Origin of the sequence: Cylindrospermum stagnale PCC 7417 (genome assembly GCF_000317535.1) — a bacterium.
In the GTDB taxonomy this organism is placed as follows: Bacteria; Cyanobacteriota; Cyanobacteriia; order Cyanobacteriales; family Nostocaceae; genus Cylindrospermum; species Cylindrospermum stagnale.
Genome location: NC_019757.1, coordinates 5,705,799 through 5,763,469, shown reverse-complemented (window position 1 = coordinate 5,763,469; position 57,671 = coordinate 5,705,799). Strand labels below are relative to the sequence as shown.

Annotated in this window: 49 protein-coding genes and 1 tRNA gene (2 of these 50 cut by a window edge); 22 read left to right on the top strand and 28 right to left on the bottom strand. The window is 41.9% G+C overall.

Annotated features, from left to right (window positions below):
• The 3 genes from infB to CYLST_RS24090 form a co-directional block, all read left to right on the top strand.
• Positions 1-487 carry the 3' end of a translation initiation factor IF-2 gene (infB, locus tag CYLST_RS24100; protein ID WP_015210356.1) on the top strand. It extends 2,636 nt beyond the left edge of the window, so the window shows 487 of its 3,123 coding nt (coding positions 2,637-3,123); its start codon lies beyond the left edge, outside the window; its stop codon occupies positions 485-487.
• Positions 488-643: 156 nt separating this feature from the next.
• On the top strand, positions 644-1,243 hold the full coding sequence (locus CYLST_RS24095) for a low-complexity tail membrane protein (RefSeq protein WP_015210355.1): 600 nt from the start codon (positions 644-646) through the stop codon (positions 1,241-1,243).
• A 19-nt stretch (positions 1,244-1,262) separates the two neighbouring features.
• Positions 1,263-1,490, top strand: a complete 228-nt coding sequence (locus CYLST_RS24090) for a hypothetical protein (protein WP_015210354.1) — start codon at positions 1,263-1,265, stop codon at positions 1,488-1,490.
• Here the strand turns inward: CYLST_RS24090 and CYLST_RS24085 are convergent.
• The gene (locus tag CYLST_RS24085) at positions 1,487-2,023 is read right to left on the bottom strand and encodes an alpha/beta hydrolase (RefSeq protein WP_015210353.1); all 537 of its coding nucleotides are present in this window, start codon (positions 2,021-2,023) and stop codon (positions 1,487-1,489) included. The two genes, CYLST_RS24090 and CYLST_RS24085, sit on opposite strands and share 4 nt — an antisense overlap.
• Before the next feature lie 231 nt (positions 2,024-2,254).
• Between CYLST_RS24085 and CYLST_RS24080 the strand changes: the two genes are divergently transcribed.
• Complete coding sequence (locus tag CYLST_RS24080) at positions 2,255-3,886, top strand: DUF1565 domain-containing protein (protein WP_015210352.1); 1,632 nt, start codon at positions 2,255-2,257, stop codon at positions 3,884-3,886.
• Positions 3,887-4,259: 373 nt separating this feature from the next.
• On the opposite strand, the gene CYLST_RS24075 is transcribed toward CYLST_RS24080, so the two are convergent.
• On the bottom strand, positions 4,260-4,532 hold the full coding sequence (locus tag CYLST_RS24075; protein ID WP_015210351.1) for a DUF3493 domain-containing protein: 273 nt from the start codon (positions 4,530-4,532) through the stop codon (positions 4,260-4,262).
• A gap of 33 nt (positions 4,533-4,565) precedes the next feature.
• Between CYLST_RS24075 and CYLST_RS24070 the strand changes: the two genes are divergently transcribed.
• The 6 genes from CYLST_RS24070 to CYLST_RS24045 all read left to right on the top strand — a co-directional run bounded on the left by CYLST_RS24070 (position 4,566) and on the right by CYLST_RS24045 (position 11,875).
• Positions 4,566-4,637, top strand: a tRNA-Thr gene (locus CYLST_RS24070).
• Positions 4,638-4,878: 241 nt separating this feature from the next.
• Positions 4,879-7,263, top strand: coding sequence for an EcoAI/FtnUII family type I restriction enzme subunit R (hsdR, locus tag CYLST_RS24065; protein ID WP_015210350.1), 2,385 nt, complete (start codon positions 4,879-4,881; stop codon positions 7,261-7,263).
• A 47-nt stretch (positions 7,264-7,310) separates the two neighbouring features.
• Positions 7,311-7,964 (top strand): transposase, encoded by a 654-nt coding sequence (locus CYLST_RS24060; RefSeq protein ID WP_015210349.1) that lies wholly within the window; start codon positions 7,311-7,313, stop codon positions 7,962-7,964.
• Positions 7,965-8,105: 141 nt separating this feature from the next.
• Positions 8,106-9,950: an N-6 DNA methylase gene (locus CYLST_RS24055; RefSeq protein WP_015210348.1), complete on the top strand. Its 1,845-nt coding sequence runs from the start codon at positions 8,106-8,108 to the stop codon at positions 9,948-9,950.
• Positions 9,951-10,046: 96 nt separating this feature from the next.
• A complete protein-coding gene (locus CYLST_RS24050; RefSeq protein ID WP_015210347.1) occupies positions 10,047-10,685 on the top strand; it encodes a Uma2 family endonuclease in 639 nt (212 codons plus the stop codon).
• A gap of 29 nt (positions 10,686-10,714) precedes the next feature.
• Positions 10,715-11,875, top strand: a complete 1,161-nt coding sequence (locus tag CYLST_RS24045; RefSeq protein ID WP_015210346.1) for a restriction endonuclease subunit S — start codon at positions 10,715-10,717, stop codon at positions 11,873-11,875.
• A gap of 292 nt (positions 11,876-12,167) precedes the next feature.
• On the opposite strand, the gene CYLST_RS24040 is transcribed toward CYLST_RS24045, so the two are convergent.
• Complete coding sequence (locus CYLST_RS24040) at positions 12,168-13,211, bottom strand: M42 family metallopeptidase (RefSeq protein ID WP_015210345.1); 1,044 nt, start codon at positions 13,209-13,211, stop codon at positions 12,168-12,170.
• Between the two features lie 71 nt (positions 13,212-13,282).
• On the opposite strand from CYLST_RS24040, the gene CYLST_RS24035 reads away from it, so the two are divergent.
• Positions 13,283-14,059, top strand: a complete 777-nt coding sequence (locus tag CYLST_RS24035) for a class II aldolase/adducin family protein (RefSeq protein WP_015210344.1) — start codon at positions 13,283-13,285, stop codon at positions 14,057-14,059.
• On the opposite strand, the gene CYLST_RS24030 is transcribed toward CYLST_RS24035, so the two are convergent.
• The 3 genes from CYLST_RS24030 to CYLST_RS24020 form a co-directional block, all read right to left on the bottom strand.
• Complete coding sequence (locus CYLST_RS24030) at positions 14,001-14,993, bottom strand: SGNH/GDSL hydrolase family protein (RefSeq protein WP_041233242.1); 993 nt, start codon at positions 14,991-14,993, stop codon at positions 14,001-14,003. The two genes, CYLST_RS24035 and CYLST_RS24030, sit on opposite strands and share 59 nt — an antisense overlap.
• A gap of 323 nt (positions 14,994-15,316) precedes the next feature.
• Positions 15,317-16,675, bottom strand: a complete 1,359-nt coding sequence (locus CYLST_RS24025) for an S-layer homology domain-containing protein (RefSeq protein ID WP_015210341.1) — start codon at positions 16,673-16,675, stop codon at positions 15,317-15,319.
• Between the two features lie 128 nt (positions 16,676-16,803).
• Positions 16,804-18,318 carry a hypothetical protein gene (locus tag CYLST_RS24020; protein WP_015210340.1) on the bottom strand — a complete coding sequence of 505 codons (1,515 nt, stop codon included), beginning with the start codon at positions 18,316-18,318 and terminating at the stop codon, positions 16,804-16,806.
• A 137-nt stretch (positions 18,319-18,455) separates the two neighbouring features.
• Between CYLST_RS24020 and CYLST_RS24015 the strand changes: the two genes are divergently transcribed.
• Positions 18,456-19,661: a histidine kinase gene (locus tag CYLST_RS24015; RefSeq protein ID WP_172642168.1), complete on the top strand. Its 1,206-nt coding sequence runs from the start codon at positions 18,456-18,458 to the stop codon at positions 19,659-19,661.
• A 160-nt stretch (positions 19,662-19,821) separates the two neighbouring features.
• Here the strand turns inward: CYLST_RS24015 and CYLST_RS24010 are convergent, their stop codons facing one another.
• Complete coding sequence (locus tag CYLST_RS24010; protein ID WP_015210338.1) at positions 19,822-20,856, bottom strand: response regulator; 1,035 nt, start codon at positions 20,854-20,856, stop codon at positions 19,822-19,824.
• Positions 20,844-21,203: a hypothetical protein gene (locus CYLST_RS24005; protein WP_015210337.1), complete on the bottom strand. Its 360-nt coding sequence runs from the start codon at positions 21,201-21,203 to the stop codon at positions 20,844-20,846. The genes CYLST_RS24010 and CYLST_RS24005 overlap by 13 nt, the downstream gene beginning before the upstream one ends.
• Positions 21,204-21,795: 592 nt before the next feature.
• Here CYLST_RS24005 and CYLST_RS24000 point away from each other — a divergent pair.
• Complete coding sequence (locus tag CYLST_RS24000; protein ID WP_015210335.1) at positions 21,796-22,056, top strand: CRR7 family NDH-1 assembly protein; 261 nt, start codon at positions 21,796-21,798, stop codon at positions 22,054-22,056.
• Positions 22,057-22,110: 54 nt separating this feature from the next.
• Here CYLST_RS24000 and CYLST_RS23995 read toward each other — a convergent pair whose 3' ends face one another.
• Positions 22,111-22,662, bottom strand: a complete 552-nt coding sequence (locus CYLST_RS23995; protein ID WP_015210334.1) for a DUF2854 domain-containing protein — start codon at positions 22,660-22,662, stop codon at positions 22,111-22,113.
• Positions 22,663-22,890: 228 nt separating this feature from the next.
• Between CYLST_RS23995 and CYLST_RS23990 the strand changes: the two genes are divergently transcribed.
• On the top strand, positions 22,891-23,073 hold the full coding sequence (locus tag CYLST_RS23990; protein ID WP_015210333.1) for a hypothetical protein: 183 nt from the start codon (positions 22,891-22,893) through the stop codon (positions 23,071-23,073).
• Between the two features lie 32 nt (positions 23,074-23,105).
• Here CYLST_RS23990 and CYLST_RS36585 read toward each other — a convergent pair whose 3' ends face one another.
• Complete coding sequence (locus tag CYLST_RS36585; RefSeq protein ID WP_342663852.1) at positions 23,106-25,382, bottom strand: WD40 domain-containing protein; 2,277 nt, start codon at positions 25,380-25,382, stop codon at positions 23,106-23,108.
• On the bottom strand, positions 25,325-26,644 hold the full coding sequence (locus tag CYLST_RS36580) for an AAA-like domain-containing protein (RefSeq protein ID WP_342663851.1): 1,320 nt from the start codon (positions 26,642-26,644) through the stop codon (positions 25,325-25,327). Before CYLST_RS36580 ends, CYLST_RS36585 begins: the two co-directional genes overlap by 58 nt.
• Before the next feature lie 330 nt (positions 26,645-26,974).
• On the opposite strand from CYLST_RS36580, the gene CYLST_RS23980 reads away from it, so the two are divergent.
• Positions 26,975-27,349, top strand: a complete 375-nt coding sequence (locus CYLST_RS23980) for a hypothetical protein (protein ID WP_015210332.1) — start codon at positions 26,975-26,977, stop codon at positions 27,347-27,349.
• 85 nt (positions 27,350-27,434) lie between these two features.
• Here the strand turns inward: CYLST_RS23980 and CYLST_RS23975 are convergent, their stop codons facing one another.
• The 4 genes from CYLST_RS23975 to CYLST_RS33680 all read right to left on the bottom strand — a co-directional run bounded on the left by CYLST_RS23975 (position 27,435) and on the right by CYLST_RS33680 (position 30,837).
• The gene (locus CYLST_RS23975; protein WP_015210331.1) at positions 27,435-29,009 is read right to left on the bottom strand and encodes a mechanosensitive ion channel family protein; all 1,575 of its coding nucleotides are present in this window, start codon (positions 29,007-29,009) and stop codon (positions 27,435-27,437) included.
• A gap of 771 nt (positions 29,010-29,780) precedes the next feature.
• A complete protein-coding gene (locus CYLST_RS23970) occupies positions 29,781-30,278 on the bottom strand; it encodes a tellurite resistance TerB family protein (protein WP_015210330.1) in 498 nt (165 codons plus the stop codon).
• A gap of 95 nt (positions 30,279-30,373) precedes the next feature.
• A complete protein-coding gene (locus CYLST_RS36105) occupies positions 30,374-30,559 on the bottom strand; it encodes an AAA-like domain-containing protein (protein ID WP_245587425.1) in 186 nt (61 codons plus the stop codon).
• A gap of 17 nt (positions 30,560-30,576) precedes the next feature.
• Positions 30,577-30,837, bottom strand: a complete 261-nt coding sequence (locus tag CYLST_RS33680) for a hypothetical protein (protein WP_216595223.1) — start codon at positions 30,835-30,837, stop codon at positions 30,577-30,579.
• 261 nt (positions 30,838-31,098) lie between these two features.
• Here CYLST_RS33680 and CYLST_RS23965 point away from each other — a divergent pair, with 261 nt between their 5' ends.
• Both CYLST_RS23965 and CYLST_RS23960 read left to right on the top strand, forming a co-directional pair.
• Positions 31,099-34,266: a GAF domain-containing protein gene (locus CYLST_RS23965; protein WP_015210329.1), complete on the top strand. Its 3,168-nt coding sequence runs from the start codon at positions 31,099-31,101 to the stop codon at positions 34,264-34,266.
• Between the two features lie 297 nt (positions 34,267-34,563).
• A complete protein-coding gene (locus CYLST_RS23960) occupies positions 34,564-35,841 on the top strand; it encodes a sensor histidine kinase (protein WP_245587424.1) in 1,278 nt (425 codons plus the stop codon).
• Between the two features lie 36 nt (positions 35,842-35,877).
• Here CYLST_RS23960 and CYLST_RS23955 read toward each other — a convergent pair whose 3' ends face one another.
• The 6 genes from CYLST_RS23955 to CYLST_RS23930 form a co-directional block, all read right to left on the bottom strand.
• Positions 35,878-36,285 carry a response regulator gene (locus CYLST_RS23955; protein WP_041233860.1) on the bottom strand — a complete coding sequence of 136 codons (408 nt, stop codon included), beginning with the start codon at positions 36,283-36,285 and terminating at the stop codon, positions 35,878-35,880.
• 160 nt (positions 36,286-36,445) lie between these two features.
• Positions 36,446-38,656, bottom strand: coding sequence for a polyphosphate kinase 1 (ppk1, locus tag CYLST_RS23950; RefSeq protein WP_015210326.1), 2,211 nt, complete (start codon positions 38,654-38,656; stop codon positions 36,446-36,448).
• A gap of 93 nt (positions 38,657-38,749) precedes the next feature.
• A complete protein-coding gene (locus CYLST_RS23945; protein ID WP_015210325.1) occupies positions 38,750-41,908 on the bottom strand; it encodes a carboxypeptidase regulatory-like domain-containing protein in 3,159 nt (1,052 codons plus the stop codon).
• 157 nt (positions 41,909-42,065) lie between these two features.
• The gene (locus CYLST_RS23940) at positions 42,066-42,923 is read right to left on the bottom strand and encodes a fimbrial biogenesis chaperone (protein ID WP_015210324.1); all 858 of its coding nucleotides are present in this window, start codon (positions 42,921-42,923) and stop codon (positions 42,066-42,068) included.
• A 76-nt stretch (positions 42,924-42,999) separates the two neighbouring features.
• Entirely contained in the window at positions 43,000-43,563 is a 564-nt protein-coding gene (locus tag CYLST_RS23935; RefSeq protein WP_015210323.1) for a hypothetical protein, read from the bottom strand.
• A 257-nt stretch (positions 43,564-43,820) separates the two neighbouring features.
• Positions 43,821-44,435 (bottom strand): hypothetical protein, encoded by a 615-nt coding sequence (locus CYLST_RS23930; protein WP_015210322.1) that lies wholly within the window; start codon positions 44,433-44,435, stop codon positions 43,821-43,823.
• A 1,453-nt stretch (positions 44,436-45,888) separates the two neighbouring features.
• On the opposite strand from CYLST_RS23930, the gene CYLST_RS23925 reads away from it, so the two are divergent.
• From CYLST_RS23925 to CYLST_RS23915, 3 genes are all read left to right on the top strand, one after another.
• On the top strand, positions 45,889-47,328 hold the full coding sequence (locus CYLST_RS23925) for a sensor histidine kinase (RefSeq protein ID WP_015210321.1): 1,440 nt from the start codon (positions 45,889-45,891) through the stop codon (positions 47,326-47,328).
• A gap of 211 nt (positions 47,329-47,539) precedes the next feature.
• A complete protein-coding gene (locus tag CYLST_RS23920) occupies positions 47,540-48,388 on the top strand; it encodes a DUF2267 domain-containing protein (RefSeq protein WP_015210320.1) in 849 nt (282 codons plus the stop codon).
• 370 nt (positions 48,389-48,758) lie between these two features.
• Positions 48,759-49,571: a hypothetical protein gene (locus CYLST_RS23915; protein ID WP_015210319.1), complete on the top strand. Its 813-nt coding sequence runs from the start codon at positions 48,759-48,761 to the stop codon at positions 49,569-49,571.
• Between the two features lie 133 nt (positions 49,572-49,704).
• On the opposite strand, the gene CYLST_RS23910 is transcribed toward CYLST_RS23915, so the two are convergent.
• Positions 49,705-50,805: a tetratricopeptide repeat protein gene (locus CYLST_RS23910; protein ID WP_015210318.1), complete on the bottom strand. Its 1,101-nt coding sequence runs from the start codon at positions 50,803-50,805 to the stop codon at positions 49,705-49,707.
• A gap of 109 nt (positions 50,806-50,914) precedes the next feature.
• Positions 50,915-51,532: a hypothetical protein gene (locus CYLST_RS23905; RefSeq protein ID WP_015210317.1), complete on the bottom strand. Its 618-nt coding sequence runs from the start codon at positions 51,530-51,532 to the stop codon at positions 50,915-50,917.
• 196 nt (positions 51,533-51,728) lie between these two features.
• Here CYLST_RS23905 and CYLST_RS23900 point away from each other — a divergent pair, with 196 nt between their 5' ends.
• A complete protein-coding gene (locus CYLST_RS23900) occupies positions 51,729-52,325 on the top strand; it encodes a hypothetical protein (RefSeq protein WP_015210316.1) in 597 nt (198 codons plus the stop codon).
• Between the two features lie 84 nt (positions 52,326-52,409).
• Here CYLST_RS23900 and CYLST_RS23895 read toward each other — a convergent pair whose 3' ends face one another.
• Both CYLST_RS23895 and CYLST_RS32485 read right to left on the bottom strand, forming a co-directional pair.
• Positions 52,410-54,815 (bottom strand): HEAT repeat domain-containing protein, encoded by a 2,406-nt coding sequence (locus CYLST_RS23895; RefSeq protein WP_051056148.1) that lies wholly within the window; start codon positions 54,813-54,815, stop codon positions 52,410-52,412.
• Positions 54,816-55,007: 192 nt separating this feature from the next.
• Positions 55,008-55,448, bottom strand: coding sequence for a hypothetical protein (locus CYLST_RS32485; RefSeq protein ID WP_051056147.1), 441 nt, complete (start codon positions 55,446-55,448; stop codon positions 55,008-55,010).
• A gap of 115 nt (positions 55,449-55,563) precedes the next feature.
• Between CYLST_RS32485 and CYLST_RS23890 the strand changes: the two genes are divergently transcribed.
• Complete coding sequence (locus tag CYLST_RS23890) at positions 55,564-55,821, top strand: hypothetical protein (protein WP_015210315.1); 258 nt, start codon at positions 55,564-55,566, stop codon at positions 55,819-55,821.
• A gap of 172 nt (positions 55,822-55,993) precedes the next feature.
• On the opposite strand, the gene CYLST_RS23885 is transcribed toward CYLST_RS23890, so the two are convergent.
• The 3 genes from CYLST_RS23885 to CYLST_RS23875 all read right to left on the bottom strand — a co-directional run.
• Positions 55,994-56,458, bottom strand: coding sequence for a hypothetical protein (locus tag CYLST_RS23885; RefSeq protein ID WP_015210314.1), 465 nt, complete (start codon positions 56,456-56,458; stop codon positions 55,994-55,996).
• Between the two features lie 61 nt (positions 56,459-56,519).
• Complete coding sequence (locus CYLST_RS23880) at positions 56,520-57,215, bottom strand: hypothetical protein (protein WP_015210313.1); 696 nt, start codon at positions 57,213-57,215, stop codon at positions 56,520-56,522.
• Positions 57,216-57,336: 121 nt separating this feature from the next.
• Positions 57,337-57,671, bottom strand: the 3' portion of a protein-coding gene (locus CYLST_RS23875; protein WP_015210312.1) for a hypothetical protein. It continues 130 nt past the right edge of the window; the window shows 335 of its 465 coding nt (coding positions 131-465); the start codon falls outside the window, past its right edge — the gene reads right to left on this strand; it ends in the stop codon at positions 57,337-57,339.

Below are 57,671 nucleotides of genomic sequence, written 5' to 3'. Positions count from 1 at the left end.
AGATATCGACTTAGCTGCTGCTAGTAACGCTGTCATCATTGGTTTCAACACCACCTTTGCTAGTGGCGCTAGACAAGCCGCCGATGAGGCTGGTGTGGATGTGCGGGAATACAACATCATCTACAAACTCCTAGAAGACATCCAAGGTGCCTTGGAAGGTCTACTGGAACCAGAGTTGGTGGAAGAAACCCTTGGTCAAACAGAAGTCCGTGCCGTCTTCCCTGTCGGTCGTGGTGCGGTTGCCGGTTGCTATGTTCAATCTGGCAAGCTAGTTCGCAACTGCAAAGTGCGCGTGCGTCGCTTCAACAAGGTGGTTTATGAAGGTGTTCTTGACTCCCTGAAACGGATGAAAGAAGATGCCCGTGAAGTCAATGCTGGTTATGAATGCGGCATCGGCGTTGATAAATTCCATGACTGGGTTGAAGGTGACATCATCGAAGCCTACCAAATGGTCACCAAGCGCCGTACTCTCACCTTGACTAAGTAGTGTGGAGTGCAGAGTGCTGAGTGCTAAGTGCTGAGTAAAATTTATGAGTTTTGAGTTTTGAGTATTGAGTAGAAGAACGTTTTTAGTTCAAAACTCACAACTTAAACCTCACAACTTAAACCTCAGCACTCAAACCTCAGCATTCAAAGTTTTAATATGACCTCATTTCGCTCTGAACCTATCTTGTGGATTCACGTCGCTGGATTAGCGACACTGCCGATTTTTTTAATTCTGTGTTTATTGTTTCTGTCTGTGGGTGAACCACTTTTACCAGTGTGGATAGAGTTATTCCTCATCACACTCTTTGGCGTTCTCCCATTACTGTGGATGCAACTGCGTCGCCCTTTTTACATATTTGCTATTCTAGGAGTAGCGCTCAAGCCAGAAAATCTGACTGAGCAGCAACGAAAAATTCTCTGTTTAATTAATACAAAGTTAAATCGTGTATTAGCCCTGGCGGCTGCAATATTATTAATAGGGGTGCTATGGCAACTCTACCAAGTGGTGCCACTGATAGCCAATATTGCCAAGTTTTTACCCCAATACCGTAGTCTGGGACTGCTGTTTGCTGCCTTAGCTTTTTTAGCAAGCAATTTATTTTTGCAAATTCCCCTGAGTGTAGCGCAAGTTTTAGTGACCAATGACACAGATTTTGCTGCTATAGAACCATTACCTTTAGAAAAGATTAAGCAGAATTTCACAATCTTAGGGGTACGGGTTAATCACATCTGGCCCCGAGCTAACTCTGGAAGTTAAAACTGAGGAATGAGGAACTATGGCTCAAATTCCAGCTTCTAGCGATTCCGCAGAGCGTAGCGCCCTAAAAGGCGATCGCCAATTCTCTCGTGATCCTAAAATTTGGCACAACCTCAAATACGCGATTTCTGCTAGCTCCGGTTTCCAACGCTGGCAGCTAGAACGCGATGCTCAATTACATGGGCTGCGCTTAGAACAGCAAGTACAGCGGTATTTACGAGAAACTTTAGAAACTTTAGCTTACTAAATACCAAGTAAATCTTGGAAACTTACTTGCAAACGGCGAAGTTGACGGTAGGCACTTTCTAAGCGCTCACCGTCAACTTCAATTTCCGCAGTCGGATAATTTTGCATAATTTCTAGCAGTGTTATCTGTCCATCGTCACTAGCAGAAATCGCTAAAGCCGAGCGCCAAGCTTGCCGATCAGCTTTACGCGACGGGCTATGAATCACTTGACTGAGTTCATCCAATATAACGTTACCAACTGGGCTATTCAACACCCGATCTAAAATTATGGGGTTGACTTTCACAGGTGCTATCAAAGACTGACGAATTGCTTTGGGGTTTTGTTGTGCCAAAGCCAAATCGATTTTTAGCCCAGTTGAGAGTTTACCAGTTTGGGCAAAAGTTGAGAGTTCTTCCACAGAAAGCGATTCACGGAAGATGCGGTACTTCAGCACCACTCGTTCAGCAGCAAAGGCAGGAATGCTGGAGATGATAAGATAACCACTGATTACGAAGAACAAGGCGCGATGCAGGGACAAAAATTGGCGGCGCATTTCCCCTCATTGCCAAAGCGTACTGTTTCTGTGACGATATTCCCACACAATTAGTTGCTGCTGACAGACCAAGCCGATTTTGGTCTGTGCAAACAGTTGTAGAAGCACAGTGCTGAATAAAGTAAGTCTAGGTCGTTAATCCAGAAATTTGGCTGAACAAGTGCTGATCATCCGGTATAGTTCTGTTAACTTTGACTTTAACTGCAAGTTCAGCACATTCAAGACAAAAAAATGAAATACCGGGGTTTTAATATCTCTACCTTACCCTTGCGAGCCGGGTTCGCGGCTTTGTTGGTTGTTTCTGGTAGTTCCATGCTATTGCCTAGTGAGGTAAATGCTGGTGCTACGCCAACTTTAACAGCCCAAGTTCCGGTAAATGCAACAGTCATTTACGTTAATCCAGCAACTGGTGCAGATAAAGCTGGTGTTGGTGTAACGGCAGCAGCCCCCTACAAAACCATCACCTTTGCCCTCAATCAAGCCACATCCGGTACAATTATTCAGCTAGCTGCTGGAAGCTATGACAAGAACAGTGGAGAAACTTTTCCACTTCTGCTCAAAGAAGGGGTGACGCTACGGGGTGATGATGCCAGCAAAGGTCAAGCAATCTTGATTACTGGCGGTGGTTTTTACACCAGTCGGACTTTTGCTAGACAAGACGTGACAATCTTGGCTAACAACGGAACTACTATCACAGGTGTTAGTGTCACTAACTCAAATCAGCGCGGTACTGCTGTGTGGGTTGAATCGACTAATCCTATTATCCAAAATAGTACTTTTGCTAACAGTGCCAGAGAGGGTGTGTTTGTCACGGGTACAGGAAATCCCAAAATACTCAATAACGTCTTTGTGCAAAACAAGGGCAACGGAGTTTCTGTAGCTAAATCTGCCCAAGGAGAGATTCGCAATAACCTATTTCAAGATACTGGTTTTGGTCTGGCCATTGGTGGTACTTCCACACCCCTAGTGGCAGAAAACCAAATCGTCCAAAACAAAGCTGGTATTTATATCTCAGAATCAGCTAAACCTGTACTGCGTAACAATGTAATTCAGAAAAATACGCAAGATGGGATAGTGGCAACCGTCGATGCTCTCCCCGACTTGGGCACAAATGAAAATCCTGGTGGTAATCTCATTCGCAATAACACTCGTTATGATCTGAATAATGCCACCAAAACTAATAGAATTATTGCTGTTGGCAACGATATTGATCAAAAGCGGATTTTTGGTTCGGTGGATTTTGTTGCCGCAACTGTTGACCAACCATCTGGTCAAGGTACTGCATTTAAGGATGTGCCTACAGGTTACTGGGCAAAGGCTTATATTGAAGCTTTAGCATCTACAAATATTATTGCTGGGTTTCCTGATGGCAGTTTCAAACCAAATGAACCTGTAACCCGCGCCCAATTTGCCACTATTATCACTAAAGCTTTGACACCAACCCCTAAACGTACAGCGATTAATTTTCGGGATGTGCAAAGCAATTTTTGGGCTTATGCGGCGATTCAATCGGCTTACCAGAGTCAATTTGTAGCTGGTTATCCCGATGGTACTTTTAAGCCACAGCAGCAAATTCCGAGAGTGCAGGCGTTAGTTGCTTTAGCTAATGGTTTGGGTTTTACTGCTAATGATCAAAATATCATTTCGTTTTACTCTGATGTTGCCCTGATTCCTAGTTATGCGGTTGGCCCAGTTGCAGCAGCTACTACAAGGCAATTGGTGATTAACTATCCCACAGTTAAGCAACTTGAACCAAATCGCGATGCGACGAGGGCAGAAGTTGCGGCTTTTGTTTACCAAGCGCTGGTTAGTGCTGGACGTGCGCCGGCAATTCCCTCTGCTTATTTGGTAACAGCGCAGTAACACGCGGTAGGGGTAAAGTAATACGCCGTAGGTACGGTACAGCGAATAGAATTCGCGGCTACACAAACGTTCGCGTAGCGTCCCGTAGGGATAGTCCGCCTGCGCGGACTAAGAAAAATTAATGTTTTGAAACCCGCGCAGGCGGGTTTTGCCTGTGTAGTTGCGGTTTCTAACCGCCCTTGAAAATCTCGTCTCGTTTCCAGCCAGGGCGAATGGAATTCGCGGCTACACAAGCGAAGTCCGCCTGCGCGGATTAAGAAAAATCAATGTTTTGAAACCCGCGCAGGCGGGTTTTGTCTGTGTAGTTGCGGTTTCTAACCGCCCTTGAAAATTTCGTTTCCAGGTAGAACCTGTCCAGACGTACAAAGCATTTCTAAGTCTTGTCGGTGTCCTTACTCCTATCCCAGCGCCAGAGAAAGACCATTAGGGCAACGACTCCCATCTGAAGGGCGAAGTTGGGTAAAGCGCTGTCAAGATTGCGACCTGCAAGCAATTGGAAAAAAAATACAAATGCGCCGATAAAGCCAGAAGCGCCAAAACCAATATAGACCAATTGCCGTAAACCGCGATAAGGGGCTGCTGCTTCTGCTTTCAAGCGTTCATATTGTTTAGAGTTAAGGCGATTTTTAGGATTTTGGTCTACCATAGGTAAATAGTGCTATACTGCTAGATTGTATGCGCCGATGTGGCTCAGGGGTAGAGCAGCTGATTCGTAATCAGCAGGCCGTGGGTTCAAATCCCATCATCGGCTTTAGTGTGTAGAAAGTGTAAGTCTTGCCGTTGTTGGGTAGATTCACTGTCTATTAAACAACAATGAACAGTAATTTGGTTCATCTCTTATTTGGACTTACTCAAAACTGGTGTGGAACCCTTGATTTACCGTAGGGGCAATTCATGAATTGCCCCTACATTTGTTACTTGATGCGTAAGTCCTAATTATTTATCAACGGTTAGGGGTTAAGTTAGAAAAGTAACCAGTGAACTTAGTAGTCATGAGTAATGAAGCTAATACCTGTCGTAAGTATGTAGAACCAAAATTAAATCAAGCAGGTTGGGATACGGAGCCTTATAGTTACCTAGAGCAGTATTATTTTACTGATGGTAAGATTAGACCGAAAAATCAGCGTCAACCACGTGGTAAAAGAAAATTTGCCGATTATTTACTCTTAAAAGGGGATTTTCCCTTAGCAGTGGTAGAAGCGAAGCGGAAACGCAAAACCCCTGATGAGGGACTAGAACAAGCTAGAGACTATGCCAATATTCTAGGAGTAAAGTTTGCTTACTCCACTAATGGACAGGGAATTGTTGAGTTTGATTTCATCACGGGTAAACAGTCCGATGTGATGGACTCATTTCCTAGTGCTGATGAACTTTGGCGCAGGTTAAAAGGGGAATCGAAGGAGCAAATTAGAGAAGATATTGCTGATAAATTGTTAACTCCTGTTTATCCAATTCCAGATAAACCTGTACGTTACTATCAAAGAAATGCTATTAATGCAGCACTGGCAGCAATTTTTAAAGGGCAAAAGCGGTTATTGTTGACAATGGCAACAGGAACGGGTAAAACGACGGTATCTTTTCAAATCGCCTGGAAACTGTCAAGAATAGAATGGAATACATCGGGTTATTTTCGTTCACCAAGAATTTTATTTTTGGCAGACCGGAATATATTAGTAGATGACCCGATGAATAAAGATTTTTCTGCTTTTGATAAGGATAAAATCTACAAAATTCAGGGTGAAGCAAAAAAAGGACGTGATTTGTATTTTGCTATTTATCAGGCAATTAGTGATAACCAGAATAGTTTAGGGCTATATAGAGAATATAGTCCTGATTATTTTGATTTGATTATTGTTGATGAGTGTCATCGAGGTAGCGCCAGAGATGAAAGTAACTGGCGACAAATTTTAGAATATTTTGCACCTGCTTATCAATTGGGATTGACGGCGACACCGTTACGAGATGATAACGTAGATACTTATCACTATTTTGGTAATCCTCTTTATACTTATTCTCTCAAACAAGGGATTGATGATGGTTTCTTAGCACCATATCGAGTTTATCGGGTTACTACCCGTTCTGATAAGGAAGGATGGCGGCCTAGTACTGGACAAATTGATCGTTATGGTAGAAGGATTCCTGATGATGTTTATCAAACTCCAGACTTTGAGAAGAAATTAGTTAGAGAAGCGCGAACAAAAGCTATTGCTAAACACATTACCGATTTTCTCAAACATACAGATCGTTATGCCAAAACAATTGTTTTTTGTGTGGATGAAGATCACGTTAAGGCAATGGTAAAGGAGTTACGCAACCTCAATACTGATATTACAAAAACAAATCCTGATTACATAACGCGCATTACTTCTGATGCTGGTGATGTGGGGAAAGGACATCTCTATAAATTTAAAGATGTTTTAAATGAAACTCATATCATTGCTGTAACTGCGAAACTGCTAACAACTGGGGTGGATATTCCTACCTGTAAAAATGTTATTCTTGCCCGTGTTATTCGCTCAATGACAGATTTTAAACAAATCATTGGACGGGGAACTCGTGTAAGACAAGAACAGGGCAAAATGTATTTTAATATAGTTGATTATACTAATTGCACTGTACTATTTCAAGATAAAGATTTTGATGGTGAACCTAATTTAATTAATGAATCAGAAATTGATGAACAAGGGCAAATTCTCGTAGAGACAATTCATGAATTTGTAGGGACAATTCATGAATTGTCCCTACGGGAAGAAGATGTAGGGGTAATTGATGAATTAGTTATACCAGATGATGATGATGCACCACCTCATAAATATTACGTTGATGGTGGTAGTGAGGAAATTGTTGAAGAAGGAATTTATGATTTAGATGCAGATAATCAACTGCGTTTGTCTAAATTAATTGACTACACGAGAGAGCAAGTTAGGATTCTCTATCGTTCTACTATAGAAATACAACAACGCTGGGCTGTTCCTGAAGAACGTGCAGAAATTATTGATTTGCTGGCAGATAAGGGAATTGATTTTGATGAGTTAAAAGAAGTTACAAATTTTCCTGAAGCTGATCCTTTTGATTTATTATGTCATATTGCGTTTGATGCTCCGGTGTTGACTTGCAAGCAACGGGCTGAAAGGTTGCGTCGTCGTCAAGCTAACTTTTTTGGGCAATATGGGGAGGATGCGAGGGCAATTTTAGAGATTATTTTGGATAAGTATGCACAGAAGGGGGTTGAGGAGTTTAATATTCCGACGACTTTTAAAGCTAATCGTGAGTTTGATAATTATGGTAATGCGGTTGAAATTGCTCAACGATTTGGGGGTGTTCAGCAACTTAGGGAAGCGGTAAATTATTTGCAAGTTTTATTGTATTCGGCGTAGGGCAATTCATGAATTGCACCTACAAATAATATATAAAACAGGAATTCATGAATCTCCCCCTACAAATAATATATAAATTTGATAACATGGAAAACCACACTAAGAGTTTTTATCGTCGTTCTCTTCGTTTACGTGGGTATGATTATTCTCAGGCTGGTGCTTACTTTATTACTATTTGTACAAATAAAAGAAAGTGTTTATTTGGGAATATCGCTAATAACGAGGTCAATCTTAATGAATTAGGAAATATAGTATTAGATTTCTGGTATTCATTGCCTAGTAAATATCCAAATATCGAGTTAGATGAATTCATTATTATGCCTAATCATCTACATGGAATTATTGTAATTACAGATTTAGAGACAATTTATAAATCGCATTCACAACAATTAACTAATGTAGGGACAATTCATGAATTGTCCCTACGTGAACGCCGGAATATACTTTTACCTAAAGTCATTGGTTATTTCAAGATGAATGCGGCTAAAGCTATTAATCAGAAAATTTCAGCTTCAGGTACATCACTTTGGCAGGGAAATTATTATGAGCATATTGTCCGTAATGAATCTGAATTAGAGCGAATTAGGCAATATATTGTTAATAATCCGCTAAAATGGGCGCTAGATTGTGATAATCCTGATGGTAAACCTGATCAGGAAGAATTACTATTTTGGCGCGATTTCGGTCGTAAAGATTTATAAATAATTGATGGAGACAATTCGTGAATTGTCTCTACAGTAAAATTAACAGGATTTAATCGAGACAATTCGTGAATTGTCTCTACAGTGAAATTAACAGGATTTAGGGGTAATTCGTGAATTATCCCGACAATAGAGGCATAAATGGGAAAACGCACTACTAAACAAAACGATAAAGTTATAACTACAGCCCAAAAACTGGGAAGTGTGGTTAAATCAGCGCGTGATACTATGCGGACTGATAAAGGTCTAAATGGAGAATTAGACCGGCTTCCCCAGTTGACTTGGATTATGTTCTTGAAACTGTTGGATGATTCGGAGAAACTGCATGAAGCGGAAGCAGAATTAGAGGGAATTTCTTATAAACCAACGATTCAAACGCCTTATCGCTGGCGTGATTGGGCTGCTAATGAAAATTTTACAGGAGACAGATTAAAAAGTTTCATCAATAATGATGAGGCGATTTTACCAGATGACACGAAAGGTGCAGGGTTACTGGCTTATTTGCGGAATCTCAAAAGCAAAACCGGTAATAAACGCGCTGATGTTATCGCTAAGGTTTTCAAAGATGTCAATAACCGCATGATTAGCGGAACTTTGCTGTGGGATGTGCTGAATAAGGTAAATGAAATTCACTTTGATAAATCAGAAGAAGTGAACCTCCTCAGCACGTTGTATGAGTCGATGCTAAAGGAAATGCGGGACGCTGCGGGAGATTCGGGAGAATTTTACACCCCCCGTCCGGTAGTGCGGTTTATGGTGCAGGTAATAGCACCGAAGGTGGGGGAAACGATTTTTGACCCTGCTTGCGGAACGGGTGGTTTTTTGGTTGAGGCTTATGAATACCTGAAACAGAATTGTAGCGCCCAAGATTGGCAGATATTACAAAAAAGCTTGATAGGTGCTGAGGCGAAATCCTTGCCTTTAATGTTAGCGCACATGAGTTTGCTATTACATGGGTTTGAATATCCCGATATTGATGATGGTAATAGTCTGCGGTTTACTCTGTCAGAAATGGGTGAAAAAGATTGGGTGGATATAATTCTCACTAACCCACCGTTTGGGGGTGAGGAAGAAGACAGAATTAAAAAGAATTTTCCACCAGATAGACAAACTAAGGAAACGGCGTTTTTATTCCTTCAGTTAATTATGCGTCGTCTTCGACAAAGACCGAAACCCCGCGTAGGGGTAATTCATGAATTACCCCTACATGAATTGTCTCTACAAACAGGACGCGCTGCTGTAGTGTTTCCTAATGGGGTGCTGTTTGGGGATGGTATGTGCGCCAAAATTAAGGAAGATTTGCTGAAGGATTTTAATTTGCATACGATTGTTCGTCTTCCTAATGGGGTTTTTGCACCATATACTGGCATTCCGACAAATTTGTTATTTTTTGACCGTTCTGGACAAACGGATGAAATTTGGTTTTATGAAATTCCGTTACCAGAAGGACGAAAAACTTACACAAAAACTAAGCCGATACAGGATGAAGATTTTGCTGAATGTGTGGCATGGTGGCAGAATAGGGAAGAAAATCAATATGCTTGGAAATATAACTTTAGGGAAGTTTATCATCAGGCGATAAAAGATGCAAAACCTTATTGGGATGCTGGTAATCAAGCGGAGGAAATTGCTAATGAGCTTACTAAGAAGGTAAAACAATTAACTGAGAAAATCAAAGGTTTAGAAAATTCTATTTTGGATTTTTCGCTACCTCAAGAAGTTGTCAAAATTAAACAGCAGATTCAAACAGTTAAGGATGAGGTAAAACAGTCTCAAATTGAGGAGCAAAATCAGCGCGAGATTGCTAAGGTTGAGAAAGGGAAAGGTGATGCTATTTACTGGGCAATTTATAATCTTGACCGGAAAAACCCGAATAATCAGACGGATTTTGAACATTTACCGCCTGAGCAATTGGTAAATGATATATTAGAGAAGGATCGGCGAGTTGCTGAAATTATGTCTGAAATTAAAGCAATTTTGGGTTAGAGATAATTCATGTAGGGGTAATTCATGAATTATCCGGTGTAGGGGCAATTCGTGAATTGCCCCTACTGAGATTAAATGTATTTTGGAGCAGTGCCAATGTTAGGTTTACTAGAAAAGTTTAGTCTCTGGGAAGAATTAACGAGTCAATCAGCATTAGATAATGTTGATTCTGACCAAATTTTACTGATGAATGGGATTAACTGGAATATATATGAGATTCTGTTACAGCGATTTGAAAATACTTCTCATTATCGCTTTAAATATTTAGAAGGTACTTTAGAAATAATGTCTCCTAGTCGTCGCCATGAGTTTGATAAAAAGATTATTGCTGTATTATTAGAAACCTATTTTATTGAAAAAGATATTGATTTTTATCCTTTAGGTTCAACTACTTTTAGAAGGGAAGCGGCCGCTAGAGGTATTGAACCAGATGAATGTTATTGTTTTGATTCTGAAAAATCTGTTCCTGATTTGGCTATTGAGGTGGTTGTGACGAGTGGGGGAATTGATGATTTATTAATTTATCAAGGTTTGGGTGTACCGGAAGTTTGGTTTTGGCGGAATAATCAATTTTTTTTATATTATCTGCGTGGTGATAAGTATGAGAAAATATCAAAAAGTGAATTTTTACCAGATTTAGATTTAGCTTTGTTAGCAAGTTTGGTTTTGTCTGGTGAAAAACCAAAAGATTTAATTTTAAATTTTCGTGAAAGCATTCGTCGGGGCAATTCGTGAATTGCCCCTACAAATATATACAAATAATTATGAATGAAGTTTATCCTTTAGTGCCATTAGGTGAATTACTTATTAAATCTGAAGAATGGATAGATATTAACCCAACAGAAAAATATAAACAAGTAACTGTCAAAATCTGGGGCAAAGGTGTTATAGAACGTAATGAAGTAAGCGGAGCAGAAATAGCGGCTACTAAAAGATTAAAAGTACGTTATGGGCAATTTATTTTGTCTAGAATTGATGCGCGTCATGGTGCTGTTGTTACTAATGATTTTCCTGTTTTTACGCTTAACAATCAAAAAATTGTGCCACAATTTCTTGACTGGATAAGTAAAACAAAGGATTTTATAGAACTTTGTAAAGCTGCTAGTGAAGGAACTACAAATAGGGTTAGGCTAAAAGAAGACAAATTTCTCTTGATGAAAATCCCCCTACCACCGCTAGAGGAACAACGGCGGATAGTGTTGCGGGTTGAGGAATTGGTGGGGAAAATTGAGGAAGTGCGATCGCTACGTCAAAAAGCACTTGAAGAAACAGACGTGCTTCTTGCTGTTGAATCAACAAAATTATTAGCCAAGACGCTCGTTAAAGGTCAATTATCCGATGTTTTGCTTGAAAAACCCAGAAATGGTTGGTCAGCAAGATGCAATAATATGCCAGAAGGTACTCCTATTTTGTCACTTGGTGCTGTGACAGGATTTTCCTACCGACAAACTGAATTTAAAAGAACATCAGAACCTGTTTCAATATATGCACATTACTGGCTGAAACCTGGTGATTTACTTATTACCAGAAGCAACACTCCTGAGTTAGTAGGACACGCTGCAATTTACAATGGTTCTCCCTATCCATGTATCTATCCTGACTTGATGATGCGCCTAGAAACTGATGAATCTAAGACAGATAAACAATTTGTACATCATTGGCTGGCTTGTACATTAGTGCGTAACTACATCAAGGGTAAAGCAAAAGGAACAAGTCCCACGATGAAAAAGATTTCTCAGGACGTGGTGATGAATATTCCTTTTCCGTCGGATTTATCCATCCCGGAACAACGTCGCATAGTTGCCTACCTCGATGAACTCCAAACCAAAGTAGACACAATGAAGCAACACAGAGAAGAAGCAATAAAAGAACTTGATGCCCTTTTACCGGCAATTCTCGATAAAGCATTTAAAGGGGAATTGTGAACCAAATTAGTAAAGCAGGACTTACGCAAAACAAAAGGAAAGTAGCGGTAATTCATGAATTACCGCTACGGGAAGATAGGGCTTTTAGTGACATTTTGCGTAAATCCTATAAAGTTATTTCAAAAGATATAGTAGATAAACATCACCAATAAGGGCGAAAAATTTGGGTTTAGTAAAAATCAAGCGATCGCACTCGATATCCTACGGCAGATTGCAACTTGGTGAGGTACAGATTATCTTAAGGGCACAACTTGATTGACTGCTGACGTTCTGGCATTTCTGCAAATGTAGATTAATCAAAGTCGGTTTCGCAGTAGGCTTTTAATAAATCGATGCAATTTGCGATCGCACCTAAATGAGCAATTTCATAGCCGTGGGTGTTCTCTGTGGGGAATGCCAAGCAAGCCGCGCGGGAAACATGACCGAATTTCATCGCAATTGAGGCATCGCTACCAAACCCACTCAGGGTTGTTAGTTGCACAGGCATATCTAGTTGCTTGGCACTTTGGCGCAGTTGTCCGTTTAAGGTTTCATCATAAATCCCATAGCCATCCTGAACCAAAATAACCGGATCTTTTCCATCCTTAACTGGGTATTCACTGGAAAGCGGACAAATTTCTAAAGCGATCAAAGCATCCAAACGCTGGTTTTGAGTAAAAAATAACGCCCCAATAGCGCCAACTTCTTCTTTTGCTGACGCCACTAAATATACATCGACAACAGGCTGTTTTAAAGTTTGAGCTAATGCCAGCAGAATCGCCACAGAGGCTTTATTATCCAGGGTATAGCTGGCAATATGATCCTTTAATCTGACTGGCTGCTTGCGATGCTTGCCGATTACCATTCTCGTTCCCGGTCGAATGCCAGCAGCTTCAAGTTCCTCGGTAGTCAGCTTGGTCTCAATCCAGGCATTTTCCCACTTGACAACGGTATCTTCTTGCTGGGCTTTTTGCGGTGATTCGTGGGAAACATGGCGAGAACCAAAGCTGAGAATGCCGCTGATAGTTTCATTGTCTCCGAGTAAATCAACAACACCTTCGCCGTAAATCCAGGGGTAAGAACCGCCAAGCTTGCGGACTTCAACTTTGCCTGCTTCACCTACAGTCTTGACAATTGCGCCAATTTCGTCTTTGTGGGCGGTGATGGCAATTGCGCGTTCAGGATTTTTGCCAGGAATCTTGGCAATAATATTATCGGCGCGATCGCACCAAACTTCCACACCCAGCGCTGCAAATCGCTGTAACAGCAACTGGTTAATCTCCGCCTCTAAACCACTAGGAGAATGGTGCATGACCAATTCTTGAATAATATTAAATAACTCTTCGTAGTTCCACATCAAAAAAAGTGTATTACTTTGGAAAGTAAATATAGATAATTTTACTTAAAATCACCGATTCAGGGGGCAATATGCAAGTTATCTCTAACGAAAGGCCGAATATCCCTCAACCACCAACTTTTACATCTATTGCCGATGAACGACTGCACCGCCAGCAACGCCTAGCAGCAGCATTCCGCCTATTTTCGCGGTTTGGGTTTAGTGAAGGTATAGCCGGACATATCACTGCACGGGACCCGGAACACCCAGAACACTTTTGGGTTAACCCTTTCGGGATGCACTTCGGTATGATTCGAGTGAGTGACCTCATTTTAGTAAACCAAGAGGGTGAGGTAATTTTAGGCGATCGCCCGGTGAATCGGGCAGCTTTTGCCATTCATTCTCAAGTTCATGCGGCTCGTCCCGATGTAGTAGCGGCGGCTCATGCCCATTCTATCTATGGCAAAAGCTGGTCTAGCCTTGGACGCCTCCTCGACCCCCTCACCCAAGATGCCTGTTCTTTTTACCAAGATCATAGCCTGTTTGAAGATTACACAGGCGTTGTGCTCGACCCAAAAGAAGGACAGCGGATTGCCCAAACTTTAGGCAACAATAAAGCGATTATCCTCAAAAACCACGGCTTGCTGACAGTGGGTCATTCTGTTGATGAGGCTGCCTGGTGGTTTACCACAATGGAGCGTTCTTGTCAAGCTCAATTATTGGCAGAAGCTGCTGGCAAACCCAGCCCCATCAAAGCTGAGTCTGCTAGTGTGGCTCACAGCCAAGTGGGAACACATGAATTGGGTTGGTTTAGTTTTCAACCTTTATATGACTTGATTGTGCGGCAAGAACCCGACTTGCTGGAGTAAGCGGTGACTTTTTTTGTTTGCGCTTGAGCAATGCTGTTGCACCCAAAGCCCCTAAAGCCAACATCCCCAACACAGGCGAAGATTCGGGAACTGCCACCAATGCGGCTCCTGCGACAATTTTATGAGTGGAGGTTGTGGGATGAATCGCGTCCCAAAACAAATACTCATCTGGGTTAGCACAGATTGTTTGAGCATCCAGGTTTAAGCAAGGGTCAGTAACATTAGTGAAACCAAATTTGCCTGGAGATGCGATCGCTTGATTAATTAAAGAATTAATATCGAGAAGAGTGATGTTGATGTTTGGTTGCTGCTGATTCAAACCATTGAGAGTTTGACTTAAAGCAGAATTATGAAGTCCAGTTAAGTAGTTAAGTCCACCAGAAAAAGGACTCCCTTTAGTGCCGGGAAGCTTACCTAAATCAGGCAAATTAACCACCAAGAAATTTTTAGCGCCGACGGAGGCAAGTGTTGCCACTGTACTTGCCAAATTATTCACTGGTAGCAGAGGATTTGTCACCCCAGCACCAAGGTAATCATTAGCACCAGCCCAGACTACATACAGGGCGTTCTCGTCAGCTTGGGGATAACTTGCCACAAAGGTCTGGATTTGTTGCGTCAACCCTGGCAAATTCAGGGGGTTGTTAGGAATCAAGGTGTTAGAGGTATTTGTATTCGCACCACCCACTGCGTAGTTGGTTTCCTGTATTCCTAGAGCATTTGCGAGATACTCCACCCAAACTGGGCCATTAGAAAAACGCCCGTTATCGTAGAATGGCTCTGGGGGAATAGCCCCGCCTGTTAACTGGTAGGCATTGCCATTATCAACCAGGCTGTCGCCAAAAGCGTAAATTTGACTAAAAGTTGCCGCATTCGCTTTCAGGGGCAACATGAAAGAAAAGATGACAAATCCTGCCGCTACAACTTGGTTTTTCATGTTTATTGAATTTTCAGTATTTTTGCGCTGTGTCTCACAGATCATAAATATTGAGAACGGAGATAAACCTCTAGGTTGTTTTGTAGTTATTGCCAAAACAAGTACAGCTTATTAAGTTTATTTACGTAATTTTATTTATTCTCTAGGAAAATATTAAACAGTTATGTGTAAGATAAATCGAATAAAATAACGTATATTTACTCAGTCTTGATAATTGACTGGTGTATTACAAAGGAATGATAAAGCTAGCAGATGGCAGATAAATATATATTGGGTAGGCAAACAGCCCCTCCCACCACTATCGATGAATTAGAGGCAATAGGCTATCGCTTTAACTTCAGAGCCTCAGCAGCCGATATCCCCTCACCCTGAGTACCGAAGTACCACAAAGCAGCAGCCGCCTCACCGCGAGTCACTGGTTTTTTGGGTTGAAACAGGGTCGTATAGCCAAATACCCGGCGAATATTCGATTGTTCACCATTCTGGAAATCAGCCAACACAGCGCGTAATGCCTTGGGGTCAATTTTTCCTACATCTTGAAAACCCCAAGTTTGCTTAACTGCATCTAAGTTGGCAGCGGGTAAGGCTTGGCGAGTATCGAGGGGTATTTTCCACAGTAGCAACTGCTCCCGCGTTAGGGGTGCATCAGGACGAAACAAAACGGCTGTGGAATCTCCAGACAAAGCACTAGGAATTAACCCAGCTTCAGCTAACCCCTGAATAGCGGCAAAATCAGGGTCTTTTGCGGACACATCACTAAAAGCTGGTTGAGCAGTTTCTGATGCCAAGCGAATTTGTTTGGCTGGATTGTTAGCATTCATCGCATTATTAGCAGCAACTAGCCAATGAGCATATTCCCGGTGGGTGATGATTTTACCCGGTTCAAAGTTGTTTTTAGTTGCCTTTGAATCTTGAGAGAAAATCCCTAATGCTGCCAAGTCTTGGATGTGTTGACGCCATTCTGGCGGCACTTTGTTTAAATCATTGAATTCTGGAGATTCTGATGTAGCCGTTGGGGTTGTTTGGTTGTCAGGTGTGGTGGTTGGTTGTGTTGCCAAATTGGTATCGGGTAGTACTGGGCCAATAAACTGTGCATCACCTGGTTGGGGAAGCTGAGAATTTTGAGTTGGGTTAGGTTGAGTGGTGGCAGTACTATTAGGTACGTACTCAATCAATAGTTCAGTCGATGTTTGTGGTTGATTGGCTGTGGCTGTTGTGACAGATTTCGGCGCAACTGCAACCTTCAACAGCAAATTTTGACGCCGCGCTTCAAAAGTACCGCTCCCTTCTTCTGTCGGTTGTCGCAAAATTTGCCAGTTGTTTGCCTGAAATTGGTTGCGATAAAAGCTGGCTATAAAATTGCTAGGGTCAGAACTTTGCCAACGAGTTAAGACTCTATTTTCTGAGTCAGTTGCTTTTTTAACTTCCTCAAGTTTGGCATTGGGATATATGGGGATATCTTTGGGAAAATCAGCTGGTAATTGAACTGTTGATTCAGTTGGTTGTAAGAGCGGTTTTTTACCTTGAGCTTCCCCAAAAACAACAGAGTTGTCTTGCAGCCTGGGATCTGCCGCCAAGGACTGCTCCAGGTTTTTGGCGACTGGGCCGTTAGCACAGGCTGTTAAGGAAGACAGTAAAACAGCCAAACTCAGAAAGACAGATGGAGATTTACAAGGCAACACAGGAAATCACAAATCGGGTGACGATTCCTACCCTAACGCAGACTGTCTACTATCGGCGCAAAGATGACTTTGAGAAAAATTCCGAAATTTTGGTTTTATTTCCTGCTGGAGCAGTTTGCACTGGAATCCTATTTCAGATAGTTTGCTAAATCTTCAACGGTTGGAGCAGGTAATCGATTGAGAACTCGCCAAATAACGGTATAGCTGCCATCTTTGCGGCGACGAACTGGCCGGAAGGCGAGGATGAGATCACTGCTTTGCAGTTGTCCTAATTGCGCTCTAGAGCGGCTATTTTGCTCTTGAATGAGTTGACGGCTTAAAATGATCTCTGGTAGTTGGAATTGTAGCGATCGCACAACATAAGTATGGTTTAATTCGGCTTTCGCATCGGCCAAAATCACCTGACTTTGTTGCCAATTCTGGTTTTTGCCAGTCAAGAACCGCTGCCTGTCTGCTTGTAAGGCTTCTAACTGCTGGGGAGGTTGGTAGTTGAGGAAAAATTCTCGCGTTGGTGACGAAATAGCTTGTAGTCTTCCATCCAATTTTTCCAGAGGGATGTCGCCCACATCTACCATAAAGCCGTAATCTACTCCTTGGTGCACTAAATGAAAGTTATCACCATCCATCTGAAGTGCTAGACTGGGACTAAACCCTTCTTTATTTTCACCCAAAGAAGGGAAAGGGTAGCGTTGGCTAACGCTGGCTTGTAATCGATTCTGGAGAGTATTCAGCTGACGACGGTAAGCTGAATCAGGTAAAACTCGGAAAATGCCCGTGTTAGACAACTCCAGAAGTTTAGCGTAGGTTTGCGGTTCTTGGGGATCGATGTCGTAAGCAAAGCGGTCAAGTGTCGCAGCAGTTTCCTGAGGATCTATAAATTGAGTTTCTCTTGAAAATGCCCCTCGTGCTGCCTTCAAGAGTTTACTGGCAGCTTTGAGAGTAGTGAGCGCTTCCGCTAACGGTGCGATCGCAGGTTGTATGGGCGGTTGATAGTTAGCGATAGCTGTCTTTGTATCCCTACCAACAATCGGCAATGGGGATGGAGTTAAATCCGGTTCCCTTGTAGAGAAAGGTGTTGCTGGCTTTCCGAGATTGGGACGCTGGACTGGCGCTAGGGGAAGCACTGGGTCAAATTGCCGCTCTCCAGTAACTAGGGGTAGCTGTCTGACTAAGGCTAATTCACCCCGGCGAGACAATAACTGATCGATGACTGGGGAAAGTTTTAACAATTCCTGGCTAGAAGCATACAAAGAGCAGTAAATTTGTGCTTGTGACTCAGTCAACTGAACAGGTTCGGGGGACAAGTTGATTGAGGAATCCGCTCTTGGTGGGGTACACAAAGTTTTGGGACTTGAGTACTGGCGTCGGAGAAAACCTTCTACAGACTTGGTCTGAATAGTTAATTGCCCCCGGACAGATCGCATTCTATTGGGATCTGGTTCAGTCAGCGCTTGCTCAAGGCGAGCAATCAAATATATCTGCTGCTGCACTAAGCGACTTGCTGTGGTATAAAAGTCCTCACCTACTGCCTCTGTTGCCAGATTGTAATTCAGGTCAGATGGGGTGCGATGTTCCTGGACAAGGCGAATGTCCGGAGAAGTTAGCGAAAAAGAAAGTAAAAGTTCCAAAAAGATTTGTCTCATGTCAAAAACGTAGAGCGGATAGGAGTAGGAAAAATCTAAAATATAAAATAGATATTAAATTGAAATAAAAAAATATAAGACTAGTGACATTCCTCAGTTCATATTACTTTCTGTAAAGCGTCGCCGGGTTGTTACCAGTGCTGAAACACGATTACATGCAAGTTTCCCAGGATCAGCCGATCTATTCTGAGGCTCCACTCCAGCTGTTGCTGTTTATTGATGGACGCCCAAAGTCCCGACAGCAGGTTCAGCGACTACGCGCCCATCTGAAGGAATTAGAGGCTGAATATAGCTTTGAACTTCAAATCATCGATGTCGGGCAACAACCCCATTTGGCGGAACACTTTAAATTGGTAGCAACGCCCGCTTTGATTAAAATCCACCCGGAACCCCGGCAGGTACTAGCCGGGAGTAATATTATTGCCCAATTGAAAACCTGGTGGCCTCGCTGGCAATCTGCCGTAGACACCTTCTTGAAAATGCAAGAAGACTTACAAGAACGTATAGATGAAAATACTTGGGTAGCATCACCCAAATCGACAATTCGCTCAGTGGCTGCTTCTGCCGAACTGATCAGACTATCAGACGAAATTTTTCGCTTGAAGCAGGAAAAAGAGAAACTTCAGGAACAGCTACAGTTTAAAGACCGAGTGATTGCGATGCTAGCACATGACCTCCGCAATCCTTTAACGGCTGCGGCGATCGCGATTGAAACTCTCCAAACTAACTACAATGTAGATACGGGTGAGTTTCAGCGACTCAAACCAGGCATGACGGCGCATTTATTAAAACAAGCCCGCAGCCAAACCCGGACGATTGATCGGATGATTGCTGACCTTTTGCAAGTGGGTCGTGGTCAAGATACAGAACTACCGATTACACCGCAAAAGATGGAATTAGGGCAACTCTGCCTGGATGTAATCGAGCAATTGCGCGATCGCTACACCAGCAAATCCCAAAAGCTGGAAACAGATATCCCCAACGACTTACCCTGTGTGTATGCCGATCCTGAACGGATGCGCCAAGTGCTAGTAAATCTGCTGGATAATGCCATTAAATATACTCCTGCTGGTGGCACAATCAGCGTTGCTGGACTGCACCGTACTACCCAAAAAATTCAGTTCAGTATTGGTGACACTGGCCCTGGCATTCCCCAAGAAAATCGCGATCGCATCTTTGAAAATCACTTCCGTCTACAACGTGATGAAGGTACGGACGGTTACGGCATTGGTCTTTGTTTATGCCAACGCATTGTCCGGGCACATTATGGTCAAATTTGGGTAGACTCAGCCCCTAATGGTGGAGCCTGGTTCCACTTCACGTTACCAGTTTATCCGTCTTAGTTATTGGTCATTAGTCATTAGTCATTAGTCATTAATTCTTTGACTACTAATAACTAAGTAGAAAGACATAAATAAAAATCACTGTGGAAAAAAAATTGATATAGTCGAAAACCCTATTACCTATTACCTATTACCTAATCCCAACGACAAATATTTACGCCTACCTACTTGCTTGTTTGGGGAAAATCTGATCGCGCCCCTGTGCTTTTGCTTGATACAGTGCCTTATCTGCCGCCACAATCAAATCTATTGGTGAAACTTCCCAAGTAGGTACAGTAGTTGCCACCCCCATACTTAGGGTGACGTACTTACTCACAGGAGACCGCTGATGAACAATTTGCAAATCCCTCACTCCTGCTTGCATGGCTTCGGCAACGTAAAATGCCCCAAATGCTTTAGTGTTGGGCATAATCACAGCAAACTCTTCACCCCCATAACGGGCTACTAAATCCTGGGTTTTCTGTGCCTTACTACTTAAAACAGCACCCACCTTGTGTAAGCAGACATCCCCAGCCGGATGACCATATTGATCGTTGTAAAATTTAAAAAAGTCTATATCACAAAGAATTAGTGACAGGGGCAATTTATCCTGTGCTAAATTAATCCACTGAGCCTTGAGATAATCGTCAAAGCGTCGACGATTAGCCAAATTAGTTAAAGCATCCACATTGGCTAGCTGCTGCAAAGCTTGATTTGCCGCCTCCAACTGTTTGTAAACTTGTGCTTGTTGCAGCAGCCGTCGTAACCTCTGACGCAACACCGGCCAGTGGATTGGCTTAGTCACGTAATCAGTTGCCCCTGCTTCAAAGGCTAGGTCTACAGAAGATTCATCATTCAAGCTGGTGATCATCACAATGGGGGTGCGTCCCCATAGTTTAGATATCACCGTATTCCCTAGGGCAGAATCAGTATCAAAGGTTGCCAATGCCGACATCAAATTATTTCTGGCAATCTGGAGTAAGTGCTTACAGCAGGTAAAGCCATCCATTACAGGCATCACCGCATCTAGCAAAACTATGTCCGGTTTGACAGTCATGAAAGCATCTAAACACTGCTTACCATCAGTGACCTCGACTACGCGATAGCCTTCTTGTTCCATAGCTTCACGCAATAGCGATCGCATTATCTTGTCATCATCAGCCACCAAAACCAAAGGGGGTTGCTGTCCTAGAGAAAATGGGCTTATGCCTGACATGAGTTGCGTTCCACAGAAAAAGAGAATATCGGGGAGATACCGCTTTCTGACTCACTGGTTTGTTTAGTGTCTGGTGGCACGAATCTGTGGCTGTACAATTGGTTTGAGTAGCGATTGTTGGGAGTTTGCTGACAAAAAACAGTGCGGCGATCCTGAAACCGGCGGTTCTGGGACACATACGAGCATTCGCCTAGGTTGGCCCTGGCGCCGTTGCATAAAGGCAATCGCTCCCTCACAAATACCAGAAATTGCCGCAAAGGTGTATCTTCCTTCACAATCAATTGTTTTCTGACAAGAGACTGCTCAATTATTTTGAGCCAAATAAGCGGTAAATGACTAGGTTGCATAGACAATCTATTGAGAACGCAAAGGCAATTGTTAGCTTTTTGTCCAGCTACAGTAAGAGTAGGAAATGTTACTTATATATTTCCCTATTCGTGAAGCGAAATTACAACTTTACGGAAAACGTCAAATGTATATCTTAACTTTTGAACTAAAAAGTTAATTTTGACACTTGCGAAGGAGGCGGAGATTACATGGCAAACTATAAATTGCTAATGCTAAATCCTGGTATAACTTAAATTGAACCAAGTTAGCCGAGTTTGTAACTATTACTGACTTTCTGGATAATTACATAGGCTGAAGCGCAAAATATTGTGCAAACCTTGATTTTCTAGATGCTTCTAAGCTAACAAGTTAAGTGGAAATCCCTACATTTAACCTAGGATGTCTATCTATGATCAAAAAGATCGGGAATTTTTTCGGAGAAATACTGGTTTGCTAGCTAAAATCTGATAACAATAAGAATGCTAAATTAATAGCAGTCTGCTTGACAGCTAAAACTTATCATTCCTTGGCAAGTAGAATACCAAACTGCGGTGTTACCACACAACAAGCAGTCGGCGAATCAAAAGCTATTTACATTTACCAGATTAATAAATGCCAGACCCATTAATGTATCAGCAGGATACTTTTGTTCTTCTAGAAACAAACCGACCGGAACAATTTCTCACGGCACCAGAGTTATTAGAAAAGCTCACCAAAGCTCTAGAAGAACTCAAGCTTCAGGATTTACCGCCCGATGTGCAAAAATTGACGACAGTGGCAGCTCAAGCACAATATTTAATCGACACTAGTTGTGAGTTGGATATTGGACCAGGGCAATACTTGCAATGGTATGCAGTGCGCTTAGAAAAGTAACTTTTTAGTCATTAGTCAATAGTTATGATTACAGGACTATTGACTAATGATTAATCATGCTGCTTGAGTAGTAATCAGCGTCAGTTCAATTCTATCTTCATCTGGCTGTGTAATTTTAACCTCGACTCCAGGAGCAAAATATTTGGTCATTTTCTCCTGCTTTTGCTGCCAAATATTCATTGGAATCAGTGGTGAATCAAACTCTACAGTTAAGGCATAAGCCCCATCGATTTCTGTTTCTCGTAAACCAGTGACTATTGGTCGTTCTTCATCAGTGGGACTCAGACCCAGGTAGTCGAGGGCCCGATCAAGATGACCTTTTTGACCGTAGCAAAATCGCGTGATGTCTGTGCGAATTCTATTTTGAGTCACAGTGGCTTGCTGCGATCGCAGGCTCAACACTGACGGTGTGGTAGCTTGACTAAAGGGTATAGGCTTGAGTTCATTGGCTTTGAGCGCCAGTCCTCCCAGAAATAGAGGAAAGCCGTAAAAAAATCCTACAAGATTGAGAGTGGCATTATCAGCAGCGTAGGCAATGAAGCCCGTGATGATTAATATGCCACCGATGGTTAAACCGAGTGTTCCCAAAGAAATTTTGCCGAGCATAATTTGCGGATAGTATAAATTCTTAATCCATCTGTCTTACTATCATCGGCCATAATTGACCTCTCCCTGGCTTAAAAGCGCGGGGATTCTAAACTGTTGCTAGGAGTGAGCATGAGGGTGCGCCTGTTAAAAGCTTGATTTATCCAGGAAGTGGGCTAGATTAGCCCAAGTCTTACAGCTTTTTGCGTTAACTTTAACTTGAGGATAGTTAAGGATTGGCAGAAAATAATGGATTTACAGACGATAAAAGAACGCATTACCGCAGTTCAAAGTAAGCGTGAGTACTTGCTGAGTCTACTGGAGCAACCAAATCTGGGAACTTTGAGAGTTGATGTCAATCAGGCTTTGGAAGAACTGGATGATTTAATTGATGAATTTAGGCGCACCGTTCCACAAGCGGGAAATAATTAAGCCGAATTACGTCTGAGAAAAGATCAAATAAATTAGTGATTAGAGGCATAGCGATCGCACAAATGGCGATCGCTATCTTCTACCGACCGATTCGTTTGCAAGTAATCCCGCACGCGATCGCAACCATAACCCAGTAAATCCAAATTCAGAATTCGCTGCACATTCCACATAATTAGCGTATTATCCTCACTGACAGTTGCCACAAACGTTCCATCGCTGCCATAGACTACTCCCCTAATCGCCGCACTGTGGCCTCTAAGAGTCGTTAATTCTGTGCCATCAAGCTTCCAAAGCTTCACCGTGTTGTCCACACTCCCAGAAGCGATAATTTGACCGTCAGGGCTAAAGGCAACTCCCCACACCGCAGCCGCATGACCTCGGAAAGTTCTCACCAACTTACCATCGACTGTCCAAAGCTTAACCGTATTATCCCCACTGCCAGAAGCGACCATCTTACCGTCAAGGCTAAAAGCAACTCTCCAGACCACAGCAGTATGACCTCGGAAAGTTCTCACCAACGTACCATCAAGCTGCCACAACTTCACAGTACCATCCCCCCCAGCGGAGGCAACAAGCTGACCGTCAGGGCTAAACACCACCTGCCAAACAGGAGCATGATTTTCTGTGAGGGTATGCAGTAATCTGCCGTCGCGTCGCCAAAGCTTGAGAGTGTTATCTTGACTTCCGGAAGCAAGGGTTTGACCATCAGGACTGAAAGCTAATGCAAAAACCGTAGCCTTATGACCTACCAAAGTGGCGATCAGCCTTCCGGGCATAGCTGCGCTTACCGCCCCACCGTTGCGATTCCAGACGTTCACTGTATTATCGTTTCTGCCAGAAGCCATTAACTTGCCATCCCGACTCAGAGCAACAGCATAAATCACTGCATTTTGTTCAGTCAAAGTCATGAGCAATTTGCCTTGACGACTCCAAAGCTTAGTTGTACCGTCCTCGCTGCCTGTAGCGATGGTAGAACTATCAGAACTCAGCGCGATCGCCCAAATCGCAGCTTTATGTGCAGTAACTGTTGTCCGCAATGGGTTTTGACTCTGCCACAGTCTGACGGTGTTTTCTGCACCCGCCGAAGCAATAAAACTGCCGTCGGGACTCCAAGCTATCCCCCAAATTCCAGCACTGTGACCTCTAAACGTTGTCAGTTCTGTGCCGTCAAGGTTCCAAAGTTTTACAGTTTGATCTCGACTTGCAGAGGCAACCCTCTGACCGTCTGGACTAAACACGACTGCGGAGACCACAGAAGTATGACCTTCTAGGGTTCTCAGCAAACTGCCGTCCCTTTTCCAGAGTTTGACCGTTTTGTCTCCACCGGACGAAGCAATAATCTGACCGTCTGGACTAAACACGACTGCGGAGACCACAGAAGTATGACCGTCTAGGGTTTTCAGCAAACTGCCGTCTTTGTTCCAGAGTTTGACCGTTTTATCTCCACTTGCCGAAGCAATTATCTGACTATCCGAACTAAAAGCTACTGCGGCTACCCCAGCATGATGACCTTGGAGCGTTCTTAGCAGGCTACCGTCTTTGTGCCAAAGTTTTACAGTTTTGTCTATACTGGCGGTGGCAATAATTTGACCGTCAGGGCTAAAGGCAACTCCCCAGATGCCAGCACTGTGACCCTGAAAATTTTTCAACAAAGTGCCGTTGCGCTGCCAAAGTTTCATCGTCCCATCATCACCACCCGAAGCAATCAACTGACCGTCAGGGCTAAATTTAACTGCTCTAATGATCGCCTGATGACCTTTGAAAGTTGCCACCTCTGTACCATCCCGCAGCCATAGTTTAACTGTTTTATCTACACTCGCTGAGGCAATGAGCTTACTATCAGGACTGATATCCACTGCCATAACAGCGGCTTGATGCCCTGATAACCGATTGTATTCATCTGCTTGATAAACGGCTTGCCGCAGGATATTTTCAACTTGATGCTCGGTCTTTGTATCTGCCTCACCGAGAAGCAGCAGTTTTTGTTGAGCTTTAATAGCTTCTATCAGTGCATCCAAGCGGCGATGTGAAGCAAACAGTCCCTCAGAAGAGGACACCAACGCCTGAACTTCGCTGATTCTGGCCAGACGTTCGCTCTTGAGTGTTTGGCGGTACTGAACAAAAGTTTCTATACCCAATCCGGTAGAGATGAGCAATCCCATACCCACTGCAACTAACAAAAATCTTTGCAGTTTAGCGGTTTTTTCCTCGCCAATCAGTCGTGCTTCTACGAATTGAGCGCGTGCTGCTTCTAAAGCAAGTTGGACTTCTTTGCGATCGCTTCCAGCGGGCGCTCCGCGCCATCGCATTCTTGACTCGCTGCTAAAAACTGATAATCTATATCACTTAAACTTTTGCCCTGAGACCAGAGTTGAGCATCTTTTAGCGCCTGCCCCCGTAATAGCCGAGATTCATCGGTTTTCTGGGAATTAGTCCAAGCGTCAAAGGCTTGGGAATAAGGACGCAAGGCACTCAGTTGCTTTTCTACCCATTCGGCATTAAACACTTCTTGATAAATGCGGTTTTTTACCTGAAGCAATCCTGCTTGTTTGAAAACTAATCCCGATAGCAAAAGTTCGCGCTGTTCTCGGCACTCCAGAGCGGGTATTTCCACACCTTGCAAAATTTGCTGATAAATGCCTAGCAATCGTCCAACTCGTTGTTCGCTATAAAGTAGGCGATCGCGAATTGTTTTCAAATGCTCTGGCTGATCTTGGCTTTCCCAATTGCGGAGAATATGAGTCTGGACGAAAGAGTCAATAAAATCTTTAGTAGTTGGCTTTAACTCAGCACACCTGTGTACCAGCATCTGACACAACTTTTGCGTCAAAAATGGCTGTCCCCCTGTCCAGTAGAGAATGCGTTGCAGGGTGAAATCGGCATCAGGGATAACCCACGTCAATCCAGCCATGAGCGGAGTTGCTTCGGTGAGTTGAAAACCCCGTAATTCGATCGCTTGTCCAACGTTAAACGGAGTTCGGGTGGCGTCGGAAATCAAGTCTCCAGGAGTGGCTACACCAAATAAAGCAAAAGTGAGCCGGTGATACTCAGGCTGTTCGGCTCGTCGATTATAACAAGCACGAATCAGGGCAAAAAAGTCGTCCGTGGAAAATTTCAGACTGAGGACGCTATCAATCTCATCAATGAAAATCACGATGGGTGCTGAGATTTGCGTCAGCAGAACGCTATCAAAAAAGTCACTCAACCGATTAACAAAGGATAGATGAGTGCGATCGCGCCACCAACTCAGCAAATTTACATCTAGCTTAAAAGTCTTGACCAAAAGCCCCAAAATGGAAGCATACCACTGTTCTGGTGTCACCTCCCGCGTGCCAATAGCAGTGATATCAATTACACCACAGCGGACTCCTTCTGCTTGCAGGCGGTGAGTGCTCTGTACCCGCAAGCTAGATTTACCCATTTGCCGAGAATTAAACACGTAGCAAAACTCACCACGCAACAATCCCTGAAATAGCACCTCATCTGCCTGTCTTCTGACATAGGTAGAAGCATTAAAGGGCAGACTACCACCAACTTGATAGGATGGATTAGGGCTAGGTAAGGTGAGCATAAAATGAGTTTTTTGACAAGGAAAAAATTTAAATTTCGTCTTCTTTTGATAAACAGTTTATCAATCTATATAAGTTATTATTGCTGATAATTACTAATTATTAAAATCTTGTTTTTTTTCCTTTTAACTGTCTTATCTTTCCTGATTAAATGTCTTATCTTTCCTTGCATTTTTGCTACATAAGCAAGAGTATGTAAATACGCAATAATTTAAGATAACTTAAACTAAAGGTTTTGCCAAACAGGAAACCTGCCAGCAGTTTTTCAAACATGGCTGAAATCAGATTGCGTGACAAACTAAATTCATCGCTTTTGAAAAAACAAAATCAAAATGACAGACATCATAGTTGACACTCAAAAAAATAGCTTTTTACTTGAACCAGAAGTATTGCACAAATTAGAGCAGACTGCTGCATCAACAGAGTTAAATCCAGGTCTCTACGTTATCAGAATTAAAAGTGGTTCATTTAATTATTGGGGAGATGCTAACAAACCAAGTGAACCGCTTGTAGTTTTATGGATTCATGGCAAGTTTATCAATCTGAAAACAAATGTCGAAGTTCCTGCCACTTGGTCAACTTTAAATGGCTATGACGATACTTTAACTCTAAAAATATTAGAAACAACCACTGTTTCGGCTTTTTTCTTTGATACAAATGTGAAAGATAACGTTGGAGAAGTTGTTATCTCTATTTTGCCTGCTTAACATATCTGAATAGTGTGTTTCTATATTGAAATACACTATTTAACTAATACTAAGAAGCTTGTGCTAATTTGATTTGAGTTTAGTATCAATTCTTGGAAAAACCGCAAATTTCAATTTCTTCTTGGCTAAAAGTATCCTTCAATATCTTGCGGAGAACACGCTGAATATGAAGGTGTTTTCCAGGCTTGACTTTTGTCAGCGTCAGCAGCAATAAATTATTCTCACCAAAATGTTCTAGTCCGGCTACTCGCGTGGGTTCTAGAACATCCTCTTCATCTATCTTTAACTGCTGTCCTACCTTCTCAACCACCCTATACACATGGTCTAAATTGGAGTCATAGGAAACGCTAACTTCCACCCTTGCATATATATACTGCTTGGAGAAATTGATAATTGATCCAATATCCCCATTCCGAACAATCTGCAATTGACCATCAGGATGGCGGACGTGAGTGGTCCGCAGTTCAATCGCCTCTACAATCCCCTCAATATTCCTCTCTTCCACTTTCCCAACTTCAACATAATCACCTACCAAGTAATAGTTCTCAAACAAAATCAAAAATCCACAAACAACATCATTAATCAGGTTTTGCGCCCCAAGACCAACTGCTATACCCACAATTCCTGCACCTGCTAAGATCGGCGCAGGATCGATACCAATCAGCTTGAGTATAGTCACTCCGCCAGTAAAGTAAATGAAATATTTGGCGAAACTCCGGATTAAAGGAATCAGCGTCAGCCGTTTTTGTTGCTGTGAGTCATTTAGATTTGTAGTTTTTAAGTAGAACTCATCAAGAATGAAGTAAGTGATTTCAATCAAAACATTGCTAATAAAATAAACCCCAATAATCTGCACAATTCTAGGGGTATAAGCACTTATCCAAGCGATAGGTTCTATTTCTGGAACAACAAGATTTACTATGCCGATATAGAGGACGTATTCTAAAGATTTTTTGAAGAGGGGGATTAAGTGGCGTAAACGCTCGTATAAACGCAGTATATCGTTAGAACTAGAGTATTTAAGACTCAGTGCGTCAAGAGTATCAACGATAGTAGCAACGGCTTTGACAATGAGTAAACCAACTGTGATAGTAATGTATATTTTTAAGGTAATGAAAAGATATTTAGAAACGACTTGTGGGAGATAAAGAAATTTAGCACAGATGATAATAGAAGATATCCAGACACAATGAATAATGATTCTTTTTAAGACTCTAAAAAAAGCCTCGATACTCGCATCATTAGCCTTGATTTGATCAGCTTTTTTGGCGTAATCACAAGCCCAGTCTATACTAATGTTTAAAGGTGCTATGCTCAATTTAACTAGCATTAGCAAACTCACACTTTTTAAGCTCGCTGTGAAGATATTAATCCAAAATTCAGTAGGAAGACTGCGAATAAGATTAAGTTGAAATTCCTGGATGTTTCCACCTCGATAAATCACCATCCCATTCACACCAATCAGCGCCAGACACAGAAGCACAGAAATTAAAATTAAAAGTCTGCTGATACTCCGGCGCATGAAGGTGATATCTCCAGTTCTTCCTTGCAGCCAAGAAAGTTTAGCGAACTGCTTAAACATTAAGCCTATCAGCAAGTTAAATAGCGAGAAAATGACTATTAAAAATATGACTTCACCCAGGATAATTAGTATGTTCATCTTTTGATTATAAATATATGAAAGAAAGTGGTTATATCCCCGACTACTTTAAGTAGCCGGGGATACTTTAGCACAGAGAAATTAATGAAACTACTAGCCGAGAAAAATACTTTATTAGCGGTTCAAGACCTTTGCTAAAGCCAAAGTTAAAGAATTATAACTAGATAAAAAAGCTAAATCCTTTAGACAGTGATGGTTTCAGGCTTTTAAATCAGTTTTTCCATAGACCGTAACCTTGATTCTGTGAGCGGGCTAAAAAATTGGCGCAGGTATTAAGCTAAAACCTCAGTTTGTAGTAGCGCTTTGCGTAATGCAGTAACTGCTTCTTCTGTTTCTATCAACCTATTGAGAGCAAGCGCAATATCATCTTCAACTTCCAGCAGTTTGGCTGCTCTTTTTACGGCTTTTTGCTCTTCATTAGTGTCTCAGATTTTTTATAGGAATGCAAGGACAGTTGAGACTGTTAAGTAAGAAACTTAAGATAAGTTATAATCTATATAAATTAATTATAATTTTTATTTACTTTATTTTAAATAATTATGTGAAAAAGAATTTTAGATAAGATCACTTAAACAGTTTTGAATAAATCAGTCTCAAACCCTTGTCAAACCGTTATAGTGCCTAATTCCTGATTGAGTGTAAAAACTTATATCCCCGACTTATTGAATAAGTTGGGGATAGAGTAGCCCAGAAAAATTAATGAAACAGTCTACTAACTGAGAGAACCACAATTAACTAACTAAATTTCTATCTTGTAAGAGAAGTGTTGATTTATAACGGTGAACCGTTGGGATAAAACACTGCTAGACGTTTTTCACGGAGTTTGACTGTCTCTAAATAGAGTTCTTCAATTTTATTAAACTCGTCTTCAGAAATATTGAGTTTCTTTGCTCCTCTGAGTACTACAGACCGTTCTTTGTCGCTGTATTCGCCATCAGCACAGCAAGCTTGTATCGCATCAAAAATTAGACTCGGTCGTGATTCACTTACTGAATTATGTTGAGTAATTACTGTCTCTATTTCTTCATCAGCTTTGTAAACTTTGAGTTTTTCAATAATTGCGGGGTCGCAATTATAGGCATAGGCATATCCAATCACCCAATCTCTTTCTTCATCTGCTAGTGTCCCATCACCATTAGCACAAATAAGAAGCGATTTATAGTAAGCTTCATAAGCTATATCTAATGGAATCTGGTTAAAACCAAACTTTTCTTTAAATAACCAAAAAGTGCCTAATTTAGGCTCTTCTTGTTTGATATTTGTTGTCATTTTTGGCTCCTTAACTTACTGAGTTGTGTAACTTACAGTTTTAAATGTAACATAATACATATATTATTTATGATATTATTCCCTATTTATACGGATCAATGATCCAATACCTGAGCAAAGTATTGTTGATATAACTCACAACTGGAAACTGCGAATTGATTGTGAAACCGGATCAATCCCACGCCTTGAAGCTTAAATGATTGATTTGGATGCAGTTCAATTCCGTTGGGAGATATAACCACTTGCTGCATTGCCGCCTTCAGTTGCGGATGCTGCTCCAAATATCCCAACTGTTGCCTTAGGTGAGGATTAAAAATGTTATTTGGCTCTGTCGCCGACGTACTTTGGTGAGCGTTTTTGTGCTGAGTCTGGTGCGTAGGCGTAGCCCGTCGTAGACATCGCTCAACTGCTCTAATGTATAAGGGCTGCCCCCATTATCCCGTGCTGCTGACAGGTATTCAGCCGCATTCAGCCGTTGCCAGCCTTGAGAACTGAGAATAATGCCTCTTCTACGTTTTTGAGATGGGGATTGTTCGGAGATGTCGTCATGGGAAATCACATGCAATATACAGAGAGCCTTATGTATAGGAAATTATTTACACCAATTTTACAAAAAATACATCCATCTAAAGTAAGATTCCTTAATACTTTGTTAAGTTGCCAGCTTAAAGTTCCATCTTGGATGGCGGTTTAGGGTTTCCAGTGCAACAATTGAATTCAGTAGCAATAATTTTTTGCGGCTAGAGAAAATTATAGCAGCCTTAACCTGCCTCAGTTCTACTAGTTTTGGTTACTGGTTTGAGGACGACATGGTGCAACTATGCAAGCAGTTTGGGAATTATTTCAGAATTTTTTATCGACTAATTACTATATGCCCCACGGGCAGTGCTATCTCTGGCAAACTCCCCTGGTGGGGTTGCATTTGGTGAGCGATGCACTGATTGCGATCGCCTATTTCTCAATTCCAATCATGCTGATTTACTTCGTGAACAAGCGAAGTGATATTCCCTTTTCTAAAGTCTTTGTCTTATTTGGCGCCTTTATTATCCTGTGCGGTACGGGACACCTGCTCGATATTTGGACACTTTGGCATCCAGATTACTGGCTGTCAGGCATTGAACGAGCCATCACGGCTTTAGTTTCTTGTTATACCGCTTTACAACTGGTGGAACTCCTGCCGCAATTTCTGGAATTGCGATCGCCCCAGCAGCTAGAAAATATCAACCAGGAATTAGAAAAACAAGTAGCGGAACGGCAACGAACTGAAGAAACTCTGCAAATGATTGTTGCCGGCACTGCTTCTGTAACTGGAAACGATTTTTTTCCGGTGCTGGCGCAAAATCTCGCAACAGCATTAGATGTTGCCTACGTGATGGTGCTGGAGACGGTTGGAAATTCCCTGCAAACCCTGCGTAGCCTTGCCATTTGGTCTATCGATCATCTAGCAGAAAACATAGAATATGAATTAGTGGGCACTCCCTGCAAGATAGTTGTTGAAGAAAAGCTATTGCGTTCTTATCCAAAAGATTTACAGCCGCTTTTTCCCGATGCTCCGTTGCTCGAATGTATCGCAGCAGAAAGCTACGTAGGCGTCCCCTTGGTCGATATCAATCAAAATGTGATTGGCAATCTCTGTATTATCGATGTTAAACCCTTTGTGGCAGACGATCGCACCAAAACGCTGCTCAGGGTTTTTGCTGCACGGGCTTCTGCTGAACTGCAACGCAAATGGGCAGAAGAAGACAAACGCCGCGCTTATCAAGACCTGGAATTTCGGGTAGATGCGCGCACTGCTGAACTTGTAGCTGCTAACACCTCCCTGGAAGTTGAAATTAGAGAAAGAATCGCTGCGTCAGCGGCAATGAGGGTGATGGCAGAGCGGGAAAAGGCAACCAGCCACGTCATTCAGCAAATGCGTCAAAGCCTGAACCTGGAAACGATTTTCAAAGCCACAACTGGGGAATTACGATCTGCTGTGGCGTGCGATCGCGTCCTCATCTATCGCTTTCAACCAGATTGGAGTGGTGAATTGGTTGCCGAATCGGTCGCTGATGCTTGGAATGCCTTACTTCCCACACTGGGAAGCGATGGGCTACGCCCCGCTGTTCGCGAACACGAACTCACCAAGGTTGCTATCGATCAGCAAAACTGTATGCTTGGCAGTTCCGAGGCCTTGATCCGCGATACCTATTTGCAAGATAACCAAGGCGGTCTTTATCAGCAAAAACATAGCTATTACTGTGTTGCCGACATTTACCAAGCGGGATTCGATTCCTGTTATCTCAATCTTCTAGAGCAATTGCAGGCACGAGCTTACATTATCGCTCCCATTTTCAGCGGCAATAAACTCTGGGGACTGTTAGCAGTTTACCAAAATGGCAGTCCCCGAAAATGGCAAAACGCAGAGATTCAGATTGTCACCCAAATTGGCAATCAGCTTGGGGTGGCGGTGCAGCAGGCCGAACTATTTGCCCAAACCCAGCAACAGGCAGAGGATCTGAAACTGGCAAAAGAAGCCGCCGATGCTGCTAATCTCGCAAAAAGTGAGTTTCTGGCCAATATGAGCCATGAACTTCGTACCCCACTCAACGCCATTCTCGGTTTTACCCAGTTAATGCAGCAAGATCAATCCTTGACCTCTGAGCATCAACGCTATACAGAAATCATCAATCAAAGTGGTGAACATCTGCTGGGACTGATCAACGATGTGCTAGAGATGTCCAAGATCGAAGCCGGCAGGATTACCCTATCGGAAATAGAATTTGATCTGCACAAATTGCTCAATAGTTTGTTCGCCATGCTGCAATTGAAAGCCTTATCCAAAGGCTTGCAACTGAGTTTTGACTATGACGCTACCGTGCCCCAATGCATTAAAACCGATGAAAACAAACTACGTCAGGTACTAATCAACCTGCTGGGAAACGCCATCAAGTTTACTCAGCAAGGAAGCGTCACTCTGCGAATTAGGAATCAGGAGTCATCTCAGTTCCACAAGAGGGAGTTAGAAAGCACTCCCCATACTCTCTTGTTTGAAGTCGAAGATACTGGGCCTGGTATTGCCCCTGAAGAGCTTGGTAATTTGTTTCAGGCATTTCAGCAAACACGGGCCGGACAGCAATCCAAAGAAGGAACAGGTTTAGGGTTGCGGATTAGTCAGAAGTTTGCACAATTGATGGGTGGAGAAATTACTGTCTCTAGCGAACCGGGTAAAGGTAGTTGTTTCGCCTTTTATATTCAGGCAGGTTCGGCTGAGACAGTCTCCTTGAACAGCTCATCCCCCACTCACAATGCAGTCAGTATTGCTCCAGGGCAGCCGTCCTATCGCATTCTCATTGTCGAAGATCATCCTGCCAACCGTTTGTTACTGAACACGATCTTGAGCCGTTTAGGTTTTGAAGTCCAGGAAGCTGAAAATGGGCAAATGGCGATCGCTCTCTGGCAGCAGTGGCGACCTCACCTGATCTTTATGGACATGTATATGCCAATTATCGATGGCTATGAAGCTGCTCGGCAAATTCGTAATTGGGAACAAAAATTAGCCGATGAGCAAATTTTCACCCCGACAAAAATCATTGCCCTGACAGCAAGTGCCTTTGCAGACCAGCGCCAAGAAAGTTTGGATGCAGGCTGCGATGATTTTGTCAGCAAACCATTCCGTTGGGAAGAAATTCTGGAAACTCTAGCTCTGCATTTAGGGGTGCAATACCTGTATGCAGCAACTTCAACCGAGGCAATTACCGCCAACTCACTGCTTCGCCAACCCGACTACGTTCTTAATTCGGCTGCCTTAGCTATCATGCCAGTCGATTGGATTGCTCAATTACACTTCGCCGCAGCACAAGGCAATGATGCCACCAGTTTCAACCTTGTTGCTCAAATCCCCTCTGAGCACACTTCACTAATACAAGCTTTAACCAAATTGATTGAAACTTATCAATTTGACCAACTGATGGCGCTCACTCAACCAACACAGTCAGAAGATGTTTAAAGAAAATCTATGGGCAATTTTATCTCTGCTATTTCTCAAAAAAAGCAAATCACATACTTGTTAGAGCTTACGCACTGTACACATTCACCGTAAAATGTTTTAAGGATATTCAGCAATTTTAGATTTTTGTCAACTATCCTTAGATAGATGAAGCTCACTCCCTAATCGTGTGAATATCAAGCTTATTCCTGAAAAGTCTGCATACACATTTTCTTGTTTCTGTCAATAGTTAAGTTCTAATTATAAATAATCACCATAAAACCTTATTGACTAAGAAGCAATCCAATGGATATATGTGTGGAAAATAACGCATTCATAGCGGACATTCTGATTGTTGACGATAAACTAGAAAATATTCGTTTTTTATCTGATTTCTTCTCAAAACAAAATTATCAAATTCGCAAAGCAATCAACGGACAGGCAGCATTAAGGGCTGTTAATACACTGCCACCTGATTTGATTTTGCTAGACATTAATATGCCGGGGATGGGCGGGTATGAAGTCTGCGAACACTTGAAAAATGACCCAAAAACAGCTTCAATTCCTGTGATTTTCTTGAGTGCTGGTAATGAGATTACTGATAAAGTTCGAGCATTTCAAGTTGGAGGTATTGACTATATTACTAAACCATTTCAGTTAGAAGAAGTTCTAGCGAGAGTTCAAACCCAGTTAAAGTTGCAACACTTACAGAAGCAGCTAAAAACTAAGAATGAGCAACTACAAAATACTCTCATAGAATTACAAAGAACTCAATCTGAACTGATTCAAAAAGAAAAGCTGGTGAACGCAGGTCGAATTTCAGCAGGAATTTCCCATGAAATTAACAACCCTCTGAGTTTTATTCTGGGCAACATTAATCCTGCCTGTGAATATAGCCAAAAGCTGATTAGTCTAATTCAGCTTTATCAAAAACAATTTCCCGATGCCACTCCAGAAATTAGAAATTTTATCGAAGAGATTGAACTAGATTTCCTGGTTCCAGATTTCACGAGAATTATTCATTCTATCCGCACAGGAGCAGAACGTATTCGTTCAGTTGTGCTGGCACTGCATATTTTCTCTCGTCTTGATGAGTCAGGCATTAAACCGATTAATGTGCATGAAAGTATCGAGAGCGTCCTCATGATACTAAGTTATCAACTGGCGTTGAAGAATGGAGCAGTCAGCATTTCTGTTGTCAAAAATTATGAAGATATGCCAGTATTTTTAGGTCATGCACATCCATTAAATCAAGCCCTGCTCAATCTTTTGCAAAATGCTATTGATGCACTTGAGTTAAAAGTAAATTCAGTTATTGATAGTTCATTCAAACCGACAATCTGGATCAATACACACACTACAAAGCAAAAGAAAATAAGAATCAGTATTAAAGACAATGGTCTAGGAATTTCCGAAGAAAATCAAGCTCGTTTATTTGAGCCATTTTTTACTACTAAATCAGTTGTCACAGGTGTTGGCTTAGGTTTATTTACTAGCTACCAAATCATCACTGAGCTTCACAAAGGTAGTTTGCTTTACCATACCTGTCCTGAAGGAGGCTCAGAATTTCTCATGGAAATTCCGACAAGTCGCTAACTGAGAATTGCTCCAGGATCAGTACTATTTCTCTGCTCAGACTAAACCTCCTGCACGCTGGCCTAACTGCCTAACCAAAGCAATGAGTTCGCTCGTCGGTACATCTTTTTTGCAAACATCATCGAAGCTAGGCATTGCCTTTGTCTCCTGAATGTGAGTATCTTCCACTGAGGAGTAAGCAAGGATTTGAGTATTGGGAGCGATCGCTTTAATATAACCAGATGCACTCCAACCATCCATAACCGGCATTTGCAAATCCAGAACAATCACGTCAGGGGAACAACATTTAACCATTTCTATAGCTTCTTGACCATTACTGGCTAAACCAACTACTAAAATATTCTCTTGGCAAGAAAAAGCCAATTTTAGGGTTAAACGAGTCAGTTCGTGATCATCAACCACTAGAACGCGCAAGGTAGAAGACTCACAGGACAACATTAACATTCCAGGAAAAGAAAAAACTAGGTGCAGTAATTTCTCTAGTTTATGGTAACAAGTGCCAGTAATTAATCTATCCAATGGTTGAATAATTCATCTGTAGATCTGAAAATTGATGCTAAAACTTAGCAAGAAATAAAACTTTTCTCAAAAAAACTAAGTTGACCTAGTTTTCCAGATAAGAGGAACTCTTTTTTGAATCAATCAGATTTGAGGCCATGCCAATTGAGCGTAATACCATAGACATGAGAGTCTTTTGTGAATTTGCTTCTGGACAATCATCACAGGGACGCCTTTGGATATAACTGCCATCAGGTTGTAAATCCCAAGCTTGACGGTTATCTGCCAACATAATTCCCAGAATTTCTTGCAAATCTTTAGCAATATCTTGGTCTCTGATCGGGGTAATTACTTCCACCCGTCGATCTAGATTGCGCCGCATCCAGTCAGCACTACCAATATAAATTTCCTCTTGACCATTGTTATAGAAGTAGAAAATGCGGGAGTGCTCTAAAAAGCGACCAATAATGCTGATGATGCGAATATTTTCACTGATGTTTTTCAGTCCTGGACGCAAACAGCAAACGCCCCGGATAATCAGGTCTATTTGCACGCCGGCGCGGGAAGCTTCATATAAAGTGGTGATAATTTGCGGATCAACCAAGGCATTCATTTTGGCAACAATCCGCCCAGAAAATCCATTTTCCACATTTTTGATTTCGCGGTGAATTAGTGCCAGAAAGCGATCGCGCATATTCACCGGGGCAACCAACACCTCTCGATAAGACTTTTGCCGAGAGTAACCTGTCAAGAAATTAAACAAATCCGTCAAATCAGCACCCAATTCTTCACGGCAACTAAACAGTCCCAAATCTGTATAAAGTCGTGCCGTTTTCGGGTTATAGTTCCCAGTCCCAATATGCACATAGCGACGCATCCGGTCTTTTTCGCGTCGCACTACCATCACAATTTTGCTATGGGTTTTTAGTCCCACCAAACCATAGACTACATGAACTCCGACTCTTTCCAGGCGTCTTGCCCAGTAAATATTATTTTCTTCATCAAACCGCGCCTTTAATTCCACCAACACAGACACTTGCTTGCCATTTTCAGCGGCGGCAATTAAGGCATTGACTATCGGCGAGTCACCAGAAGTCCGGTAAAGGGTCATTTTGATTGCCAGCACATTCGGGTCATGGGCAGCATGGGTAATAAAGCGTTCCACCGTGGCCGAAAAGGATTGATAGGGATGGTGTACTAACAAATCCTTTTCCCGAATCACCGCAAAAAAGTCTTTTCCTTCCTCGACTTCTGTCCCGTCTGAATTCACACTTGGTTCTCTGAGGCGTTGCAGGCGCAGTGGCACTACAGACTGTCGTGGAGGTTCCTTGAGTTCTGGTAGTGGCAAGGCCATAAAATACATCAAATCCCGCAGTCCCAAAAGACCATCTACTTCGTAAACATCGCTTTCGGTCAAGTCCAAATCTTGCAATAACCGGCAGCGCACTGCTTCCGGAGTTTGGGATTGAATTTCTAGCCGTACCGTTGTCCCACCCATGCGCCGTTTGCGGAGTTCCTGTTCAATTGCCAATAACAGGTCATCTGCATCATCTTCCTCTAGTTCCAAATCGGCATCACGGGTAATGCGGAACGGGTGATACTCCTGAATATTCATTCCCGGAAAGAGAGATTCCAAGTTATGTGCGATCGCTTGTTCTAAGGGTACCCCTGTCCAATGGGCAGGTTGTCCACTGTGCTGAATTCCCAACTCTGGCGGTAAAGGCAAAAATCGCGGTAGGACTTTCGGGACTTTGACTCTGGCAAAAAATTCTTCTTCAGTGTCTGGGTTTTTCACCACAACTGCCAGATTCAGGCTGAGACTGGAAATGAAGGGAAAGGGATGGCTGGGGTCAACAGCCAGGGGAGTCAGCACTGGAAAAACTTGTTCTTCAAAGTAGTTATCCAGATAAGTCCGCTGTTTCTGATTCAAATCGATGTAATCCAGAATATGGATACTGTGATTTTCTAGCAGGGGCCTGAGTGCTTGCTCAAAATGCTGGTGCTGTTTCGTTATTTGGGGATTGAGAGTCAACCGAATATCGTCTAGCTGTTGTTGCGGTGTGCGGCCATCAGGAGTTAATGGGCTGACTTTCGCTTCTACCTGTTGCTTTAAGCCTGCAACCCGCACCATGAAGAACTCATCCAAGTTGGAGCTAAAAATTGCCAAAAACTTGAGCCGTTCCAGGAGGGGCGTTCGTGGGTCGCAGGCTTCATGCAGCACCCTACTATTAAACTCTAACCAGCTTAATTCGCGGTTGAGAAAGTATTGTGGATCATTTAGATTGATGGAAGGGTTGCTCTTCTTTGATTTCGGCATGATCACCTAAGGGGCCAGCAGATATCGCCCATTCAACAGCAGTATATTAAATATCTTAAGTTAAATGGTGCGTAGACGCTTCAGGCATCGCTGCTATTTGGGAGCAAGAGCAGGTTCTTTAGTTTCCTGAACCACTGGGGAAATAGGTAATTGCAGATTTTGGTCGTAGATGAAATTATCGTCAATCGTTACGTCTCGTTTAGGCAGGTTATCGCTGCTAGTGATGCCATCTTGGCGAGGAACCTGCAATATGTACTTACCAACAGGAACTCCATCTAGACGATAAAGACCAAATTCGTCAGTTACAGATGTAGAGACGCGTTTGCCCTCAGCATTGATTAATTCTACTTGCATTTGCGCGATCGCCTTACCTGCGGCATCTGTGACTCGTCCAGCTACACCATATTCTACTTGCACAGGGAAATCTAACCGAGTGATCGCAGAGTTTGCGACCTCTGCGACTACAGTACTTTTCGATAGGGCAAGTTCCACCGGTAGCTGTTCTGGGTCAAGTTCAACTATATAGACACCTTCTGGCAAATTGCCGACAAAGAAGTTACCTTGGGCATCGGTTCTAGCTCCACCGACGCTTTGGTTGTAGCTATTTAACACCTGCACAGTCGAACCACTTAAGTTAAAGTTTTTCTTTGCTCCTTTTAAGATAATCCGTCCAGAGATCGCGCCCTTCTCTTTACCGATAGAGCTATAGTTAGACGGCGCTAATCTCCCACCAGCAAAAGATAAATCGGATATCAGTGACACCGCTAGGCGATCGTCACCAAAGCCACCAAAAACGCTTTTATTTCTAGAGGGGATGCCTTGATATTCCACTCTCGCTAATAAACCTGGTAGCACCTGCATACTAGCGCCGACAATTGCACCAACTTCTCCATCCCGATATCCCATTCCTAACCGCCAACTCAGTCCACTCAGGTTACGGGCATTATGATTGAGTGTCACAGTGTAACGAGTAGCCAAATCACCACCAGATTCAGTTCCTAAAGATAGGAGATAATTACGAGTGAAGTTATAGCTAAAATCTGATGAATATGTATCACCGAAGGTATTTAAAGACAGTCTGGTCTGCTGATTTGGTTGATAAAAAACATTAAATAAATAGCGTCCGATAAAATCAGGTCTACCACCCAGAGACAAGCCAGCAAAAGGAGTTAACGAAAAAGTAGGCAAAATGTAATTAGCCCCATCACTCTCATCTTGGCGACTGCGGGCAATAACTCCCAAATTAAAATTGTTGCTAAACCTATATTTAGCTTCCAGACTATGGTTAAAGCGATCGCGTGATTGACTGCTGTAAAAATATCCAGATGGATATAATTCAGAATTCCCAAGAATTTGTAAGCGATCTAACTGGAAATCTAAATTTGTTGTATAACCAAATCCACCACGAGAACTACCAACACTAGTAGATATAATCAAAGGATTAGCCAAGCGCCAAACGAAACCCGCTTGCGCTTGCGTTGTGTCAGGTAGTACTTGCACTGCCCCTTCAAAAGTTAAATTTTTAGAAACCCCTTGACGCACCTGATAAAATGCCACAGGCTTGCCTGTCTCACCTGAGTTATAGTCTTCAAATAAAGCATTTTGGATAGAGTTCCCACTCAATCCCACACCTGCTAGCTGAACATTTCCACCAGATGGCAGCAATAAGTCAGAAACATTCAGTCTTAAAGAACGAATTTCTATTGGTGTATTCAGGTTGTTGCGGTCAAAAACCAAGAGTTCAATTTCACTGGTTGAACTAGGAGGCAAATTGACATCAATAAATTCGTATTCCCCACCCAATCCCACCTGCTGTTGGGCAATAACCACACCACCAACTCTTAACTGGACAAAACTTGCCGGAGGCGCTTCACCCCGAAATGTTTGTATCGGTTGGGAACGTCTGGGTAAAAGCTCATTGGCACCGTAACTTGCATTAAATTGATTTGCAGGCAAATTGGTATAACCAACTTGCGCTCCAGTCAAATTAACGCCTGTCAGTAGGGGATGCAATCCAATTTGTTGCCGACCTATTTGATAGAGAAATTTACCTGTGCGGTTAAAGAAAAAGTATTCAGTCAAATCCGGCTGGTTAACAAAATTGTTATCTAGACGCAGACGCCATATACCACCTCCTAAACGTCCTCCCAAAAGAGAAGAACTCCGCCAGTTTGTATTTCCAGAACTGTTGTAAAACTCTAACTCTTGTCTGAGACTTGATAATCCATTACTAGGAGGTCTAACTTCTGGCTGAAGTGCAGCTACCGGAGAGTTAGATTGCCCGCTATTTCTGCGCCAAGGTAAGTCAACAATTAAAGTTAAATCTGAGGTTTTTAACTCAATACTTGTAGATAACCTTTCTAGCAATAAAGCATCGCTGATATATGCGATACCGTTGATTTTCTTAAGTTCACCTGCATTGAGTACAATTACCCCTAGAGGCGTCTTAATTAATGTCTTTTCATCAGTTGCTTCAACAGTAAACCCAGCGATTTCTGCAAAATCTAATAGTGGAAGTAATAAGGTCTTATCTTCTCGCAGCACCTCTAAGCTCCCAACTTCCCGTTGATTGATGATTATCCCAAGTAATAATTTTTTTGCTTCTGCTAGAGTAGTTTCAGGAGTAGTACTTGGTGAACTATTATTTTTGTCTACCGCGTCTGCTGATGTTTTGGCAGGCTCACTGGTGCTAGATTCTTGAGAAGAAGCTGAAATTGTTGGGGTTGGGATAACTACATTTTGAGGAATTTCTTCTTTACTTGCAGTTAATTTTTCTTGTAATACGACATTATCTACATAGGTGATGCCGTTGATTTTTTTAATCTCGTTCGCTGTGAAACTAATCACCCTTACAGGTGTCTTAAGTAGCATCGTTTCGGTATTAGTTTCAACGGTAAAACCAGCAATTTCTGCAAAATCTAATAGTGGGATTAATAAAGTTTTTTCTTTTCGCAGAACATCTAAGCTACTGACTTCCCGTTGATTATTGATGGTAGATATTAGGGAGGCTTTTGGGGCTGCAAGGCTTTGGGAAACTACCTTTCTACCAAGTTTTTTCTTGGGAGAAACTTGCGCCAAACCATTTGAAGAAAATTGAGAGGGAAAGGTCTCTGGCGGTGAAGGAATAGCTAACTCTTGTGGGCTAGCCTTTGCTATTTTTCTAGTACTAATATCCTGAGGTGTTGCCTGAGAGATATTATCTGGCTGTAGAATTGTGACTGTTGGTGGAAGGGATGCAGCTTGGGAGAACATACTGGATTTAATATCTTTGTAATAGGCAGCCCAAACAAATTTCGGGCTGCGAATTAATTTGGGTAAGAGGGGAATTTAACTCAGGAGAAATTAAGCCTTTGCATAGACAAAAGCTATTTGTGGCTAAGGGAATTTATGAAATTACTAGAAGTAGGCTTTATTTATTAACATTTGGAACTGTGAACGGAATGCCTTTTTGAATCGGCGAACCACTCAAATTACCGTCGATATCTAATACGTAATTTCCAGGTGGTAAAGTTTTAGTAATTGGTAGCAGAAGTTGACGACGATTATTAGGTAATACTGGTGATGAAGGTAATGCTCCAGCATCTAATAAAACATCTGGAATCTTTGTTTCTGGACTACCCAGATTAGGCAAGGGTTTAGTAACCTCAGAACCAGGATATTTAGCAGCAGGCCAAATGGCATATTGCCCATTTAGCCGCACATAGGCATTACCTTGACTAGAAATATCAAAAACTGCATTAATAGCATTTGGTTTGGTGTCTACAGTAACAGAATTAAGTACGCCAACTCTCTTAACATCTCCTACATAGCCGTAAATCACAACGCCTAAACGACCAATTACTCTCACACCTTTAGATGGTGCATCCATCGGTGGAACTTCTTCGAGATAAAGCACAGCCCGGTGTTCACCTGGTTGGGGCTGGACTCTGGGACGAATGACAAACCGGATAGTTTGAGCGCCACGCGCTGGAATTGTAAATTGATTCGGGGTGTAAACAATCCACTGATCTAAAGATTGCTCGCTGGGAGCAACCACTTGCAATTTACTATCTTCACTCATTACCCAAGAACGGACAATAGCTCTGACTACAACCGGCTCTGAGGAAAGATTCAAAACACGAATAGATTGAGAGCGGGTTTTGCTGCTATTAATTTCCATTTCAACCCTGGAGGGGCTGACGCCAATATTAATTGCTTGAGCTGGAGGTATGCCTAGGGCTAATAGCCCAATTAAACTTAAGGCGATATTTTTAGATTTTTGAAACATCTGGATGAAAAGTTTTAATTTAGTACACAGCACAAAGCAGCTATTTCTAACACCAAAAGCCGAAAAGTCTGGTTGATTACTTACTATTTACTGTTACCGTCAGTTGCCCAGCATAGGCACCCGCTAATTGAGCCTTCGCGAGATTCATTCTCAATCGGACGCCCCCCTGCACCAGCGCTGTGTTACTATTCTGATCGCGGGAAACCTCGGTGATAGCCAATGGTTCTAGAGAAACTTGAACTGTGGAGTTGGAATTTTGCTGGCTGCTAAATACACCGTTTTGTCCATTTCCAGCCTTAAGTGCATAGGTAGCATAGAGAGAATTCACTTGGTCTATAGGCACCCGCATTTGCCAGATAGATGAAAAGTCACGGGTAATAACGATATTAAATTGGGGGGGAGCTAGCAAGTCTTGCTCATTTGTAACAGACTCATTCCTGGTAGGTGAAATTTCTGTTTGGGCTATGGGAGGAATATCCAAGCTTTGCGGAGTTGATAACTGATTAATCTCTGTAGGCTCAGGGTTTCCAAATAGCGATTGTGCTAAAGTACTGGGCTGTTGTAAGCCTAGCAATGCTATGGTTATACCCAAAGATTTGAAAAGGTGATGTTGGCAGCTAATGGTTTTATTCCGGGGCATATTACTGAATTATTGACATTACCGTTGTGTATGTTGAGTGTTTTACACAACAGATGCTTGGCAACAAGGAGAAATTCGTTATCTGATATGACAAACTCCTAGAACTGGGAAGAGGAGATTATGCTCTCTGCTTGAGATGTTTGAGGCAAATCCCCTCTCCCAATGCCAGAAAAATTAGGACTAAAGGCTTAGTAAAAAGCTAAATTGGCAAAAGATTTTACAGGTTATTGCCAATAGTTAAAGAGCCTCGATCTTAATTAAGGAGCTTCTGCTTGGACGTTAATTTTTGCTCCGGTGTATTGACCTGCTGACTGCTTCCCACCTAATTGAATTGTAAAACCAACGGGGACGCCAGTTACGTTAGTGGTAATAGGAGTGCCTAAACCAAGGGCAGGAGTACTTGCTACTGAACCAGTAACATTAGTAAGATTTGCAAATGAACCATTGGGGCCAGAAAGATCGCCACTAGCGCTAGAAATTGTGATCTTAACCCCTCCAGCACGGGGGCTATTAGACCATACGGCGTAAACATTGTTGACGGACTTAGAGACTGTTCCTGTGGCGACTGTTCCTGAGAATGGAGAGGTGGTATCAACGCCACCACTGCCATCAGCATTGATTACACCACTTGTGCTGGAACCAAAATACTTGCTTCCGAATTGAGTGTATGAACCATTGACTAATTCTGGAGGTGCAACGCTCAAATTGATGTCGCTGACAGTTTTCAAATAGAGTACTTCCGGCACTTCCAAATTAACGTTGACAGTGTTGGGCGGAGTATTCACAAACTGGGCGTGGGCAGGTGCTGAAATAATGGCGCTACCCAAAACGGCGGTGCTAGCGGCGGCAATTGCTAAAAATCTGTTCTTCATTGTGGTAAAATCTCTTTTGTTGTGTTGAACGTTATCAAATCTAGTAGTCGTAATTGGGCAAACAAATTGGCTCTTTGCTTTGCCTGAGAGGTATTAGATTTTAAGTAAATCTGCAACCAGTTCAATTTTGTTGATTCTTTACGGCAGTTTTCTAAACAATTACCTCCTGTTTAAATCAGGTACAACTCGGTCCCGCTAGTCCCGTTCATAGCGTTGAAGAACAGCTTTCTACCAACGACAGTAAGCTTGGCTTTTTTAGCATTGCCTGTGGCATTTAATCTTGCTAATCTTGCTCGTACCTAAAGCTGTGCCGTCACTGTCCCACAACTCCCTATTGTTGCGTTGCTATCATCAGAAGCCGCAAAATATAGGGTGCTAATGTAATTGACGGGACTATTGGTAATACTGTTTTTAGGGCCGCTATCACCCAGAATATCTTTCACTAAATACTGTTTTTCTCCAGAAGACTCTAACACCTACTACTGACTGCAATTTATTCGTTAGCTACGCAACACAAGTTAATTCCTGTTAATCAACTACAGATTTATGCTACTTCTGGCAAATTTCTAGCCTATATCCTGAAGATGCAACTCTCTCAGAAGCGCACTTGTAGCTGTAGTTACTGGAAATACTTGTGGTGTTTTCGTAGATGCAGAGTAGATGCCGAAATATTCTAAACCTTTGGTTTTAGCATGAGCTAAAAGTAGGTTGTAAAGCAGTACCAGGTAGCAACAAAATGATTCATATTTGTTGCGCTGTTATCGCACTGTAGTCGCACTGTGATGTCAAAAGTTAACTTTCAAGACTTGATCTGATGGGTCGTTGCGAAATGCACTGCTTAGTCCTGAAAGTTTCTCATTGTTCCGTAAAGTTAGTTGAATTTTTGGGAACCTTCGTTTACGGGTTGACTAGTTAATAGCTATCCAAAGCATCTCAAACTTTTTCTGACATCTTATGTAATTTCGTTAGAGAGTGATGGGAGCTTTTACCAATCTAAGTAAGGCGTTATCTGTTCCTTCTGTATTTTTCTGTATATCTCCTTTCAATTTGACCACAAATAGAATCTAACTCCTATGTAAAACGGACGCCCACCGTAATAATACGGAAAATTTTAAAGCTAATATTAGGCATTATAAATAATATCACGTAAAGCTATATAAAAAAATAATTGCCGTACTTAAGTAATGTCACTAAGTACTTTATCAATAAATCGAAAACTTTATATGATCTTTACTATCTAACAGGCAGAGTGAGCAGCTACAACCAATATCAATTAAGGTTAGTTACAAGATGCGATGGGCACCCGCTCGCGCGATGGCGCAAAGCGATCGCCATCGGCTCTAAGACCATATCCTTTTGACAGGTCTAAAGGGGGAACTAATTGGTGATACAATGCCTGTTCCCGTATTGCTGAATTTGCCTACTTTTCGAGGGTAATTTTCGGAGTTGAAGAATGTTTCAAGCTACTCGTCGCCGTCTTGCCCTCTGGTACACTGCCGTAACTGCTGTATTACTCCTACTCTTTGCCAGTGGCGTGTATCTGTACGTCCGCAGTACGCTGGTTGAGCGGATTGATGATACTTTGAATCATGTGGTGGAAGTAGTCGAGCGATCGCTAGTCATTGAGTCAGTTAACTCTGAAGCTGATCAATTCCGCGTTAACGTAGAAGCCAGTTTTCGCGACAATGCCGACACTGTAGAAGATGACCACATTGACCTAGAGTGGTTTAGCTCCCAGGGCGAATTACTTTGGTCAACTCTCTCCGAACCCCTAAATATTCCCATTCATGGCAACCGCACTGGCGAAACTGTGCATGTGATTAAAAAAGAGAGGGAGAATACCTCACCTTTCTCAAGACTTAGGACTCAGGACTCAGCACTCTTATTGCGACAAGTTACACAACGAGTAGAACGAGGACGGCAAGTTTTAGGGTATCTGCGCGTTAGTCATCCCTGGTTTGAAGTTACCAAACCCAGCCGCCAGTTGATTTTAGATTTAGCACTGGGTACTGGGTTGATGGTGCTTTCTGTAGCTGCCAGTGGTTGGTTTCTTTCCGGTAAGGCAATGGAACCTGTAGACGAGTCTTACCAACGCCTCAAACAGTTTACCGCAGACGCTTCTCACGAATTGAGAAGTCCGATTACTTTAATTCAAACTAACGTGCAAGTCGCCCTGGCTGATTTGGAGTTAGCTGAGGTAGAAGAAAAAAGTGCTTTACACTATCGACAACAGTTAAAGGTGGTGGAACGGCTAACCCAGCGCTTGGGCAAGTTAGTCAATGACTTGCTTTTTCTGGCACGACAGGATAGCGGTATTAGCAAAGATATCTTTTCACCTTGTCCTCTAGACGCTTTGCTGATGGAAGTGGTGGAAGAACAACAACTGTTAGCTGCTGAAAAAGAAATCACCCTGTCTCTAAACTTAGTTGATCCTCCACCTGGGGTTTGCAGCCCAGAATTACTTGACAATTGGTTTACACTTGTGGGCAACTGGGATCAATTAGTGCGGTTATTCACAAATTTAATTGGTAATGCCTTGCAGTACACACCTTCTGGTGGCGGGGTAAATGTGGAGTTGGTGCGGCTTGAGGGCATAAATCGCGTTTCTGGACTACGTTACACTAGCGCCCAGTTACAAATTAAGGTGAGTGATAGCGGGATGGGAATTCCCCCAGAGGCGCTACCACGATTGTTTGACCGCTTTTATCGCGTAGATCCGGCGCGTACCCATAAAACTTTGAAGACCACTACAGAAAAGACTACTGGTTCAGGATTGGGATTAGCGATCGCTTGGGCAATCGTTGAACACCACCAAGGTCAGATTCAAGTTGAAAGCACTATTGGTAAAGGCACCACCTTCACCGTCATTTTACCAATAACTCTTGAGTCTTAATTTTTTCATCATAAATTGTTTCCTGTGGTAGATGAAGTGCCATGACTTCACCAACTAAATTTTAGATCAATGCTTGTATTATTCAGCGCTCAATCGAAATGCCAGCAGTTTAATATTTCTCCTCTTGAGACATCCTTTGATTAGTTAGATAAACTGCAAGTCTTCACTTGACTCCAAGCATTAACCACAAAATTTATTTTGGGAGAATTAGATGCCAATCACTATCAGAGAAGATGTAGCTTACATTTTACTCAAAAAGATTAACGACACCGGGCGGGGAATGCACAAAGTTGATTTTACTGAAGCTGACTTTGCCGGACGAGAAATCACAACCGCTGATTTTTTGGGACATTTAGATTACTTGAATCAACAGCATTATATTAATGCAGAGTTTACAGGTAATGCTTACGCCAACCAAGAAGATGTTCCCGATTTGATTAATCCGCAAGAATTTGACTTGAGAATTGCCAATACTTATGGCGCACCGGACGGGCCCTTACCTCACTTAATTACGTTTAAACAGGCAGAAATGACAGAAAAAGGACGGGAAATGCTCAAGAGGTTGGAGTCAAATCCACCAAAAGCTTTAAAGAAAAATCCATCAGTGGCGATCGCTACAAAAGATCTGCCTTTTTTGGAAAAAGTGAAGCTGCAAGCGGGTTTAGAAGATATTTTCGACGCTAGGGATGTGAGTGAAGTAGTGTTTCGGACTATGCGGGACATGATGACCAACGAAGCAGCCGATCACGTTGCTGAAGAATTGCACAAACCAGCCGAGATAACTGATGATAAAGCGCTGCAAAACGAAATTGCCGACCTTTGGAAAGATACCAATCCCATAGTTGCGTTTTTAAGCCGGGTTAGGCCACCTTTAATTATCAAATCAAATACTTTTCTCTTCCGCATCTCTCAAGAAGCCAGTTTGAAAACAAATTTAGATGTAGAACTGGTTGTCAAAGCTGTATTTTCGGCAACTAAAGACGAATTATCTGAACAGAGAATCCAAGAAGTCTCTCAGTTTTTGCCGGATAAAATCCGCCAAATATGGGAAGAAGCTTAACGGTAATGATTAATTTCAATTAAGTTTTTGAGTTATGAATTCTAACTTTCAACCAATTCATAACTCATCCAAAATCTAAATATAAAATCTTTACACATATCTATCAGAGGATACTGAACATCTGCTTTTTTAATTATATTTGATTGTTTTCATCCTTAAGAAAGATAATTTAGTCTAATTCTCGAGACTATAGTTAGATACAAAAATCAGAAAAATTGGTTAAGTTATAACTGTTGATTAACTGACAGCTTATGACAAAGAAATAAGCTGACAATGGGCGTTGTTTGCAATTTTCTCTTGAATCTACAGCGAGAGAATTTAGAAAATTTCCCAGAACCAAAAATCGAGCGAGATTTTACTAGGAGTAAAAATGAATAGAAGTTCTCAAAATATTCGCAAATACGCTCAGTTGCTAGGGAGTATTTGTGGAGGAGTACTGATTAGTTTGCCAGTTATTCCTCTAGCAGCACTAGCACAGCAGACTACCCCCAAGGTTAACCCTTGTCCCAGAATTTTCTACGAAGAACCACATAACAATCGGGTTATGGTTCCCCAGGGATGCCCACCGAATGCTCTGACTCGAACAATGGCAGCACAAGGATTAACTCCTGGTACGCCATCACCAGATCAGACAAGATTGGGTACTGGCGGTGAAGCACCTTCAGCACTTAATCCCAATCCTGCCATTTTGAACGAACCGCCCTATAATCGCTCTCAAGGCACTTTGCAGCCTGACGGCTCGATGGTTCCCACAGCGCCAGTCCCTGGAGAGCAGACACTCGTACCCCTTCCAGGGGAGTCAACAATCCCTACTCGCCCCCCAGCATCGACGATTCAACCACCAGCACCAGAACAACTACAAGCCCCCGTCGCCACGATCGCACTAGCGAATGGGAGAGTGAATATCAAGTTGGTGAATGACACAGGAGCGAATGTGACTTACCAAGTGATTGGCGACACGCCAGAGCGATCGCTAGAAGGTAACTCAGATGTGACGCTGCAAGGCTTAAGCACACCAACAACCGTGACATTCCGCCGGGAAGATGGCGGACTACTGACGGTAACTCCTCAACCATCTTCCCAATCTGGAATGTTGGAAGTGACATTCAAGGAAACAACCGACGTCGCTCAAGATAGAAGAGCAATGAGAATTCAAAACAATGGTTCAGTGTTCTTGAATTAGTCAACCCCCCTTTTAATTGCTCTCAAGTGTGGCTCCAATCCAAACCATTAATTCAGAATTTGGGTAATCTAAAATTATTTAATGATTTTTGAATTTTGAATGAAAGAATTTTGAATTGGAGCGAAGCAACTGACTATGGTTTATGGATGCGCTTTGCTATGTTACCGAGTCTATTGAGCAACTGCGCTTCCTGTTTGTTATCTTCCAATCTTCGTGCTAGTGTAATCGCCCTTTCGTAGAAGTTACGAGCCGTTGAATAATCGCCTAATTGCTCGTACAACTGACCATAAGAAGTAAAAGATTTCAATTCTTCTGGGGGACTTTGTAATTGTTGAGCCAGCGCTAAACGCTGTTCTAATAATTCCAAAGCACGCGCATAGCGGCCTACAGCACTGTGGGCAGTAACTAAACCATCAATTGCCCGTAATTGGTTAGGACGGTCAAAAATGTTTTTCGCTAACCGCAGTGCTGCCCCATAATTGCCAATGGTATTCTGATAATCTTTTAATGCTAGGTAGGCATCGCCTAAATTATTCAGGGTGTTTGCTTCACCAATGGCGTTCCCAGTTTGACGGCGGAAATTTAAGGCGTTTTCAGAGAATTTAACAGCCTGATTGTAATCTCCCAACCTGGCGGCTACCAGACCCAAATTGCTTAAAGACAGCCCTTGACCTTCAATATTTTTGAAGTTGTAAGCAATTCCCAACGCCTCTTGAATAGCTGCCCCTGCGGCTTTGGCTTCGCCTTTTTGTAACAAAAGGCTGCCGACATTATTCAAGGCGTAAATCTGAGCTTGATAGTCTTGAGTATCGCGTGCGATCGCTAATCGTCGGCGCAAAGGATCTTCCGCTGCTTTAAAATCACCTAGCTGGAGATAAGCCTTTGCCAACAAATCGTAAGTCAAACCCTGTGCCTTAAGGTCACCAATTGAGTGATAAATCTCCAGTGCCCGTAAGCTAGATGTAACTGTTTTCTCAGCAAATCCTGAGGCATGTTGTTGTTCAGCCAGCCTCAGTAACCTGTCTCCTTCCTCCCTCAATTGTCGCCCAGATGAACTACTTAAAGGACGGTGCAGTTGTTCTGTAATGTCAGCAGCACCAGCCGCTACAGGACTCAGTAAAAAAGTACACAGTAAAACCGAAAAAGTGCCAAACCTGAATTTGTCAACCTGTGAGCGCCGGCTGGGGTCTAAATCTAAATTGGTATGCTCAGGCAAGAAATGCCGCTGTTTCATAACGCTTCCCCGTGAAGTTGCGGGTTTAAGTAGAACGGTCTAAGAAGAAGTTTAATTTTTTAATTGAAGAATAGCTATATCCAAATTTATACTTAAGCTACGACAAAGGCTAATCTTCACCTAAGTAAATAGCGCGAATATCCGCAGGTAATTTATCTTCTAGCATACGATAGCCTTCTTGGAGAAAATTTGCTACTTCAACAGGGGCAATCTTTTCTCCTTCAGCTTGCAGATAGGCAGCAATTCTCGTTTCGCTCCAGTGGAAAGTTTGCGCCATCAAGACCATCAAGCGCAAAACTGGTGGTAGTTGGTCTAATGCCTGTTCTACATAGCACCATAACGGCGGTGAAGTTGCTTGGAGAGAATAATGGATTGCTTCCGTTGGGGGCACTGGAATCTCGTTAATGCAGTAAGCTGTCATGTTGATCAACCAGTTTTGCAGGGTTAAGGGTTCCTGGCCTGGTTGAGAGTCAGTTAAATTGAGTCCACCGAGTTCATAATAGATGTGCCGCCAGGTGAGAGCAAAGAGATAATCTGCTTGCACAGGCGATCGCGCCGAATGCTGAATCAAAGTGTATACTATCGGGCTATAGCGGCAAAAAATCACAATAAAGTACTTTCCAGTATCTGAATAACGCTGAAACAGACTCAGCAATTCATGATCACTATGATGAAACAGCGACTTTACCAGTGGGTGATTAGCTTCCGGAAAATGAGGAATTTGCATAAAATCTCAGCTTTTTAGTGTTAAAATATACTTAAAATTTGCCGTCTGGGAATTAATCACACAATATCTTGATGTTGCTTGCTTCGTAGTTGAGACTCAGACTACTAGAGTATTGATAAACTAGAAACAAGGACTTAATGTTAGTCTTTATCGACAATACTAAAAGCCGCTCCCTTATACAATCTTTGATTTGTTCATGGTTATAGCAGCAAGTTTGATACCGTTCCTGTTTAGTCCTTTTACTTTAGGCTCTTTTTTACCTTCCTTGCCCTTGGATAGCCTATTCTCTACCCAAGGCATCATGGTAATGTTGCTGGCAGCTTATGCCGGCGCTATGTGGCTGTTTCTCACCAGTGCCCCAAAAGTACATACTGTAATGGTGTCGGACTTGGAAATTGCCCGACAGTTGTATGAAGGGCTGCTAGATTTGCCAGCAGCAGAAGTACCCCTGCACTATTACTACAACTACGAACAAACCATCGGCGCAACAGGGATAGACCCGCTTTATATGTCCACCAGTCCCAGTTGGTCTAGCAAAACAATGAATAATGCCAACGATGGGCTGTGGTATCAATTAAAGAAAAATACGCAACTGCACGTCATTACTGGTGCTAGTTTAGGCAAAAAAAATCAGCAGCGCCACGTCTGCTTCGACCGCGACTGCCTAGAAATGATTTTAATGCGAGTGGAAACACGCGGTTTAAAATTTAAAATTCGCAACCAAAAGCCCCTGAATTTTTTAGTCAAAGACTACGAAGGGCGCATCATCGAGTTAGCCGAAGTCGCCGCGTAACGGCGGTGTCTCCCCGCCCTCACATTATCATTAGGGTGCATTGGGTGTTTCCCTGATGCACCCTAAATTTATGTTAGTCAGGACTTATGACTCCAAGCTTTTCCCCAGCAACTCTGGATAAACGGGAATAAATGGGACTTGCTCTTTGCTGAACTTAACGGCTAATTTTCTGGCTAAGAGAAATATATCAAGGTCATAGATGTCAATGTTAGGGTTTTGGATTAGCTTTGCTAGAGTATCTGATGTGCCAACCCTAACCAAAGCCTCTGCTGCGTTTCTTCTAACGGATAAGTTCTTTTCTGTGATAGCAGTAACTAAGACAGGGATGGCTTTACAATCACCAATTTCACCTAACGCTCTAGCCGAATATTCGCGCACTGATGAATCCTCATTAATATTGCTAAGGACTTTAATTAACTCATCAACTGATTCATGACTATTAATGTAACCTAAAATAAATGCTGCTGCTTGTCTAACGTTAGAATCTAAATGTTTTAGGGCTTGAATTAAGGCATTTACTGCTTCTACAGTACCAATTGTACCTAAAGCACATACAACATTTTTTCTAACTTCAGAATTTGGGTGGTTAAGGGATTGAATCAAGGCATTTAATGCTTCTCTATTACCAATCTTCCCTAAAGCCGATACAACAGCCTTTATAACTTTTTCGTCCTCATCTTCGAGTCCTGAGATGAGAGCACTAACTGCTATGGGATTACCAATCCTTCCTAAATGATGCGCTACACTCCATCTTATTTTTTTATCTTTAGAACAGACAAAAAGACGTATTATATTTAAAACATCGCTTAACTTAATATTAGTTATATCATCTGAAACCTCTGTTGTATTTTCCTCATTTTTTGTGGTAGAGTTAATACTTGTTAAGGGAAAGTCAAGTTGCTTTAAAGAATATTTAGCACTTTGTCTAACAAAATAACAACTATCATCATTTGATACTCTGATAAGGGTAGGAATTGCTTCAGGATGACCTATATCGCCTAAAGCGCCTGCTGCCATTAATCTCACAAAAAAATCCTCGTCACTTGTGATAATTTTGATTAAACAAGGAATTATTTTAGGACTACCAATTTTACCTAAAGCAGATATAGCTCTTGGTTTTAAGCTCTTTTTATTATCATTATTTAATGTTGTTTGCAACTTATCAAACATTTGTGAATGCGTTTTACCCAGTGTCACCAAGACCGATTCAATAAAATCAGTATTATTGGGGTAGCGAGACAAAAAATCATAAATATTATCAATTATTTCCCCAACTAACTGGTGATAAATACCTTGACACTCAGCAAGACAAAGCCCTCCTAATAACAAGAGCGTTGAGAAAATATCATCCTTTTCCCCCATAATCTCCTCAAGCAAAGAAACAGGATTTTCCATTAATCCCGCCAATAAACTTAATATTTCATGCCATTCATAATCCCAAAAATGCGCCTTTGCCAATTCAACGCAATTTGGGTAACGTTGCAAATAACAAGCAGTTAAATACTCTTGAAAAGTCCGGTGTAAAAATAGGTATTGGTCGCCATTTTCATGCAACTTTTGCAAAATGCCATCCTGTTCAGACAGTTCTCTAATTAACTTATCTGTATCAGCATCTCTAAAAACAGTTGCGACTTTCGTACTTTGCAAATAATCCTCAACCTGATCATAGAGTTGATCTGAAGAAAAAATCTCTTTACCTGCACAGGTAAAATTATAAGCAAGGTGTTCTAAAAATCGAATTTTCGCTTTAATTCTTCCCTCAGATTGTGGCTGACGGTTTTGACTCCATCTGCCCAACATACAGTGTAATGCTTGCTTATAAACCTCACAGCGTCGTGCTGGTAGCGCCAAACCTTTTTCTTGATAAAGACTGCAAATCAAAGACAATAACAAAGGATTCTGCACTAACCCCCGAATCTGGGGTTTATTCTGCAATTCTCGAATTAAGGATGAAGCAGAAACAGAATCATTATTTAGATTTTCAGCCGCATTCTCAAACCAAATTTCAATATACTGTTTTATCTGTTTTTGAGTGAAAGGAACAATTTCTACATCTTTCACACCTGTTAAAAATGCTCCATCATAGCCAACTATGCGAGATGTGCAGATGATAGAGCAAGAATAATTGCGGTAAAAATCATTTAATCTATCAGACAGACGCTTTCTATTCTCTTTGGGTACTTCATCTAGCGCATCTAATAGCAAAAGACATTTACCCGCTTTTAATTTTTCTTCTAAAAAAGTCTTAATTTCTGGAAAGTATTTTTCATACTTTACTTCAAGCAACTTCAAAATAGCATCAATTACTTTTGCCGTGACTTCCTTAGTTAATTCTGCTATTTCAGAAAGTCTGATAAATATGGGAATAACTACATTTTCAAGTTTTATATTATTATCTTCTAAACTCTGCCGTTGTTCTTGGGCAATTAAATAAGCTTCTCTTTTTAATAACGTGGTTTTCCCCATCCCAGGATCTGCCAACACCATCATACATCGATGCTGTTTCTTTGCTTCTGTCCAGTCTACTTGAGTTCGCTGTGTTTCTTCCAAATGCTTGAGAGAGTAAGCACGTTTGAGTTCGTCTTCTGACTCAGCATAACTCCAAGTAGTTTCAACTGTGTGCTTGTATTTTCTCTCTAACGTTACCTGAATAGGAATGTATTGGTCTTTGATAAGAATAGGTTACAATGTGTGGAATAGCTGGATGTGCTGAAAGTCGTTTGTAATCTGTTCCAAAAACCTACAAACAACTTCTTTTTGCGCCTGTTCATCAGGAATAACAATATTTTGTGTCTTCCGCCATTCTGGGAATTTGATTTCCCACAACCATTTATAAGCCTTTTCATAAAGATTTTTTCCTCGTCCTCTATCCCCTAACGGACACCCATCTTTTTCTAAATAGTTATAGATTGTCTTCAAGTTATATCCGAAGGCTGATGATTTAAAATCAGGCTCTCTATTCAATTCAATGGCTTCTGCAAGCTTAACAGTCTCTTTATTTTTGTTTTTCGGACGAAAGCGACAGAGGAACACGGTACAGGTATCGCCCATGAAACCGTACTTTGTCGCCATTTCTTCTAAAAACTGGCGCTGCTGTTCTGAACTATTAGCTGAGAAATTCACAGAAAAAACCTGTTTTTGATTTAATTCTATTTAAGTCTATTTATAACCAATTTTCTTTCTATTTAGCAACTCTTAAAGTTAAATCATTACCACTAATCGGCTTTAAGAGCAAATTATGAATAACCAAATCCTGCTAAAAATTGCTATTCAACATCCAGAAATTATTGCTTTAGTCTGGGTACAGTCAAAATCAAATCAGCCCTCGCAACTTGCAGTTAAACCCAAACCAAATAATGCGCTACTTCAAATTATTGAAGCGGCTATTATCACCTTTGTACCATTGGTTGACCCAGTAAATGCAACTTGGACGGTTCCTTTACTCAAGTTGTGCTTCTTCATGTTGAAAGTACTCCAAAAAGAGCGGGATAACTAACAAACTGTAGGGGCACAGCATTGCTGTGCCCCTACGAGGAATATGTATTAAACAATGTATTTCATTCATTTAAAACTTGTAAATGACGGGTTTATTCTATATTTATTTTGTGGAAAGTTTTCAAATTTCCAAATCCCTTAGCCATATTTATTCTAGTGACCCTAAATAATACTTACCCCAAAATCTCTGTCAACTTCTCCAGCAAAGTCTCAGCTAAATCCAAAAACTCAATTTCATCAATATCATCACCAGAATCGCGGTTACTTCCTGAACTCGCAACACCACCAACTAACAAATTCTTCATAGCAAAAATCCGGTCTGATTCTTTTAATTCACTCAGACATAATTCCAACCCTTCAATAATTTCTGAAATCGATTTATCCTGTAGCTGCTTGCGTACCTTCACCGCTACCGAATCATCACTTTCCAGAAAATTCGTCATTAATTCTATATAACCAGGTTCATCATCATCATCTCCCCATCTTTCCAGCCAATCACCATCAACATCATCACAATATAAATAGGCTGCATCAAGCCCATATTCCATGATGTCATCTTGCAACTTTCTACCTTCTTCTAAATGTTGCAAAAATTGTTCTAATCTCTGTTGACTGTCAGTTAGTTTTTCCTTAACCATGATTACTCACTTTGTTAATTAATGTTGTTATACAAACCCAGTAAATCAATTTTATCGACAACTATAAATTTAATTTTAGATAAATGCCTGTTTGGATATTATCGCTATTATCTAGCGCTAAATTGACTATCTGATTTACAAAATCAGTCGTACCGGGATTGTAACTTAAAAATAATCCTCTTTCAATTCCCCAAAAAACCAGCTTTTCTTCCCACTCAATAGATTTTTCTAGAGAAAATTCCTGAGACAAGCTAGTTAGTTGAATGCACAGCGGCTGCTCTTGCCTACTACTGACAATTATATCAGTTGCCATAGCAAGGTCTGCAACATAGCGTTGGACAACTGTACCGCCACGCTGCTTGGTAAACTTGGTAATAGAATTTATTAGCGTTGCATCCTCCTGGCTGAAATCACCCGCCATCAATTTTCTTCTCCAAGTCAAAAAATTGGGGTCATTCTCGGTTAACCACTTGGGGAATAACTCACCATACCAATATTTTTCGGTAGGTGTCATTGCTGCAAAATAAGCTTGCTGTTCTTCTTCAGAAGCTGAACCTTTGATATCAAGCCTAGTTTCAGCATCATTGATTAGTTGTCGCAAAAACAAAATTACATAAGGTTTAGCATTCAGTGAACCAGGCTTTACGTCTTTAACCCAGCGGTATATCTGGTTTAACCTTTTCACTAAACTGGGGTCTATTGCAGATGCTTTCTCGATGAGTGACTTTAGTCTCTCTTTAATATTCTTTGCTTGCAAAAAAATACACCTGATAAATTTAGTTAATTTCAGGTATTTTACGATTATTTAGCAGTGTTTTCAAATAAGTAATAGTTTATCAAGACGCCAAATGACACAATTCTACATCTATCGCCGTAATTTACCCCAAAATCTCTGTCAACTTATCCAGCAAACTCTCAGCTAAATCCAAAAACTCAATTTCATTAATATCATCACCAGAATCGCGGTTACTTCCTGAACTCGCAACACCACCAACTAACAAATTCTTCATAGCAAAAATCCGGTCTGATTCTTTCAGTTCACTCAGACATAATTCCAAATCTTCAATAATTTCTGAAATCGCTTTATCCTGTAGCTGCTGGCGTACCTTCACCGCTACCGAATCATCACTTTCCAAAAAATTCGTCATTAATTCTATATAACCAGGTTCATCATCGTCCTCTCCCCATCTTTCCAGCCAATCACCATCAATAT

Bases quoted from the DNA above. Each gene is read 5' to 3' on its own strand.
- CYLST_RS24095 (WP_015210355.1), top strand. From the start codon at position 644: ATGACCTCATTTCGCTCTGAACCTATCTTGTGGATTCACGTCGCTGGA.
- CYLST_RS24090 (WP_015210354.1), top strand. From the start codon at position 1,263: ATGGCTCAAATTCCAGCTTCTAGCGATTCCGCAGAGCGTAGCGCCCTA.
- CYLST_RS24085 (WP_015210353.1), bottom strand. From the start codon at position 2,023: ATGCGCCGCCAATTTTTGTCCCTGCATCGCGCCTTGTTCTTCGTAATC.
- CYLST_RS24080 (WP_015210352.1), top strand. From the start codon at position 2,255: ATGAAATACCGGGGTTTTAATATCTCTACCTTACCCTTGCGAGCCGGG.
- CYLST_RS24075 (WP_015210351.1), bottom strand. From the start codon at position 4,532: ATGGTAGACCAAAATCCTAAAAATCGCCTTAACTCTAAACAATATGAA.
- hsdR (WP_015210350.1), top strand. From the start codon at position 4,879: ATGAGTAATGAAGCTAATACCTGTCGTAAGTATGTAGAACCAAAATTA.
- CYLST_RS24060 (WP_015210349.1), top strand. From the start codon at position 7,311: ATGAATCTCCCCCTACAAATAATATATAAATTTGATAACATGGAAAAC.
- CYLST_RS24055 (WP_015210348.1), top strand. From the start codon at position 8,106: ATGGGAAAACGCACTACTAAACAAAACGATAAAGTTATAACTACAGCC.
- CYLST_RS24050 (WP_015210347.1), top strand. From the start codon at position 10,047: ATGTTAGGTTTACTAGAAAAGTTTAGTCTCTGGGAAGAATTAACGAGT.
- CYLST_RS24045 (WP_015210346.1), top strand. From the start codon at position 10,715: ATGAATGAAGTTTATCCTTTAGTGCCATTAGGTGAATTACTTATTAAA.
- CYLST_RS24040 (WP_015210345.1), bottom strand. From the start codon at position 13,211: ATGTGGAACTACGAAGAGTTATTTAATATTATTCAAGAATTGGTCATG.
- CYLST_RS24035 (WP_015210344.1), top strand. From the start codon at position 13,283: ATGCAAGTTATCTCTAACGAAAGGCCGAATATCCCTCAACCACCAACT.
- CYLST_RS24030 (WP_041233242.1), bottom strand. From the start codon at position 14,993: ATGAAAAACCAAGTTGTAGCGGCAGGATTTGTCATCTTTTCTTTCATG.
- CYLST_RS24020 (WP_015210340.1), bottom strand. From the start codon at position 18,318: ATGAGACAAATCTTTTTGGAACTTTTACTTTCTTTTTCGCTAACTTCT.
- CYLST_RS24010 (WP_015210338.1), bottom strand. From the start codon at position 20,856: ATGTCAGGCATAAGCCCATTTTCTCTAGGACAGCAACCCCCTTTGGTT.
- CYLST_RS24005 (WP_015210337.1), bottom strand. From the start codon at position 21,203: ATGCAACCTAGTCATTTACCGCTTATTTGGCTCAAAATAATTGAGCAG.
- CYLST_RS24000 (WP_015210335.1), top strand. From the start codon at position 21,796: ATGCCAGACCCATTAATGTATCAGCAGGATACTTTTGTTCTTCTAGAA.
- CYLST_RS23995 (WP_015210334.1), bottom strand. From the start codon at position 22,662: ATGCTCGGCAAAATTTCTTTGGGAACACTCGGTTTAACCATCGGTGGC.
- CYLST_RS23990 (WP_015210333.1), top strand. From the start codon at position 22,891: ATGGATTTACAGACGATAAAAGAACGCATTACCGCAGTTCAAAGTAAG.
- CYLST_RS36585 (WP_342663852.1), bottom strand. From the start codon at position 25,382: ATGCGATGGCGCGGAGCGCCCGCTGGAAGCGATCGCAAAGAAGTCCAA.
- CYLST_RS36580 (WP_342663851.1), bottom strand. From the start codon at position 26,644: ATGCTCACCTTACCTAGCCCTAATCCATCCTATCAAGTTGGTGGTAGT.
- CYLST_RS23980 (WP_015210332.1), top strand. From the start codon at position 26,975: ATGACAGACATCATAGTTGACACTCAAAAAAATAGCTTTTTACTTGAA.
- CYLST_RS23975 (WP_015210331.1), bottom strand. From the start codon at position 29,009: ATGAACATACTAATTATCCTGGGTGAAGTCATATTTTTAATAGTCATT.
- CYLST_RS23970 (WP_015210330.1), bottom strand. From the start codon at position 30,278: ATGACAACAAATATCAAACAAGAAGAGCCTAAATTAGGCACTTTTTGG.
- CYLST_RS23965 (WP_015210329.1), top strand. From the start codon at position 31,099: ATGCAAGCAGTTTGGGAATTATTTCAGAATTTTTTATCGACTAATTAC.
- CYLST_RS23955 (WP_041233860.1), bottom strand. From the start codon at position 36,285: ATGTTAATGTTGTCCTGTGAGTCTTCTACCTTGCGCGTTCTAGTGGTT.
- ppk1 (WP_015210326.1), bottom strand. From the start codon at position 38,656: ATGCCGAAATCAAAGAAGAGCAACCCTTCCATCAATCTAAATGATCCA.
- CYLST_RS23945 (WP_015210325.1), bottom strand. From the start codon at position 41,908: ATGTTCTCCCAAGCTGCATCCCTTCCACCAACAGTCACAATTCTACAG.
- CYLST_RS23940 (WP_015210324.1), bottom strand. From the start codon at position 42,923: ATGTTTCAAAAATCTAAAAATATCGCCTTAAGTTTAATTGGGCTATTA.
- CYLST_RS23935 (WP_015210323.1), bottom strand. From the start codon at position 43,563: ATGCCCCGGAATAAAACCATTAGCTGCCAACATCACCTTTTCAAATCT.
- CYLST_RS23930 (WP_015210322.1), bottom strand. From the start codon at position 44,435: ATGAAGAACAGATTTTTAGCAATTGCCGCCGCTAGCACCGCCGTTTTG.
- CYLST_RS23925 (WP_015210321.1), top strand. From the start codon at position 45,889: ATGTTTCAAGCTACTCGTCGCCGTCTTGCCCTCTGGTACACTGCCGTA.
- CYLST_RS23920 (WP_015210320.1), top strand. From the start codon at position 47,540: ATGCCAATCACTATCAGAGAAGATGTAGCTTACATTTTACTCAAAAAG.
- CYLST_RS23915 (WP_015210319.1), top strand. From the start codon at position 48,759: ATGAATAGAAGTTCTCAAAATATTCGCAAATACGCTCAGTTGCTAGGG.
- CYLST_RS23910 (WP_015210318.1), bottom strand. From the start codon at position 50,805: ATGAAACAGCGGCATTTCTTGCCTGAGCATACCAATTTAGATTTAGAC.
- CYLST_RS23905 (WP_015210317.1), bottom strand. From the start codon at position 51,532: ATGCAAATTCCTCATTTTCCGGAAGCTAATCACCCACTGGTAAAGTCG.
- CYLST_RS23900 (WP_015210316.1), top strand. From the start codon at position 51,729: ATGGTTATAGCAGCAAGTTTGATACCGTTCCTGTTTAGTCCTTTTACT.
- CYLST_RS23895 (WP_051056148.1), bottom strand. From the start codon at position 54,815: ATGATGGTGTTGGCAGATCCTGGGATGGGGAAAACCACGTTATTAAAA.
- CYLST_RS23890 (WP_015210315.1), top strand. From the start codon at position 55,564: ATGAATAACCAAATCCTGCTAAAAATTGCTATTCAACATCCAGAAATT.
- CYLST_RS23885 (WP_015210314.1), bottom strand. From the start codon at position 56,458: ATGGTTAAGGAAAAACTAACTGACAGTCAACAGAGATTAGAACAATTT.